This window comes from Ferruginibacter sp. (assembly GCF_014377975.1).
Taxonomy (GTDB): Bacteria; Bacteroidota; Bacteroidia; order Chitinophagales; family Chitinophagaceae; genus Ferruginibacter.
In genome coordinates, this window is sequence record NZ_JACMOO010000419.1 from 1 (window position 1) to 43117 (window position 43117).

A 43117-nucleotide genomic window follows, 5' to 3' on the forward strand; every position below is an offset into this window, starting at 1 on the left:
CTATTCCAGATCCAATAGGGATGGTGGGCCCAAGCAAAGGTGGAAAAATGCCATCAAATGTTTTCAAGGCGCAGGATTTTATACGTGCAGAATTATTGGGATTTGATTTCGATGCCAGGTTTAATGTTACCAGTGCCACTGTTTATTTTGCAGGTGCAGGCTTTTCAAATAGCGGCAGTATTCAAACAGCTACCATTACCAGTGGCAGCCTGGCTCCTATAAAAAGTAAAATTGATTTATGTAAGCCGGGATCCACTGTAACTTTTGATGAATTAAAAGTGGTTGGTCCTGATGGCCATACAAGAACAATACCGCCTGTTTCTTTTGTGTTATACTAAAATATCGTAAATATGAAAAAGTATCTTATTAAATTTTTCTGTCTGACAGTTGTACTGACCCTTATTTTTTCAGTAGCAGATGCTCAGAAAACACAGAAAAAGCGTGCCGCTACCAAGCGAGGCAATACCACTACCAAAAAAACAACCAAGGGTAAAACCAAGGCTAATATTAAGTCGGGTGGCCAGGTTGATTCCGTGGCAGCAATTGTAGCTGTGCCGGTAGAGCCAAAAATTGATAGTTTACCCATTACAAAAGTAAAGAAGTCTTTACGCCAGGATGAAGCGGTAGAAACAAAAGATATTATGGATAGAACTCCCTTGGATTATGAACATTTAAGGGCAGATGATGCAGTTTACCGGCATAAAATATGGAGAGAAATTGATACAAGAGAAAAAGTAAATCTCCCTTTCCGTTACTCTGCAGATGAAAATAATGGCAACCAGCGTTTTATAAGTATTTTATTAAAAGCCATACAGGACAGTGCAGTTACAGTTTTTGACCCGATTGATGACCGGTTTACAACTCCATTGACTATTTCGCAGGTGGCTAAAGGTCTTGGTGGTGGTGGAGATTCTGTTCCACATTATGACAAAAATGGTTTGGTAGATCGGATAGATTATAAATCAAGGGAAATTAACCTGGACTCGATTTATAAATTCAGAATAAAAGAAGAAGTAATTTTTGACAAGGAAAGTTCAAGATTATTTTGGCGTATTTTAGGTATTGCCCCTGTTAGAAATGTATACAGTACTACGGGAGAATACCAGGGGGTGAGTGAAGTTTTCTGGGTTTATTACCCGGATATGCGTCCGATTTTTGCAAAGTATCAAACTTACAATGGTAAAAATTTTGGAGCGAGGATGAGCTGGGAGGAATTATTTGAGACAAGGATGTTTAGTGGTCGAATCATTAAAAGCACCATGGATAATCCCTTTGATCTTCCTATTGCTGCAACTCCAGGTTTAAAAGATAATGGCGTGTTCCAGTTGCTGGCCGGCGAAAAAATTAAAGAGAAAATTTTTACCTACGAGCAGGATTTGTGGAGTTATTAATATTAAAAAATAATTATTTTAAAACCCCTTCTTAGAAGGGGTTTTTTTATGTCTAAGCCCTTTCATCTGCTTAAACAGGTATAAGAAGTAACCACTTTAAAGCAAACCCCATTAATTCTCATTTTACCTTATGAAGAAAAACATGCCGTTTACGCAATCAAATAGGCCATTTATAAAATAGCTTCTTTTGGAAATAGGTTAAGAAAAATACTTCTCTATCTTTAATTTGGTTTTTCATAGGATATTGGATTTTAAACGGGGCTGGATTTTTATCCTGGCCCTCTTTTTATGCTATCCCGATGGAGTAGCTGAAGGGTTGAAAAAATCGGTAATTATCTTTGCTTTAGACCTGCCGATTACTTCCGTCAGTTCTTCAACTGTTTTTTCCTTAATATTTTTTACAGACTTATACTTTTTTAGTAGTGAGTCAATTGTTGCTTTGCCAATACCTTCTACCTTTTCCAGTTCATTTTTAAAACTGCCTTTACTTCGTTGATTTCGATGAAAAGTAATGCCAAACCGGTGAACTTCATCCCGGATTCTTCTTATCAGTTGCAGGCTTTCGCTATCCCAGGGCAATTTTAAAGACTCTGTATCACCGCTAAAAAAAAGCTCCTCCTCATTTTTTGCCAAACCTACGAGTGTTACTTTACCCGTCAAATCCAGCTTTTTAATGCTTTCCATTGCGGCACTCAATTGACCTTTGCCGCCGTCGATAATTATCAATTGCGGTAAAGTCTTTTGTTCTTCTTTCAACCTTTTATAACGGCGGTAAACTACTTCTGCCATTGTAGCAAAATCATTAATTCCGACAACGGTTTTTACATTAAATCTTCTATATTCATTTTTATCTGGCTGTCCGTTTTTAAAACTTACCATCGCAGATACCGGGTAACTTCCCTGAAAATTAGAATTATCAAAACATTCAATGTTAATTGGCAGTTCTTTCAAGTGAAGATCTTTTTGCAACTGAATCAATACGTTGGTTACCTCAAAAGCTGTTTTATCTTCCAATAATAACATTTTCTTTTTCCTAAGCTCTTCTTTAAAATAGTTTACATTTTTTTCAGAAAGGTCAAGCAGTTTTTTCTTATCACCACCTCTTGGAACGGTGCAAATAATATCCAGCTGCGGATAATTAATGGTAAAGGGTACAATAATCTCTTTTGCCTCGCTGTTGAAAGTTTCTCTTAATTGCGCAATAGCAAAACTTAATACTTCTTCTGCATTTTCATCCAGCTTCTTTTTTAATGTAATTGTTTTAGTTTGTACAATGCTGCCATTGCTTACAGCCAGATAATTAACGTAAGCAGTATCGCCTTCTTCAAATATGCTAAATACATCCACTGTTCCGGTGCGTTCATTTACCACGGTAGAACTTGCCTTATATTGTTGCAGATGTTCCAGTTTCTTTTTTATTAATCCTGCTTTTTCAAATTGAAGTTGCATAACTTTTTCCTGCATATCTGTTTTAAACTGTTGTATCACCGGCGAAAGATTTCCTTTTAAAATGTTTTTCAACTGCTGTAAACCTTCGTCATAATCCTGTAAAGACTGCAATGCTTCGCAGGGACCTTTACAATTACCCAAATGAAATTCAAGGCAAACCTTGAATTTCTTTTTTTCGATGTTAGCTGCGGTAAGGTTGAGTTTGCACGTTCTTAGCTGAACGTTTTGCTTAATGAAATCAAGCAGCTCCCTTACTTTACCAACAGAGGTGTAAGGCCCAAGATATTGAGAACCATCATTTATTTTTCGCCGGGTAAAAAATACTCTTGGAAATGGCTCATTTTTTATTACGATGTAGGGATAAGATTTATCATCTTTTAAGTTGATATTGAATAAAGGCTGAAATTTTTTGATTAAGGAATTCTCCAGTAAAAATGCATCCTGCTCACTATTTACAATGGTAAACTCAATTTTTCTGATGCGTTGAACCAACTCATGCGTTTTGTAATTGGTATAGGTTTTCGAAAAATAGGAACTTACTCTTTTGCGCAGGCTTTTTGCTTTACCCACATACAGTAATTCATTATTGCCATCATAATATTTGTAGATGCCCGGCTGCAAGGGAATGGTTGAAGCTAATACAGCAAATTCTTGTTGTGTCATTACTTATTTAGTCTGCGTAAGACAACTTTTTATTTATACATTATTCATTAAAATTCCAGATAAATTTTTCTGCTTTTAACAGGGCGGTGTTACCATTGGACATATTTATTATTGTATTAATGCTTGCCCATTTGTTGGTTTTCCATGTTAGTTGCCGGGTTACAATACCTTCCTTTTCTTTAAATTGTTTTACCAGGTATATTTTTGATATTTTGTCCGACTCAGGATCAATATAAATATCCCAATGCCTCAAGGAAATTGAATCGGGCAGTGTTGGTAAAGGATCATAGGTAAATGTTATGGCATTGATAGTTTGATCCTTAAAGGACGTTTCTTTAAAATAGTTTATAAGGTTGGTTTCTTTTATTTCAGGCGATAGAAAATCTTGTAGCAACGCAACCAGTTCACTTTTTTTAATCCATACAGAGTCTGTTTTATTGTTAATAACAGTAGTGTGCAATGGGGTAACAGGTAAAGAATCTAAAAGTAGTAACTGGCCCTTAATAAAAGAAGTTACCGGAAAAAATGAATCTTTTTTTGCTTCGGTATTTGTAGTAACAGAAGTGGTAACAGGCGTAGTATTGGTAGCAGTATTACAACCTGTTAAAAATATAAAAATTGCCGGCAAAAATGCTTTTTTCATTTGCCAAAATTAACTACAAAGATGGTGTAAAACAAAAACCGCAGAAGTGATTATTTTGCGGTTTTTGTTAAATATTTTGAAATGGATATTTACCCTAAAACATCCGGAATAAAAGGCGAATAAACAGTAGGAGATTATTTATTTTATCAGTTTTGTAATGCCAAATTTAAAACCATAATTGTTCAGCTTTTCCTGAATAATATATTGTTTGGTATTAGTAGTAAATAGTTGTGTACGAAATTGCGGTCCAAACTGAACCGTAAAACCGTTGTCTGTTTTATAACTCAAAAATGTTTCAAACCCGGCATTTAAGTTCCACCGGTTTAGCAATGAAGTTTCTTTTATAAAATTTCTTTTATCAGATGAAAGCAGGTAAGACTTACCTCCTATTACATAGGTAGGTTGTAAAGTTGCGCCAATATTCCATTGTAAGTTGTCATTGCCCGCAATTTTTACATCTGCACCCATTGGTAAAGAAATTTGAAAAGTTTCATTGTGCAATTTAATGGAAGTGATACCATCAAAATTAGAAAAAGAAGTTGACCTATATGCCGGATAAGGCTGACCTGTAAGCGGAGAAACAAATGTAATTGTAGTTGCTACAGGATGTGAATTTGTGTACGCTTCTGTATTATATTTGGTAAAATTTAATTGCAAACCTATTTTTATTTTAACCCTTTTTAACAAAGAATAGTTGATGCCAGTTCCAACTTCTAAACCATAAGATGGATGTTGTGTTATATCCTGATTAATATTATCCTGACCGGCGGAAACGGTATTTTTTAATTGCCTGTAAACAACTGAAGGAGTAAAGTATATTTGCCGGCCTAATTTACCCGCCCATTTTTTGGGTGCCGGCCTGTTGTATAATGCATAATTTTCTACCCATACTTTTTCTTCATCAGATAATACCAGTATATTATCTGTTTTTTCTAATGAAGCTGTTTTGGTGACAAATATTTTTTCATTTTGATAGTCAGTAGCGTTGTTTGAAACCTCATTCAAATCTTCTATTTTACTAATTTTTTCACCAATTGAATTTTCTATCGGGCTATTAGTTATTTGTTTTTTTGAATCAGGAACAGTTGAAGCAATCAAATCATTTTGATTAATACTAACCGGGGGCTGGTGAATCCGTCGTGTCGTAAATGCCACATCGTTTTTAATTGGTACAATTGATATGGATTCATTTCTTGCCAAAAATATTTGCTCTGCCAGGTTAAACTTATCTCCAGTATCTCTGGTAATTTTATTGTGATTGCCCGTTGAGAATTTATCAGAATACCATTGGCCACTAATTAAACCAGGATCCGCTGCAGGTAATAAAAGTGGTTCTTTTTTATTATTATTAAATAAATTATCTGAATTATTTAATGTAAAGTTTTCGGCAAATGGTACAGATTGTATTTGATTAAGCTGTTTAATTTTTAAAAAAGGGTTGTAAGGAGCAATAATAAAATTTGATGATGGTGTCTTGCTACTTATATGGGACGAAGAAACCTGGGGGTTAGTATTTTTAGTATTTGTATTAAAATATCCTGTCATTAAAAGGATGGCAATTAAAGTAATACTCGTTGCAACAGAGGGCCATTTTTTTGCTGGATGAATATTATTATAAATGCTGTGCCACACTCGTTTTTCAGGGTACATTTTAAATTCATCTGACCTATCCTTCAGCAGTCGTTCAAAGTTTTCAATATCTAAATTTCTGTCCATCGTTCGCGAAATTTCTGTTGGTTTTGGTAAAAAGCAATCGTTATTTTTATTACTTCGAAGCCACAGCACCGGGTAATACCACGGCGGTTTTATTTCGTGGTTTAAGTAAAATATTTTTCTTAATTAAAATGTCTTCCAGCATAGCCTTTGCCCTTGTATATTGTGAGCGGCTGGTACTTTCTTCAATATCCAGCATGTTACCTATTTCTTTATGCGAATAACCTTCAACCGCATAAAGGTTTAATACAGTGCGATAGCCAACGGGCAGTAACCTTATACATTCCACCACTTGTTTTGCCTGCATAATGGATGGAATGGTTTCTTCTCTTATACCAATTCCACTGGCACAATTAATATCTACACTATCAGAAAATTTTTTATTTTTTTTCAGGATGTTAATGCAGGTATGAACTACAATTCTTCTGATCCAGCCTTCAAGGGCTCCTTCATTTCTGTATTGATGAATCTGAGCAAATACTTTAATAAAACCTTCCTGAAGCATATCCTCTGCATCCTCCCTGTTTTTTGCAAAGCGATAACATACGCCCAGCATTTTAGGACTCAAACGCATATACAATGTTTCCTGTGCGGCTGCATTATTTTCAAGACATCCATTAAGCATGATCTCTTCTGTCATAATTTGTGCTTGGTTTAACACCTTAAATATAGACAATTTAAGCCTATGAGTTGCTGCTTTTGTAATAAAATAATCTCGCTTCCAAATAATATATTCAATATTTAAATTTCTCCATAGCGAGAATTGTTTTATTTCAACGACGGAGTTTTTTTACTAATTAAACTGTCAGGAGGGATTATTTGCTTTAATAATGGTTCTTACATCATCAGCCCATTTTCTTAAAGCCAGATTTTATCTGTTGTAAGCATAGCATTTTTGTGGATGATTTTATAGGAAGAAAGCAGCATTCTATCTTCTTTAGCCGCTGAATAATTTCATCCTGTATTTATACTGCCTCTCTATTCTTTTGGTAGCAAATTCTGAAAAATTAAGTTCTCTTTTTCCCTCGATTATATGACTGGTTAGTTAGCGGGCAATGGCTGTATTTTGAATACCCGGGATAAAAAGTGTTATTGCTGTGGCAGTCATAACAACTTATTTGTAAAATATGGTGAATGTCGCCTGCCCTGTATTCTTTTTCCCCATATCATCAACAAGTAAAACTATTGGAAATAGTAGTCTTTTTTGGGGATCAATGAATTGTCTAATACGCGGTATAACCAACAGAGTGGTATTACTTTTACTGTTTAAATGTATGTCTGATGAAAAAAAGGAAATTATTATAAATGTTAACTCTAAAAATAACAATAAACTTTACCCCTGCGATGAATAAATCAGTTCAGGCTAAAAACAAAAACAGGTTATCCAATTAAAATATTCCCAGTCATTTCTTTTGGTATTGGCAGGTTCAGCATTGATAAGATAGTAGGTGCTACATCTCCCAGTTTACCACTTTTTACGGTGCCTTTCCATTCATTGTCAATAATAAAAAATGGCACCAGGTTTAAAGAGTGCGCCGTGTTGGGCGTACCATCCTCATTAATTTCATAATCAGCATTGCCATGATCTGCCAGAAGAAAAACAGTGTAGTCACTGGCCAGGGCAGCAGCCACTACTTTATCTACACATGCATCTACCGTTTCCACTGCTTTTATAACGGCATTCCAAATACCTGTATGGCCCACCATATCTGCATTGGCAAAGTTTAAACAAATAAAGTCAGCTGTTTTATTTTCAATTTCCGGAATAATGGCTGTAGTAAGTTCGTATGCACTCATTTCGGGCTGTAAATCGTACGTAGCTACTTTGGGCGATGGAATCATAATTCTTTTTTCGCCGTCAAAAGGCACTTCTCTACCACCACTAAAAAAGAAAGAAACATGGGGATATTTTTCAGTTTCAGCAATGCGGATCTGTTTTTTTTTGTTTTGTGCTAAAATGTCTCCCAGCGTATTTTTAAGATCATCATTTTTAAAAACAACATGCACATTTTTAAAAGAATGATCATATTGTGTTAAAGTAGTATAATTCAAATCCAGCTTATGCATGCCAAATTCAGGCATATCTTTTTGAGTAAGCACTTCGGTTATTTCCCTGCAGCGGTCTGTTCTGAAATTAAAGCTGATAACAACATCACCTTCTTTAATTTTTGTATCTGCAACATTGCTGTTAATAATTGGTTTTATAAATTCATCTGTTATACCCTCTTCATACGATTTTTTGATGGCGCCTAAAACATCGTTGCTTGCAAACCCAATACCACGCACCATTGCGTCGTACGCCAGTTTAACCCTTTCCCATCTTTTATCCCGGTCCATTGCATAATACCTGCCGGTTACAGAAGCTATATGTCCTGTAGTGTTTTGCAAATGATTTTGCAGATCAGTTAAAAACTTCAAACCACTTTTCGGATCAGTATCCCTGCCATCAGTAAACGCATGCACCAATACATTTTGCAAGCCCTGCGCAGCACAAAGTGAAGCAAGCGCCTTAACATGGTTGATGTGAGAATGCACGCCGCCATCGCTCACCAGGCCCAGCAAATGCAATGTTTTATTATTTTTTTTAGCAAAGTCTATTGCATTCAATAAAGTTGGATTCTGTTGAAACTCACCACTGCGGATAGCTACATTTATTCTTTGCAGTTCCTGGTAAACAATTCTTCCTGCACCCAAGTTTAAATGACCAACCTCACTGTTGCCCATTTGGCCTTCGGGTAAACCAACTTCTTCACCGCAGGTAACCAAAGTAGCGTTTGGATATTTTTTATACAGGGAACTAACAAAAGGAGTTTGGGCATTTTGAATGGCATCACTGCTTTTTATTTTTCCAAGTCCCCATCCATCCATAATTATCAGTATTGCTTTTTTGTCTTTCATGGTGTAAAGTTAACTTCTTTGCAGCTTTTATAAAAAGCTTATTGTCCTTGTAGGAGAACACTTATCTTACCGCCGATAATAAATACAGGGCTGGCACGTTTTTAGCAAAATGACAAACTAAATTATCTTTATGAAGCGTTTTTTTACTATCGTATCCATATCGTTTGGATTCCTGTTAACTTCCTTTACAGTTAAGATAGGAATTGATGATGTGATAACAGCAATGAAATCAGGCAATGCATCGCAGGTAGCCAAGTATTTTGATAACAACGTAGAAATCACTATGCCTGATAAAAGCAACAGTTACAGTAAAAGCCAGGGAGAGCTGGTGCTGAAAGATTTTTTTACAACAAGTATGGTTAAAAGTTTTGATGTAATCCATAAAGGCGAAAATGCGGGCTCGCAATATTGCATTGGTAATTTGATTACAAAAGCAGGTACTTTTAGAACTACGATATATATGAAACAAAAAGGCGACCAGCAGGTGTTGCAGGAATTGCGTTTTGAAAATCATTGAAGCGGTTTATCGTTGCCAAAAAATTATTTTTTTATAGCCTGTAAGAGTTTTTCTTTTACGGGTTTTTTATTTTTTACATTTGCTGGTATGGAGTATAACGATCAGTTAAACCTGTTAATAAAAAATGCCCTGGCAGAAGATATAGGGGATGGCGACCATTCTACCTTATCAAGTATTGATGCAGGCGTGAAAGGTAAAGCTGTATTAAAAATAAAGGAAGATGGAATATTGGCAGGTATGGTGGTTGCTGAAAAAATATTTCGTTTTGTACAACCTGACATTGATTTTACAGCGCTCAAAAAAGATGGAGATGCCATGCAATTTGGTGAAGTGGCTTTTGAAGTGGAGGCAAGGGTACATACCATTTTAAAAACAGAACGATTGGTTTTAAATACCATGCAACGCATGAGCGGAATTGCCACGCTTACAAAATTGTACACCGATAAATTAAAGGGCTACACAACAAGGTTACTGGATACCAGGAAAACAACTCCCAATTTTCGATTGCTGGAAAAAGAAGCCGTGCGTATTGGTGGTGGGTTTAATCATCGTTTTGGTTTGTTTGATATGATTATGCTGAAAGACAATCACATTGATTATTGCGGCAGTATTGAAAAGGCAATTCACAAAGCATACGAGTATGTACAAACAGTAAAACCAGGATTAAAAATTGAAGTTGAAACAAGAACAATTGAGGATGTAAAAAGAGTAATGGCAATGGGTAAAATAAACAGAATAATGCTTGATAATTTTACACCTGCATTAATAACAGAAGCTCTAAAAATTATCAATAAACAATATGAAACCGAAGCCAGTGGCGGTATTAATCTAAATAATATTCAAAGCTATGCGGCAACGGGTGTTGATTTTATTTCAAGCGGTGCAGTTATTCACCAGGCAAAAAGTCTCGATTTGAGTTTAAAAGCTTTTCTTCCAGTTAAAGATGCCCGGATATAAAAAAGGCCTTCGCGGCAAAATCCATATCTGTACATAAAAAATTGCACATGGCACAAAAAAAAATAAATTCATTGGATGGATTGGTTTATTCAACGGATCCAAATTTTAAACCGGAACAGGAAAGCGTTGATGAAGAAATAACGTTGTTGCCTGCGCAGCAAAAACTTAAAGTGCGGCTGGATAAAAAACAGCGGGCTGGTAAAGCAGTTACACTGATTGAAGGCTTTACAGGAACAAATACAGACAGGGAAACCCTGGGTAAAAAATTAAAAACCTTTTGCGGAACAGGAGGAGCGGTAAAAGATGGAGAAATAATTGTTCAGGGTGATAACAGGGAAAAAGTGTTGCAATGGTTACAAAAGAACGGGTACACCAATGCTAAAAAAGCAGGCTGAGCAAAGCGATAATTTTGGCTACGTTTTGTCTTATCTGGCAACAATATTCAACGCTTACCGGGGCATTTTAACCAGTTCGATGATTACTGCGCCTGATCTCTGACTCCTTTCAATTCAGTCCTTCTTTGCAGGTTAAACACGCGGTAAGCCCTTTCAAACAGATACCAGAATATTTTCACAATGCCCGCTGGCCCAAAACGGTAATTTCTTAGGATGAACAATGGCGGGTTGAAACCGGGATGATAGTATTAACAGATTATCTGTTATAATTTACAACAATGGGTTAATTTTTAAGCTATTTTTACATAAAGCACCGATTCAATGATCTCAAAAATATCAGCAGGAATTACGGTGAGCGTTGAAACATTTTTCCAGCCGGAGTATAGTAACCCGTCAGAAAGCGAATATATGTTTGCTTACCGTATTACCATTAAGAATAACAATACCTATGCAGTAAAATTATTACGCAGGCACTGGTATATTTATGATACCACCGGAAGCCTTCGGGAAGTAGAAGGAGAGGGCGTTGTAGGAATTCAGCCACAGATAAACCCAGATGAAGAATACCAATATATCAGCGGCTGTAACCTGCGCACAGAAATGGGTAAAATGTATGGCACTTATTTAATGGAAGACCTTAACAGCAACAAACAATTTGATGTTATCATACCTGCTTTTGAAATGACGGTGCCGTTTAAAATGAACTAGATTACATTTTACAATTTTACATTCACTATATTTAGCTAGCTTATAGAGTTAAAATTTGAACACTACTATCCATTATGGCAAAAATAACTTTCGACAACCGAAACAATCAGTTCTACCTGAGTTTGAAAACTGCTGTTGACCAATATTTCGAAACGAAACGTATAAAAAAAACCGGCGACTGGCGGTTATACATTAAAACAATCACTTTAATCGGAGCAGCCATTGCTATTTATAGCAGTCTTATGTTTTTCTCCATTAGTACATTGCCCGCTTTACTACTCTGCGGTTTGCTTGGTTATATATTTGCCTGCATCGGCTTTAGTGTAATGCACGATGCCAATCATGGTAGCTACAGCACTAAGCCATGGTTAAATGATGCGATGGGTTTAACGGCCAATGCACTGGGTGCCAGCTCATTTTTCTGGAAACAAAAACATAATATTATACACCATACCTACACCAATGTAGACGGTATTGATGATGATATTGCCAAGAGCCCGATCATTCGTCAATGCGAATCGCAGAAATGGGTTCCTGCACATAAAATTCAACATCTTTATCTGTTACCTATCTACGCATTGTCGTCTATTTTTTGGTTATTTTTTATGGATTTTACCAAATATTTTACCCGTAAAATTTACACTACCGAGGCATGGAAACTCAATACAAAAAATCATGTTATTTTTTGGGGAACCAAAATTTTATACTTCACATTTTACATGATCATTCCCGCTATGGTATGGGGTTTTGGCCCATGGCTGTTGGGCTTTATGGTATTGCATGCAGTAATGGGCGTAACCTTATCACTGGTATTTCAATTGGCACATGTTGTAGAAAATACAGAGTTTGAAACGGTAGCGCTTGATGAAACAAAACACATTGAATCCGCCTGGGCAGAGCATGAAGTAAGAACAAGTTCTAATTTCGCAATGGGTAACCCGGTAATTTCCTGGTTTGTAGGCGGGTTAAATTTTCAGATTGAACATCACCTGTTTCCAAGGGTAAGCCATGTTCATTATCCTGCGATTAGTAAAATTGTAATGGAAAAATGTAAAGAATTTAATCTTCCTTATAATAAGTATGATACCATGTTTGGAGCTGTGGCTTCGCATTTCAGGGTGATGAAAACGCTTGGCCAAAAGCCAGTTGCCATTAAAAGGCAGCAGGCGCAGGCAGCTTAACATTAGGGTTTATACTTCACTTCCTGAAAAATAATTTCACTATCTGTATTCATTAATTGCTGCAAAGTGGTTACGGGTTTTTTCTGTATATATTTTTTAACAACCTGCCATCCCACAAAAGAACCAATATTTCCGGGAGCACCTTCGCCCAGTTCCTGTGTTTTAGGTCCTTCATCAATGTAATTTTTCAGGATGTTTTTGTCTGTAACCTGCAACAAGGAATTCTTAATAAACAGATCCCAGATAACGGCTTCATGCGCATAACTGTCTTTCATCTGTTCAGAAGTAAATCCCATTAATTTATACTCATCTGTTTCCGGAAGCAGTTTGCTTAAAAGGTACAATCTCTTTCCTTTTTCTATCATTTCATGGATCAGTGGCTTATCATCCTCCTTTTCAGGATAAAGGTCATTCACAATATTTTTTATACAATTAATCACAATATAATCCGGCTCAAAACGCCGTGAAATGTATTGAGGATAAGTTTCCTGCACCAAGGTTGTTTTGTACAAAGGATTGTTTTTACCAAGATGCTGCTGCAGCCCTACAATCAATGCATCCTCTGCCAGAATATCCCCATAACCATCTGCGGGGCCGATATAGGTAATTATTTTAGTTGGAATACGATACGCTGGAAAATAAAATTTTACAAACTGCAAACCTCTTTTAATTTCTTCTTCATAAGGGCTAAAATTGCTGAATATCTTTTCTGCTGAATCGTACACAGGCCGGTACGCTTTTATAAAACCATTTACATAAGCAGCAGTAGTATCGGCGGGCCATGCAGGGTCTACCGTTAATATTTTACCCAGATAATTATCAACAAAGGCCGGGCTGTTGGTATTGATATGTTTCAGGTATGCAAACAGGTTGGAGGTAGTGGTATCAAAAATATCTTTTTCAAAACGTTCGGTAGTTATATTTATTTTAATGTTAGAAACATCAGGGATTTTGTTGGAAGAACAGGAAAATAAAAAAGCGCAAAGGGTAAATAAAGCAATGGATATTCTCATAGACAAAATGCTTTTGAAGTTTTAACTTTACAAAGAAAGGAATTCATTTATTAATATAAAGTTAAGCCCCTTTGAGGGTAAGCATATGAAAATATTTTTAGCACAACAGAACTATCATATTGGCAACTTTGCAGACAATACAAAAAAAATAATCGGCGCTATTGAAGAAGCTAAAATGCAAGGGGGCGATATCATTGTCTTCAGTGAGTTGTGCGTGTGCGGTTATCCCCCCCGTGATTTTTTAGAGTTTGATGATTTTATCAATAGATGCTGTGCAGCAGTAGAGGAGATAAAACAACATGCAGATACGATTGCTGTTGTGGTTGGGGCACCTGACAGAAATAAAATGGGTAAAGGGAAAGACCTTTTTAATGCCGCTTATTTTTTGTTTGAGAAAGAAGTGAAAAGCATTGTACATAAAACATGTTTGCCTACCTACGATGTGTTTGATGAAAACCGTTATTTTGAACCTGCTTACGAATGGAATGTAGTCAGATTTAAAGGAAAAAAACTTGCCATCACCATTTGTGAAGATATCTGGAACCTCGGTGATAATCCATTGTACCGTATATGCCCCATGGATGAATTAATGAAACAGCAACCAGATATGATGATCAATATTTCGGCTTCCCCATTTGATTATACCCATGCCGAAGATAGAAAATCTGTTGTAAAAGCTACTGTTGTAAAGTATCAGTTACCCATGTTTTATTGCAATGCTACGGGTAGCCAGACGGAGATTGTTTTTGATGGATCTTCACTGGCTTTTGACAAGCATGCCAATCTTTGCGGGCAGCTTCCTTCCTTTCAATCTGCTTTGCAGTCTTTTATATTAAAAGATGATGGAACTATTGAGGGACCTGTTATTCAGCCTGCCGGGCATGTACCGGATGATGTATCAAATCCACTTAGTTTACAGGAAAATTTAAACATCGAAAAAATTTATGCTGCCATTGTAATGAGCATAAAAGATTACTTTTTTAAAATGAGTTTTACAAAAGCCATCATTGGCAGCAGCGGCGGCATAGATAGCGCTGTTACCATTGCACTGGCCTGCGAAGCATTGGGTGCAAACAATGTAAAAGCGGTGCTGATGCCCTCTCAATATTCTACCGGTCATTCAGTAGACGATGCAGAAAAGCTTAGTAAAACATTGGGCAACCCGTATGAAATTATTCCTGTCAAAAATATTTATGATGCCTTTTTACTGGAGTTAAAACCCATTTTTAAAGACCTTCCTTTTGATGTTGCCGAAGAAAATATTCAGAGCCGCACCAGGGGAAATTTATTAATGGCCATTGCCAATAAATTCGGATATATTTTGTTAAACACTTCCAACAAAAGCGAACTGGCAACTGGCTACGGCACTTTATATGGCGACATGGCGGGTGGTATCGGTGTATTGGGAGATTGTTATAAGCTACAGGTATATTCATTGGCCAGGTACATCAATCGCAGCCGGGAAATTATCCCTCAGAATATCATTGATAAAGCGCCTTCGGCTGAATTAAGACCAGGGCAAAAAGATGCAGATTCATTGCCCGATTATGAAATATTAGACAAAATATTGTTTCAATATATTGAAAGAAGAATGGGTCCAAAAGAAATCAAAGCCCGGGGTTTTGATGCAGCACTCGTTGACAGGATTTTGAAAATGGTGAATATGAATGAATATAAGCGCAACCAGTTTTGTCCAATTATAAGAGTATCACCCAAAGCATTTGGTGTGGGAAGAAGAGTGCCGATTGTGGGAAAATACCTTAGTTAGTTTAAAATAAATTTTAGTTTATTTTTTCAACAATCACAGCAGTACCGTAAGCAAGCACTTCAGTAATTCCCTGCATTACTTCATTGGCATCGTACCGCATATTTATGATGGCATTGGCACCTCTTTCATTCGCATGCTGCACCATTAACTGGTAGGCTTCTTCTCTTGCCGTTTCACATAACTCAACATAAATAGATAGTTTACCGCCAAATAAAGATTGAACACCTCCGCCAATATTACCCAATATACTTCTGCTTCTAACAGTAATCCCTCTCACAATACCGAGGTGTTGGCTAATGTGGTATCCTTCCAGGTTATTGGCCGTGGTTATTAATTGTTGATCTGTCATCACCTAAAGTTTTCACTAAAGGTAAAGTCATTTTAACAGATTTTTTCTCTATTCCCTATTACGGCAAAATTTTTGTAAGTGCATTGTTCGTATTTTCGTTTGCAAACCCGGTAGAGACATTTAATTTAAACGGGCAGGCACAATGATTAACCATCAGTAAACATCAATTATAAATGTTTGCCTGCTGCAATAATAAAAATACTAATTTAAAAATACCGGAGTAATGACGGCCGGGGTAAATTTTTTTTATGCTACAAACAGCCGAAGACATCCGTTTGCTGAACGAAAAAATCAATGACGCAGCAGGGTTTGTAACCCGTATTAATGATGAGTTGGGTAAAGTAATTGTGGGCCAGCACGGCATGATAGAACGTCTGCTGATTGGCCTTTTAAGCAACGGTCACGTTTTGCTGGAAGGTGTTCCGGGCCTGGCAAAAACCCTGGCTATAAAGTCGCTGGCACAATCCATTAAAGCCAATTTTAGCCGCATACAGTTTACGCCCGATCTGTTGCCTGCAGATGTAGTTGGTACGATGATTTACAACCAGGGAAAGAATGAATTTTATGTGAGAAAGGGACCCATATTTTCCAATTTTATTTTAGCAGATGAAATAAACCGTGCCCCCGCAAAAGTGCAGAGTGCTTTACTTGAAGCAATGCAGGAACGGCAGGTAACTATCGGAGATACCTCCTATAAATTAGATGAACCTTTTTTAGTACTGGCAACACAAAATCCCATCGAACAGGAAGGTACTTACCCATTGCCTGAAGCACAAGTGGACAGGTTTATGTTAAAATTGGTGATTGATTATCCATCTAAAACAGAAGAGCAGATGATCATCCGCCAAAATACGCAGGAACTGTCTTTCAAAACCATTAACCAGGTAGCTTCAACACAGGAAATTTTAACTGCAAAAGAATTGGTAAGGCAAGTGTATCTGGATGAAAAAGTAGAGCATTATATTCTTGATATTGTTTTTGCTACCAGGTTCCCGGACAAGTATAACTTATCGAAACTAAAGCCTCTTATCAGTTTTGGAGGATCTCCGAGGGCGAGTATAAACCTGGCACTGGCCGCAAAAGCCTATGCATTTTTAAATAAAAGAGGGTATGTAATTCCGGAAGATGTAAGAAGTATTTGTAAAGATGTATTGCGCCATCGCATAGGTTTAACCTACGAAGCTGAAGCAGAAAATGTAAACGCAGAACAGGTGATCAATGAAATTTTAAGGGTGGTGAATGTGCCATAAATAGAGTTCCTTATCATCTTCTCAGACAAGGTTTTGAAAGCACTCAGAATCGCATAGAATTGTTAAATTTTCTTGCGCTTATTTTTTATTTTTAGTATTATAATTCATAAAGAAAAATTCTTGTTTAAAAAGAAAGTAACTATACAACCCGATTCTGTTTCTACTACTACCGATGTTGGAAGGATAGAAGATGGAGTACTTACTACGGCACAAATACTTCAAAAAGTAAAGGAACTTGAAATAAAAAGCAAGAAGATTACTACGCATTTATTTACAGGCGAATACCACTCTGCTTTTAAAGGAAAGGGAATGAGTTTTAGGGAAGTGCGGGAATATTATGCCGGCGATGATGTTCGATTTATTGACTGGAATGTGAGTGCAAGATTCAGTCACCCGTTTACAAAAGTTTTTGAAGAAGAAAGGGAACTGACGGTTTATTTGCTGGTAGATGTAAGTGCAAGCAATATGTTTGGTACGGTACAAAACAGGAAGAAAGATTTGATTACAGAAATTGGGGCTGTACTTGCTTTTAGTGCTATTAATAACAACGATAAAGTTGGGGCAATCTTCTTTAGTGATAAAATTGAGAAATACATTGCCCCTAAAAAAGGCAGAAAACATGCCCTGTATATTGTGAGGGAATTACTAACAGCCGAGCCTGTTGGACGAACTACCAAAATCGAAGAAGCCATCAGGTTTTTTAATAAAATAAGTGGCCGGAGAAGTATTGCTTTTTTGATGAGCGACTTTGTAGATGCCGTGTATGAGAATGACCTTAAAGTAATTGGTGGCCGGCATGATGTAATTGGATTGCGTATTTATGACAAAATGGATATGCAGTTGCCTGATGCTGGCTTGCTGCAAATTGAAGACCTGGAAACAGGTAAAAAGCAATGGATAGACAGCAGTGATAAAATGGTGCAGTATAATTACCAGCAGGCGTTTTTAAAGCAGAGTGAATTGAGTAAAAATTATTTTAGAAAAGCCGGGGCGGATTTATTACACATTCGTACAGATGAAGATTATGTAAAAGTGTTACAGAAATTTTTTATCAAAAGAAGCTAAGGTTGATTGATAAATTTATTATTGATAATGGTTATTAGAAAAATGCAGAAAATATTATTAACAGTTGCCACCAGTTGTCTTACTTTTCTGTTATCATCTGCGCAACCAGTTGTAAAAACAACCATTGATAAAAATGAAATTTTAATTGGTCAGCAATTTAAATTAAAAGTGCAGGCTACTTTTTCCGACGATGATTATTTTATTAAGTGGATAAACATACCTGATTCATTACAACACTTTGAACTGGTTGAAAAAAGTAAGATTGATTCCATCTTTACCAATCAAAAATTATCGGGCCTTTTACAAACATTTACATTAACCTCTTTTGATTCGGGGAAATGGATTTTTCCAGCTTTCAATATAAATTTTAATCTTGCAAAAGGGGATACTGCCATCAATTTATTTACCGATTCTGTACCGGTTATTGTTTCTTTTTCGATAGCCGATACTACCAGCACATTAAAAGATATCAAAGCTATTAAGGAAGTAGAAGTGTTCAATCCTTTTTGGTATTGGGTGGCAGGTGGCGGCCTGATGGTTTTATTATTGATACTGGTTTATTGGTGGTACAGGGTCAAAAAGAAAAATAAAAAGCCCGAACTTACCGTTTCCAAATTGTCTCCTTTTGAAGAAGCAATGGAAGCAATGAACACACTAAAAACTTTCAATTTATCTGTACCCAAAGACGTGCAGCAATATCACATAAAACTGATAGAAATTTACAGGAATTATTTATCCCGCAAAGAAGATAAAGATTACAGCAACAAAACAACAGGGGATATACTAATAGCCATAAAAACCAATTACAGTAGCAAAGAGGTACTTAATAAATCTGCTACCGCAATGCGTTTTAGCAATGCTGTAAAGTTTGCAAAATATATTCCACCTGTATCAGACAGTGAAGGCAACCAGCAATTAATAAAAGACGCCATTGGTTTAATCGAAACATCACCATCAAATTAAAAATTATACAACACTTGTTTTTTAACTATTTACATAATATTAGTTTTGCTGCCCCACAGTTTTTTTGGCTGGGTTTATTGGTTCCGTTAATGATTGTTTGGTATATAAAAAAAAATGCGGGTAGCCAGGCAGGCATGAAGGTTTCTTCCAGTAAAAATTTCGCTGGCTTAACTTCCTGGAAAAACAGTTTCAGGCACCTGCCTTTTTTGTTGCGACTGGTAAGTATAGCCTTTATTATTGCTGCATTGGCAAGGCCTCAAACAAAAACAGACGAGCAGCAGGCAGCAGGCGAAGGAGTAGATATTGTACTGGCTATTGATGTAAGTGGCAGTATGACCGCACAGGATTTTATACCCAACCGGATGGAAGCGGCAAAAAAAGTTGCACAGGAATTTATTGATCACCGGTTAACAGACCGTATTGCCGTTGTAATTTTTTCAGGAGAAAGTTTTACTCAATGCCCGCTTACAACTGACAGGGCTGTTTTGAAAGCTGCTGTGGATAATATCCGCAATGGCCTGCTGGAAGATGGTACCGCCATCGGCGACGGTTTGGCAACCAGTGTTGACAGATTGCGCAACAGTAAAACTAAAAGTAAAGTAGTCATTTTGTTAACTGATGGAGAAAACAATGGTGGCCTGATTGGACCCACCAATGCCAAAGAAATTGCGAAAGCATTTGGTGTTAAAGTGTACACCATCGGCGTGGGTACCGAAGGCTATGCACCTTTTCCGGTAAGGACAGAAATGGGCGTGGTGATGCAGCAGCAAAAAGTAACCATTGATGAAAAATTATTAAAAGAAATTGCCAGCGAAACCGGGGGCAAATACTTCAGGGCAAAAGACAATGCCGGGCTGGCAGATATTTACAAAGAGATTGACGGGTTAGAAAAATCGAAGGTTGAAATATCTACGCTTACGAGGTATACAGAAAAGTTTTTTCCTTTTGCAATAATTGCTTTTGGTTTACTGCTGCTGGAATTTTTACTGCGCTTTACGGTATTGAAAAAATTTCCATAGTTTTAGCCTTACCTGCCTAAATATATCAGGTGATGAAACGGGTAATTTGTATTCTGCTTTAATGGGTTTAACATGTAATGTTTTCTAAAAAAATGTTCAGTATTTCTGCGGCATTTGTATCTTTCCTAAAATTTTTATCCATGGCAAAAAAAGAAGATTTTATACAGGCAATAAAAGACGGGTATACTTTTAAAGGAGAGAATGTGAAAATTGGTGCGGCTGTTTTGGACGGAGAGGTAATTGCAGATGCGGGAATTTTTCTTCCCTTAAAAACAATGAACCGCCATGGATTAATTGCAGGAGCCACCGGAACGGGCAAAACAAAAACCCTGCAGATGATCAGCGAGTTTTTAAGCGATGCCAGCGTGCCGGTTTTACTGATGGATATCAAAGGCGATCTAAGTGGTATTGCCGCTGCTGGATCGGTAAATGATAAAGTGACTTACCGCTACCAAAAGTTAGATATGGAGTATAAGCCGGAGCAGTTTACGGCAGAGCTAATGACCTTAAGCGATCAAAAAGGGGTACGCTTAAAGGCAACTGTTAGTGAGTTTGGGCCAGTTTTATTAACAAAAATCCTGGGCCTCAACGATACCCAGGGTGGCGTAGTTGCGATGATTTTTAAATATTGTGATGATACCAAACTACCATTATTAGAGCTGAAAGATTTTATAAAAGTATTGCAATACATCGGCAACGAGGGAAAGCAAGAAATTGAAAAATCCTATGGCAAAATATCTACCACCAGTACCGGTACCATTTTACGCAAAGTGATAGAATTACAACAGCAGGGAGCAGATATTTTTTTCGGTGAAAAAAGTTTTGAGGTAGATGACCTGATGCGGATAGATGACAAGGGGCGTGGAATGATCAGTTTATTAAGAGTTGCCGATTTGCAGGACAGGCCAAAATTATTCTCCACTTTTATGTTGCAGATGCTGGCTGAATTATATGCAACCTGCCCGGAGGAAGGTGATTTGGATAAGCCCAAACTGGTATTGTTTATTGATGAAGCACACCTTGTTTTTCAGGAAGCAAGCGAAGCTTTAGTGCAACAAATTGAAACCATTGTAAAACTCATCCGCTCTAAAGGTATTGGCATTTTCTTTTGTACCCAAAACCCGATGGATGTGCCTGCCAGTGTATTGGCGCAGTTAGGACTAAAAATACAGCATGCCCTTCGTGCCTTTACGGCAGCAGATAGAAAAGTAATTAAACAAACAGCAGAGAACTATCCTGAAACAACTTTTTATAAAACGGACGACCTGATTACACAGTTGGGAATTGGCGAAGCATTGGTTACTATGTTAAATGAAAGAGGTATTCCAACGCCATTGGTGCATGTGATGCTTTGCTCGCCCAGGAGCAGGATGGATATTTTAACTGATGCTGAAATTGACAGCATTGTAAGCCATTCCAAACTGGCTGCCAAATACAATGAAGTTATAGACAGCCCAAGTGCCTATGAAATTTTAACGGCTAAATTACAGGAAGCTGCAGAAAAAACACAACAGGCTGCGGATGAAAAAAAATCTGGTAAAGAAGAAGAATCTACCTTTGAAAAAGTAGCTAATAACAGTATTGTAAAAAGCATGGTTCGTACTGCTGGTAATACCATTGTGCGCTCGCTGCTGGGTGCGCTGGGTATGGGTGGCAGATCATCCAGAAAAACTACCAATTGGTTTTAAGAATTAATTCTTTTGCTTAAAGACATTTACAAAATAACCTTCAGTAACATAAGTTCCTTTGCTAATTTTGCAGCATGAAAAAATGGGATGCCTTTTTTAAACAGCGTTTTGGTCCGCTTTTTTTGCTTGCTTTAATTATCTGTAGCATCAGTTTTATTACACGGCTTATTTTATTGATAAAAAGCTGGCAGGGTCTGGAATTTTCTGCATTGTATTTTTTGGGTATTTTTTTTATTGGCTTATTCTACGATTTAGTAGTAAGCTGTTTTTTTGCCATTCCCGTAGCTTTGTATTGCTGGCTTATAAATGATTCTTTCTTCCAAAAAAAATGGCAACGGATACCCCTTTTTCTGCTGTTTTTTATCCTCATTTTTATCATAGTATCTGTTGCAGGTAGCGAGATAGTTTTTTGGAATGAATTTAATGTGCGCTTTAATTTTATTGCAGTAGATTATCTGGTATATACCAATGAAGTGCTGGGTAATATTGAAGAGTCGTATAATATGCCATTGATTATTTCGGCTGTTATATTAATAACCTTGCTAATACTTTTTTTTGTAAGAAATTGGCTTACATTAGCACAGCAAAGCAGTATGCGTTTTGGCAAACGCACAGCAGGTTTTTTATTTTTTTTACTGTTCCCTCTGGCAGGATATTTTTTAGTAAACAACCACTTTAAAAACATCAGTAAAAATAATTATGTAAACGAATTAGGCGGTAATGGAATATATGAATTTGGAGCAGCCTTCTGGAACAATGAATTGGATTACAACCGCTTTTACCTCACCAACAATGATACCGCCAACATTAAAATATTGCGTACACAATTGCAAACTACTAATGCTGTTTTTACCAATGATCCACTAAGTGTTGATAGAGTAATACACAATGACAGTGCAGAAAAAAAGTGGAATGTTGTTTTAATAAGTGTTGAAAGTTTAAGTGCCGATTATCTGCAATACTTTGGTAGTAAAGATAACATCACACCTTACCTGGATTCGTTGATACCATATAGTTTATTTTTCAAAAATTTTTATGCCTCCGGCACCAGAACGGTGAGGGGTTTGGAAGCACTTTCATTGGGCATACCACCAACACCAGGTCAGTCCATTGTTCGACGGCCAAATAATGAAAATATGTTCACCATGGGCAGTGTGTTGAAGAGCAAAGGATACGATGTAAATTTTATTTATGGAGGCAACAGTTTTTTTGATAACATGGGATATTTTTTTAGCCACAATGGATATACAGTTTTAGATAAAAGTGACATTCCGGATAGTTTTGTTCACCATAGCACGGCCTGGGGTATTGATGATGAGGCAGCCTACAATTTTTGCATACAGCAATGCGACAAAAGTTATAAAAAGGGGAGTCTTTTTTTTAACCACCTAATGACCATCAGTAATCATCGTCCCTACACTTATCCCGAGGGAAGAATTGATATTCCATCAACTTCACAAACTGCACAGGGTGGTGTTAAATATACTGATTATGCCATTCATAAATTTTTAACAGATGCTTCTAAAAAGCCCTGGTTTAATAATACGGTTTTTGTAATTGTGGCCGATCATTGTTCACGCAGCGCAGGTAAAACAGATTTACCTGTAAACAGATATCATATTCCCTGTTTTATTCATGCACCCCAGTTAGTAAAGCCGGTTATTGAAGATAGGCTTGCCAGCCAGATTGATCTTGCGCCTACTTTATTAGGCATGATGAATATTAATTACACCAGTCGTTTTTTAGGTTTTGATTTATTTAGAACACCCGTTGAAAGAGACCGGGTTTTTATCAGCACCTATCAGGATATGGGGTTTATAAAAGACAATAAGCTGGTAATATTAGCGCCTCAAAAAAAGATTGCCATGTTTCAGCCAGATTTTTCCACTGGCAATGCCAGCCAGGTATCTCTTTCACCAGAACTTTGTAAAGAAGCCATTGCCTGGTATCAGGGAGCTGGTTTTTTGGTTAAATCAGGAAAATATCTTTTTAAAAAATAATTGCTGCAAATCTTTGATGTTAATAACTTATTATCAATGTAATTGTCACTTTTACTTTTGTAAACGGTTCAATAATAATAAATTAATTACTTAAAAGGCTTGTATTGTAAACTATTACACCCTATCTTCACTTTGGTTTTTCATAGGATATTGGATTTTAAAGCGGGACTAGATTTCTATCTTGGTCCCTTTTTTATTTTTATACCACTTGCTTTTAGGTGTTTCAAATAAAGAATCATCTTACTGTTCAAATCTTTTCTATCATTCCTTCTTTGCTGATACAGATTTTTTTTTCTGCTTGTAAATAATTAAATACTTTCCAGAATTTTTCTTTTCTAATTCCTTTTAAATTCTTTAAAAGTTCTTTGTACAATACAGCATGTTCTGATATCCGTTGAAAAATTTCGCCGGTTATGAGGGCAAATTCTTCTGTGCTAATCTGCAAATCCTGCTGACGGATACAGTTGTCACAAATGCCACAGGCCTTTACATTAATATCATTAAAATAAGCTGCAATAGTCCGGCTTCTGCATTGAATGGTTTGTTGAACATAAACAGTAATAGCCTTTACCCTTTTTTCGAAATTTAACTTCCGCTGTGCATAATCAGATAAGTTAATCATAAAACTATCTGCATACATCCGGTTTTGTAACAATGTTAATTGTGGTTTATCTTTCCGGAAGGAATAGTCAATTATTCGTGACTGGTGTAAAACCTGTAATTGCTGTAATACGTCGGGTAATTTTTTATGGATAAAATTCGCAAGCTGGGTTTCATAAATGGCAGTGGCAAAATCAAAAATACCTTCATAACTCCGCAGCAAACCTTTTATAACCAGTTCCAGTTGAGGGTGCTGTTGTTCAAATTCATTTAATTCATTTTTTTCGCAGATAAAAACGATTGTAGAGGGTTTGAAAAAAACTTCATTGAACGTTAGTATATTTTCCTGCTCCAGCGTTTTAACAGCGTAGGTTGCGGTAAGGATATTTATTTTAAAAGCAGCGGCAAATGTTGCAAGATCAAAATCATAACTTAGGCCTTCGCCACTACCAGCAGCAACCTGCAGATAATTCATAACGGCAGTATATACTGTTTTTATTTCTTCTTTTTCAGGATAACGAATACTTGATTGTAATTGCAGGTCCTGTAATTCCCTGTCGTTGTATAATAAAACTGCATAGGCTCTTTTACCGTCGCGCCCTGCACGGCCGGCTTCCTGGTAATAGTTTTCCAAACAATCGGGTACATCGTAATGTACCACCACTCTTACGTTTGGTTTATCTATGCCCATGCCAAAAGCATTGGTACAAGTCATCACCCTGGTGTTGTTATTGATCCAATCTTCCTGTCGTTTGTTTCTTTCTTCATTGCTCAGCCCGGCATGATAATAACCTGCATTTATTTTATTCATCAATAAAAGATCTGCAACATCTTTGGTATGCCTGCGGCTTTTACAGTAAACAATGGCGCTGCCTTTTACATTGTTTAATATTTCCAGCAGTTTATTTTGTTTGCTTGCGGCATTAAAAACGCTGTACGAAAGATTGGCCCTTTCAAACGACTGTTGAAACCGTTGCTGATTTTTTGAGAAGTCTAATTTCTCACAAATATCCTCCTGTACTGTTGCGGTGGCAGAAGCTGTTAATGCAAGTATGGGTATACTCGGCAGATATTCCCGCAGCCGGGTAATGCGTGCATATGAAGGTCTGAAATCATAACCCCACTGGGAGATACAATGTGCTTCATCCACTGCAATAAGATTAATATTCATGGCGGGCAAATACTCCAAAAATAAATTTGTTTCCAGCCGTTCCGGCGATACGTACAAAAATTTATAATTTCCATGTGCTGCATTCTGAAGCGTTTTTTTTACTTCTAAAAAAGGCATACCCGAATAAACAGACAATGCCGGTATTCCTTTATTTTTTAAATTTTGTACCTGGTCTTTCATCAACGCAATCAGCGGGCTAATTACCAGGCACAGTCCGTCTTTGGCTAAGGCAGGTACCTGAAAGCAAACTGATTTACCTCCGCCAGTTGGCAACAGGGCAAGCGTATCTTTACCTTCCAGCACAGCATTTATAATGTCTTCCTGCAAAGGCCGGAAAGCATCATAACCCCAATATTGCTGTAGTATTTGATGGATCGTCAACTTAAAATATTAAGGCTTGAAATTACACCACTTTTTTAAAGTTAAGCGTAACCGAATTAACAGCTAGCACCACATCGCTAAAACCCATTGCCAATGCGGCTATACCCGGATGCAGCAGGCCGGCAGCGGCAACCGGTATTGCTACAATATTATAAATAAAAGCCCAGAAAAGATTCTGTTTAATGGTACTAAAAGTATGTTTGCCCAGCCCCAATGCCAATGGTAAATGTTGTATGCCTTTATTCATCAATACTACCTGGGCGGTTTGCATGGCCAGTTGCGAAGCATCGGCCATGGAAATACCAATAGTAGCTTTCGCCAGTGCCGGTGCATCATTGATGCCATCTCCTACCATTGCCGTTGGATTAGCCCTGGTTAACTGTTCAATTATCTGTAATTTTTCTGCTGGTTTTTTTTGTGCAAATACCTCATCAATACCAACCGCATCGGCAACCTTTTTACACCTGTTGTAACTATCACCGCTTAGTAAAATTGGGGTAATGTTTTTTGACTGCAGGTAACGGATGACCTGTTTGGCTTCTTCCCTTAATTCATCTTCCATATTCAGCCAGCCAATAACCTCATTGTTCTTTATCAGATAAGCAGTATGGCTTTCTTCCAGATGTATTGAAGTATTGGTAAGGTTATTATTGCCTAACTGGTAAACATTTCCATCACCATCTGTTGCCATCATTCCAACGCCTTTAATTTCTTCAATTTTTTTCCAGGCAATCGTATTGTTGGTTTTCCATTGAAGGGTAATCACTTTCGCAATGGGATGATTGGAATATTTTTCCATCGAAAAAATAATGCGTTTAAATTCCTCGTCAGGTAAAAGGGAAGAGTGAAAACCAGTAATAATAAATTCTCCTTTAGTAAGGGTACCTGTTTTATCAAACACCACTGTTTTAATATCCTTAAACAATTCAAGACTTTTTGCGTTGCGAAAAAGGATACCATTTTTTGCAGCCCTGCCAAGCCCAACGGCAATAGCAGCGGGTGTTGCAAGCCCCATGGCACAAGGGCAACTGATTACCAATACTGCAATACTTCTCATTAACGAACCGGTTACGCCAGCATCAACAATAAAATAATTGATAAAAAAAGTAAGTACCGATATACCTAAAACCATCGGTACAAATACGGCACTTATTTTATCTGCCAGTTGCTGGATAGGTGGTTTTTCGCCTTGTGCCTGTTTTACCAGGTTTAGGATATTACTTAGCACCGTGTCTTTACCGGTGGCAGTTACCTGCGCTTTAACTGTACCATCGGTTAAAATACTGCCAACAATAAGTGCATCTTTTTTTTGTTTGTGTACAGGAATACTTTCTCCGGTTAACAAGGCTTCATTTACCTGAGCATCGCCCCATAATATTTTACAATCCATTGGCACCTGTTCGCCGCTTTTAATCAATATTAAATCACCCGTACGCAGTTGTGTATTTTCTACAGGAAAAATATTTTCTTTATGTTCATCATCAAAGGCAATCATATTGGCCATCACTTTTTGCTGAAGAGCTAATTTATTTAATTCTTTTTGAGTAAGGGAAACAGAGCGATTTTCTACCCATTCGCCCAAAAATACCAGGGTAATGATAGTGGCAGTAGTTTCATAAAACACGTAATCCATTCCATAGTTACCCAGCGTTCCAATGAGGCTGTACACAAATGCAGCCGTTGCACCAATGGCAATCAGCACATTCATATTGGGGATACCCCCGCGTAAACTTTTAACGGCGCTTACGCCAAAGTAACTCATCCCCACAATATAAACGGGTAAGCAAATTGTTAGTTGAATATAGGGGTTCATTAAAAAATGAATATGCCAGGGTAGCATGTGCAGCATAAGTATTGCTGTAAAAGGCAGACAGAATAAAAATCTTTGCAGATGATTTTTAAACAGTTTAAAAGGTGGTTTAACGTTAGTGGGATGCGATTCGTTTACCACCGTGTAACCCAGGCCGGCAATGCCTTTTAGCAATTGATCTTTCGGTGTGCCGCCATTTAATTCAAAGCTTACATCGCCGCCTATAAAATTTACCTTTACATTTTTTAATCCTTCTTTATTAAGATATTTTGAAATGGTAAGTGCACAATTAGTACAGTCCATTCCATCTACTTTCCATTCTACTTTTTCCATACAGCAAAATTATTCTTTGAGATTGTTAGCTGATTACTAATGAAGGAAAATATCTTTGCAACATGGAATTAATTTTTACGCTGGATAAAATAGAATCCGCTGCTACAAAATTTGCAATTGCAACAGCAGCGTATAAAGTCTTTGCTTTAGAAGGAGAAATGGGGGCTGGTAAAACTACTTTTGTACATGCTTTTTGTAAAGTAGCCGGTGTAACAGAAAATACCAGCAGCCCCACATTTTCTATCATCAACCAATATATTACCCAAAAGCAAAAAATTATTTATCATATAGATTTGTATCGTTTAAAGGATGAAGAAGAAGCCCTGCAGGCAGGTGTAGAAGATTGCCTTTTTAGCGGCAATACCTGTTTTGTTGAATGGCCTCAAAAGGCACCAGGTATTTTTCCTGATACAACATTGCATGTTAGCATTACCTCAATTGACATGAATACCCGAAAGCTGAAAATTAATTTGTAATTTGTACGCTTCAACCTTTAAAAATTATGGCAACATCAAAACCATTTGTATCTCCCTCTTTTAGTTATGAAACCCTTGAAGAAACGCTGGATGTAAAACCTAAAGGAGAAGAATTATTTATTGGCATACCGAAAGAAACCTCCTTTAGCGAAAACAGAATTGCGCTTACACCGGAAGCAGTTGGTGTAATGGTAGCCAATGGCCACAGGGTGGTAGTGGAAACAAAAGCCGGTGACGGAGCCAGTTACGGCGATACAGATTACAGCGATGCAGGAGCTAAAATCGCATACGATAAAAAAGAAGTTTTTGAGTGTGATATATTGGTAAAAAGTGCCCCGGTAAGCGACACTGAATGTGAGTTGTTAAAACCACATCAATATATTATTTCGCCTATACATCTTTCGGTAATGAAGCGGGAGATTCTACAGAAAATGATGGATAAAAAAATTACTGCATTGAGTTTCGAAAACTTAAAAGATGATAGCGGCCATAACCCCATTGTACGCAGCATGAGCGAAATTGCAGGCAGTGCGGTAATGCTGATTGCAGGGCAGTATTTAAACAATGCCAATCATGGTAAAGGAGTACTGGTGGGAGGTATCAGCGGTATACCGCCTACAAAAGTAATTATTATTGGTGCAGGTATTGTAGGTGAGTACGCCGCAAGAACAGCCCTGGCAATGGGTGCCAGTGTAAAGATTTTTGATAACAGTATTTACCGCTTAAAAAGATTGCAGAATAATATCGGCGGACGTTTATGGACCTCGGTTATTGAACCAAAAATTTTATCCAAACAATTAAAAACCTGCGATGTGGCGGTGGGGGCTTTAAGTAGCGCCGGAGGCCGTACACCCATTGTTGTAACGGAAGAAATGGTGAGTAATATGCGGCCCGGAACTGTGATTGTGGATGTAAGTATAGATAGAGGTGGATGTTTTGAAACCAGTGAAGTTACCACGCTTGAAAAACCAGTATTCAGAAAGTACGATGTAATACATTACTGTGTACCTAATATTCCCAGCGGCTTTGCACGTACAGCTTCCCAGGCAATCAGCAATGTGTTGATGCCATTGTTGCTTGAAACAGCAGATGATGGCGGGATCGACAATGTGGTGTGGTACAAAATAAATATCCGCAGCGGTATTTACATGTTTAAGGGCAGCCTTACCAATTTTTATTTAAGTGAACGGTTTGATTTAAAATATACTGATTTAAACCTGCTGATTGCCAGCAGGAGATAACATCATAATAAATTATAAAATATAATTTTGACACAATGAGTTACTCAATTCCTACAGGCGATAGAAAATATACGTATGCTGAATATATGGCCATGGAAGAAGTAAGTACCGATCGGCATGATTTTTACCATGGAGAAATATTTGCGATGGCTGGCGGTACAAAAAATCACAATAACATTATTTTAAACATGGGTGTTTCTTTGAAAGCTATTAAAAAAAGTGGCTGCGATGTTTTTATTGATGGCATGAAACTGGAAATTGAAAAAGACCAGTTTTATGTTTACCCGGATTTGATTTATACCTGCCATGATGATTTAAAAGGAAATGATCTATTTGTAAAAAATCCCTCAATAATTTTTGAAGTAATATCTGACTCAACAGCATTGTACGATAAAGAAGTAAAACTAAAATATTACAAGCGAATTGAGCTTCTGAAATATTATGTACTTGTTGCCCAAAAAGAAGTAATGGTGGAAGTGTATAGCCGTATCAGTAATACCCAGATATGGAAGTACCAGACCTTTGAAACTATTAATGAAATAATTGAATTTGAAGACCTGGATTTTATATTACCACTTGCTATAATCTACGATGGTATTGAATTTGGGGCGGTGTAACATATCATACAGTGCCGGTTAAACTAAACTTGCTTGTAATCACCGATAGCAATCACTGCATCACAAAAATTATATTCCATTAAATCGTTGCTACTGATTATTACCATTTTATTGGCTGTATAATTAATAATCAATTGCCTGTACAATGCAATACCTTCTGCATCTAAATTGGTGGTGGGCTCATCTAACAATAAAACCGGTGTATCGCAAAAAAATGCCTGTGCCAGTTTCAGCCTTTGTTTCATGCCGCTGCTGTAATAGCGTATCTGTTTATTAATTGCCTTTTTTAAACCTGCAATTTCAAGTATTTCCACATCCGGCAGTGTAAGTAATTTAAACTGTTTATGAAAATGCAAAAATTCCCCTGCCGTCATTTCTTCAATCAATTCCAGATAAGGCGCAGCTATGGAGATGTGCTGAAAGTGTTGTTCGTTCTCAATTGGTTTTTGTTGCAGTGTAAAATCAACGGTTCCTTCGTTGTGCGAAAGTGAACCGGATAAAACCTGCAGCAAGGTAGATTTACCGGAACCATTTAATCCCGTAATGGCATATTTTTTATTATCCAAAAACTGATAACTGCAATGCCGGAAAATCCATTCCCGGTTAAATCTTTTACCAACATTATTTAAAGTGATTTGCATTTTTAAAAGAACATTGCTAAATTCCTACACTGTTTTGTTGAAAGATAGTTACAGGCTGGTGAAGTTTAATTAAAAACTATTTTTTTGATTAACCGGCAATCCTTATCATACTTCTCATAACTATTCATCATCCTGACTTCCCTTAGTAAACCGCTTGATAATACCTCTTCCGCTTTCCCTGATAAAAGTTACAATTTCATCTCTTTCATCTGTGGCTGGTAATTCTTCTTCAATAAAATTAAGCGCCTGGGAAGTGTTCATGGCTTTGTTATAAATGATGCGGTAAATGTCCAGTATCTTATTAATACGATCAATAGAAAAACCTTTGCGTTTTAGACCGATTGAATTTACGCCTGCATAACTCAACGGGGTGCGTCCGGCTTTAATATAAGGTGGCACATCTTTACTAACCAATGAGCCGCCACTTATAAATGCATGTTGGCCTATTTGCACAAATTGGTGAATGGCACACATCCCGGCCAATATTGAATTATCGCCCATAGTTACATGTCCTGCCATTTGAGTGCTGTTGCTCATAATGCAATTGTTACCCACAATGCAGTCGTGCGCAATATGACTGTATGCCATTATCAGGCAATTGTTGCCTACCTTGGTTGTCCATCGGTCTTTACTTCCCCTGTTAACGGTTACAAACTCACGAATGGTGGTATTGTCGCCAATTTCAACCGTAGTCTGCTCACCTTCAAATTTAAGATCCTGTGGAATGGCAGCTATAACAGCCCCGGGAAAAATGCGGCAGTTTTTACCGATCCTGGCACCTTCCATAATAGTGACGTTGCTTCCAATCCAGGTGCCTTCGCCAATTTCTACGTTGGGATGAATAACAGTAAAAGGATCAATTTTTACATTGGTAGCCAATTTTGCATTGGGATGTATGTATGTATGCGGGTGAATCATTTTTTTAATTTGCTGATTTGCTGATGTGCCAATTTGTTAAAAGTAAAGATTGCTGTGTTTTCAAATAGTTTAATAAATCAGTTGGGTATATTTAATCAGCACATCAGCTAATTCCGTTTAACCAACTGTGCTGTTAAATCACCTTCTGTACAAAGCTTATTACCAACAAAAATACTGCCCCGCATTACACAAATGCCACGGCGAATGGGCTCTATCAGTTCCATTTTTAAAATCATGGTATCGCCTGGTACAACTTTTTGTTTGAATTTACAATTCTCAATCTTTATAAAATAGGTATCGTATTGTCCTTCGGGCATGGCATTGATGCAAAGAATACCACCTGTTTGTGCCAGCGCCTCTACCTGTAAAACGCCCGGCATTACAGGGTTTCCAGGAAAATGACCTTGAAAAAAATACTCATTGAAAGTTACATTTTTTATGCCCACTATTTGTTTGTCCGTTAATTCAATAATCTTATCAACCAATAAAAAAGGGTAACGGTGCGGTAAGGTTTTTTCTATCTGTTGTAAAGAATATACCGGTGGCTGGGTTGGATCGTAAATAGGAATACCCTTGGTATGTTTATTTTTTTTAATGTAGTTTTTTATTTTTTTTGCAAATTCTACATTACTGCTATGGCCCGGCCTGTTGGCTATAATATGTCCTTTAATAGGATACCCAATTAAGGCAAGATCACCAATTACGTCAAGTAATTTATGCCTTGCAGGTTCATTGGGAAAACGCAGTTCCAGGTTGTTAAGGTATCCCTCGCTTTTAACTTCTACCTGTTCCCGGCCAAAGGCTTTTGCCAGCCGGTTCATTTCTTCTTTTGTAACAGGTCTGTCAACTACCACAATGGCATTGTTTATATCGCCACCCTTTATAAGGTTGTTATCCAGCAAGGCTTCCAGCTCGTGTAAAAAGCAAAAGGTACGGCAGGGCGCAATCTGACTCTTAAAGTCGAGCATGCTTTTTAAACTGGCGTGTTGTGTTCCCAAAACCGGGCTGTTAAAATCTATCAGTGTAGTTAATTTGTAATCGGTAGCAGGCAGCACGGTCATTTCTACCCTTTTTACATCGTCGTAATATGAAATATTAGTATCAATAGAATACCATGCCTTCGCTGCTTCCTGTTCCAGTATGCCTGCTTCACTGATAATTTCAACAAACGGTTCGCTACTTCCATCAATGATGGGTATTTCCGGCCCGGTTACTTCAATCAGGCAATTGTCTATTCCCATACCAACCAGTGCCGCAAGGATATGTTCTACCGTACTTATTTTAGCATCACCAACTTCAAGCGTAGTTCCCCTGGAGGTATCTATTACGAGGTCGCAATCTGCTTTTATAATAGGTTTCCCCGGAAGATCTATACGTTGAAACTGAAAACCAAACCCTGCATTGGCGGGCTTCAGCGTCATATCTACATTAATACCTGTATGTAAACCTGTACCTGAAATGTTAATGGCGCATAATAGAGTATGTTGTTTATCGGGGTTAAAATTTGCATCCATACTTAACAGGGGTGTTTTTAAATTGCGGCAAAGATATTTTATTTTTTGGCATCCCGTGAGGGTATATAATCGCTGCATTCTTTTTAAAAGCCGGGTAGCCAAATATTGAAAAGGGAACGCACGAAATTTCTTGATAAATAATATTGTCTTTTAAACCAATAAAATTATAGTACGCACACCTGATTTTATCTTACAAACTTAAAAATTAAAAAAGTTTTAGCAGAGTAAATAAAATAGGTATTTATCCCTTTTGTATTAACAACTCTTTCACTAACTTTTCAAGTTCCTCTATTCTTTTTTCCATCTTTGGAAGGCTTCTTATCATTGCCTGGCTTCGCAAAGCAGCTGTATAGGTAAAAGCCGGGGAACCTGTTACAGAGGTATTAGGTTTTTTGATGGATTTGCTTACGCCACTTTGTGCATTTATTTTACTGCCATCGGCAATTTGAAGGTGTCCTACAATACCAACTTGTCCGCCTATCATAACATTGTTGCCTATTTTGGTACTGCCACTGATGCCTGCCTGAGCTGCAATCACCGCGTTATTACCTATTTCTACATTGTGGGCAATTTGCAAAAGGTTGTCAAGTTTGGCACCAGCTCTTATCATGGTACTGCCCATGGTGGCCCTGTCAATAGTAGCGTTGGAGCCAATCTCTACATTGTCTTCAATAATTACATTGCCAATTTGCGGTACTTTTTTATAGGTGCCATCTGCTTGCGGAGCAAAGCCAAAGCCATCGCTGCCAATTACAGTGCCAGCATGAATGACGACATTTTTGCCAATAATACAATGGTGATATATTTTTACCCCGGGATAAATAATGCTGTTTTCGCCCACCACTACATGATTGCCAATATAAGCAGATGGAAAAATTTTGACACCATTGGCAATAATAACTCCCTCGCCAATGTAGGCAAAGGCGCCGATAAATACCTGGTCTCCAATTTTGGCGGTGGCATCTACGTATGCAGGTTGCTGTATGCCGGTTAACTGTTGATTTTGTATTTGCTGATATTTATCGAGTAAAGTAGCAAAAGCGGTATATGCATCCGGTACACGGATCAATGTAGCCGAAATGGGTTGTTTAAGTTCCTGCGAAGCATTTATTATAATGACAGATGCCTGTGTGCTGTATAAGTATTCCTCATATTTAGGGTTGGCTAAAAAAGCCAGTTCACCCGAAACTGCGTCTTCTATTTTGCCAAAAGATGCTACAGTAATGTCAGCGTTCCCTTCAACTTTGCCATCAATCATCAGGGCGATTTGTGCTGCGGAAAATTCCATAATTTTTTTAAGCTTTAAGATATAACACGAAACTTTATAAGTGCATTGTGGAATGCCAAAAGCTACGCGGCTACCTTGAATAACAAATATAATATTTTTTAACCTTGCTTTTCATGTTTTGATTGATAAGAGCATTATCTACTGCTGAAATATCTTTCACCGATCCATCCTTAAACAAAATATGAATATTTTCATCTTCAAAATTATAGGTATTGCTTACGGCTTCTCCGGTAAATACCAGCCAGGCTGCTTCAGCGGCATCGATACTATATTTCTCCATAACCGCTGTAGTTTTTTCTGCCACCAGTTTTTCATCAACGGGTACGCCGGTATAAATAATTTTTAATAAGTGGCGATTGATAATTCCCTCACACAATACCGACAGGATTTTATCTTCATGGGTACTCCATTCTTTAATGGCACTCATTACATCATAATCATCCAATGCGCAAAATTCCTGCAGGGTCACTGTATGTATGGGCTCATTAATAAACTTATTAAGAGGTGTTCTGCTAAAGGCTTTGATGTGTTTGGCCCTTTTAATAATACGCTGTAACATCTGCTCTGCACACAAAACCGTTTTATGCAAATATACCTGCCAGTACATTAAGCGACGTGCTAGTAAAAATTTTTCTATTGAATAAATTGCTTTTTCCTCCACCATTAATTCGCCCTTGTGTACCGTTAACATTTTTATAATCCGGTCGTAGCCGATCACACCCTCACTAACACCGCTGAAAAAACTATCCCTCGTCAGATAGTCCATCCTGTCTACATCCAGTTGTCCGCTCACAAGCTGGTAAAGAAATTTTTTATGATACACATTGGTAAAAATATCTATTGCAATCTGTAGTTGTCCATTAAACTGTTTGTTTAAATCCTGCATCAGCAATAAAGAAATAGCTTCATGCTGCATGCCCTCAATCAAAATATTTTCAAGCGCATGGCTAAAAGGTCCATGGCCCACATCATGCAGCAGTATGGCTACTTTGGCAGCCTGCTCTTCTTCTTTTGAAATATCGATGCCCTTATTTTTTAATTCATTCAATGCGTTGCACATTAAATGATATGCACCCAATGAATGATGCAGCCTGGTATGTACTGCTCCGGGATATACCAGGTGCGCCATGGCCATCTGGTGTATGCGGCGCAGGCGTTGATAATATGGATGGGCAATTATTTTAAAAACCAATTCATCATCAATGGTGATAAAACCATACACCGGATCGTTGATTATTTTTTTAAGCTGCATTAATATTATCTGGTTGGTAGTATTTTGTTAAAACTTATTTTACCTGCAGCGCAAAGCTACAAATCTGAAAGGTGAAACCAGTATATTTGCTGGCACACCTTATTTGTTTAATTTATTATTACAGTATATAGATCACTTATACATCAAGGGTTTTACCCTACTTTTTGCAGGATGACAAAATGCCCAGTCGCCGGTATTTTTCAATGATAAGCAATTAAATATTTAGAAAATACATTAATACAGCCAATAACAAATAATAAACAATAACTAAATTATGAGTGTAGCAAAAATACTTTGGGTTGATGATGAAATTGACAGTCTTACTTCGCAGATAATGTTTTTAGAAAATAAAGGGTACGAGGTGCAAACCAAAACCAATGGATTTGATGCTATAGAATTTGTAAAGGAAAATATTGTGGATGTGGTATTGCTGGATGAAACAATGCCCGGTATAACAGGTTTGCAAACCCTGCAGCAAATTAAAGAAGTCAATAGTAATTTACCGGTGGTACTCATCACTAAAAATGAAGCAGAAAATTTAATGGATGAAGCCATCGGCAGCCAGATAAGCGATTACCTGATAAAGCCAGTAAACCCAAACCAGGTATGGCTTAGCTTAAAAAAACTGATAGACAATAAAAGGCTGGTGGCAGAAAAAACCACCTCAGCTTACCAGCAGCAATTTCGTAGTTTATTTATGGCCCTTAACGATACCCCTGACTACAACGGCTGGATGGAAATTTATAAAAAATTAGTGTATTGGGAACTGGAAATGAAGAAGAGTGACAGCCCGGAAATGCAGGAAGTTTTTCAATCGCAAAAAGCCGAAGCCAATACAGAATTCTTTAAATTTATCAGCCGTAATTATGCTTCATGGATCAATCCAAAAAATTGCAGCGCACCCATTATGAGTCATAATTTAATGAAGTTTAAAGTGCTGCCACATATTGAAAAAGGAAAGCCGCTTTTTTTTGTACTCATAGATAATTTACGGTTCGATCAGTGGAAAATTATTCAGCCCATTTTTGCTGAAAGTTTTCGCATACAGGAAGAAGATACTTTTTATTCCATTTTGCCAACGGCCACCCAATATGCCCGCAACGCCATTTTTGCCGGCATGTTGCCTATCGATATAGAAAAACAATTTAAAGAACAATGGAAAAATGATGATGAAGAAGGTGGAAAAAATATGTTTGAAGAAGAGTTTTTTAAAGGTCAGTTAAAACGCCTGGGTAAAGCAGATTTAAAATATTCGTACACTAAAATAACCAACAACCACGATGGGCAAAAAATGGTAGAGAACATGCACAACATGATGCAAAACGACATCAATATCATTGTGTATAATTTTATTGACATGCTCAGTCACGCCCGCACCGAGATGGAAGTTTTGAAAGAACTGGCCGGTGATGAAATCAGTTATCGTAGTATTACTGAAAGCTGGTTTATACATTCACCACTTCACCAGGCATTGAAAAAAATTGCGGATAAAAAAGTAACGGTAATTGTAGGTACCGATCATGGAACGGTGAGGGTAAAAACACCTACTAAAGTAATTGGTGACAAACAAACCACAGCCAACCTGCGGTACAAACATGGGCGTAATTTAAATTACGATGCAAAAGATGTGCTTGTATTCAGGGATCCCAAAGAAGCGGGTTTGCCCACACCCAACGTAAATTCATCATTTATTTTTGCCAAGGGCGATATATTTCTTTGCTATCCGAACAACTACAATCATTTTGTAAATTATTACCGCAATACTTTTCAACACGGCGGTGTAAGCCTGGAAGAAATGATTGTGCCGATAATACGTATGACGAATAAATAGGGCGGGTCTGGCTTTACTTCGTTCCCTGTACGATGCGTATCTTCACAACAATCCCTCCTGCAAAATGCAGTGTACACTATAACATTTAGTTATAAACTTTTGTGGATAAGTAGAACGTCTCAAAGGAGGAAGCTGTAGTAAATTTGCAACTAATAAAAAGGCGGCAACGGCTTACTATTTTATGGCTATAAAATTCACCCAACATACATTAGATAAGATTGAAAAAATCATCCAGGAAAGCGGCTATGTAATCCGCTATGAAAGAGGTAATTTTCAAAGTGGCTACTGTATTTTGCAAGCAAAAAAAGTGGTTGTATTAAATAAGTTTTTTCAAACAGAAGGAAAAATAAATACCCTGATAGACCTGCTGCCGCAACTGGAAATTAATTTTGATGCCTTAACCCACGAAAGCCAGAAGCTGTACGATGAGGTTATGGCCCTTGGAAACGATAAACAAAGCCAGTTGAATTTGCCATTTGTACATGCTTAATAGTTATTGCTTATTTTTACACAGTGCAAAGTCCCCCTTTAAAAATAACTTTTCTTGGTACAGGAACCAGTACTGGCGTTCCCATGATTGCCTGTGGATGTGAAGTATGTACTTCTACCGATAAAAAAGACAAGCGTTTACGCAGCAGTATTTTAGTACAGAGTTCTACTACTGCATTTGTTGTTGATACCACACCCGATTTTCGTTACCAGATGCTGCGGCAGCAGGTAAAGCAACTGGATGCGGTACTTTTTACCCATCCGCACAAAGATCATATTGCCGGGCTGGACGATGTAAAGGCATTTTCTTTTTTTTCTGGCAAAGCAATGGAAGTATATGCCAACACTTTAACGGCAGAAGCCCTAAAAAGAGAATTTGCCTATATTTTTGCCGATAAAAAATATCCAGGTATTCCCGAAATTAATCTCAATACCATCGATACTACTCCCTTTATAATTGGCGATATACCCGTAATTCCAATTTTGGTCTGGCATTTAAAAATGCCCGTTTTTGGATTTCGTTTCGGAAAATTTACCTACATCACAGACGCTAACAGAATTGAGCCAAACGAAAAAGAAAAAATTAAAGGCAGCGAAATATTGGTTGTAAATGCACTGCGCCAAAAAGCACATATTTCTCACTTTACATTGGATGAGGCTATTGAATTGGTGAAAGAATTAAACGTGCCGCAAGCTTATTTTACGCACGTGAGTCACCAGTTGGGCATGCATGCGGATGTTAATAAAGAATTACCTGCGGGCATGCAGCTGGCCTATGATGGACTTACACTATCGGTTACCTGATTTTATTGCTTCTTTAGGGTATTGCATAACTGATAACGGATGATTATCTTTAAGAATTAATCAGCAATATTATGTGGAAGCGCTTTGCATCCGACTATCTGAGTTTTACAAAAAAGGAGCGTAGCGGTATGCTGGTGTTGCTTGTATTGATCGCTTTTTTTATAATCCTTCCATTTCTATTTCCTTTCATCATTCACACAAAACCAACGGATGCAAGCCTGTTTAAAAAGCAAATTGATATGCTTAAAATGAAACAGGCAGACAGTACTGATAAATACGCCAAAAGAAATTTTGATAAGGAGGACTATCAAAATTACCGTGAGCCCGATGGTAATAAAGCATATGCAAAAAAAATAAAAGGAGCGTTATTTGTTTTTGATCCCAATTTGCTGGATGAAGCTGGCTGGAAGCGCCTGGGAGTGAGAGATAAAACAATTGCCACCATTCAAAAATTTGTGCAAAAAGGTGGCAGGTTTTATAAACCGGAAGACCTTGGTAAAATATGGGGTTTACATGAAGATGAAATACAAAGATTGATTCCTCTTGTACAAATTAAAAATGTGCGTAAAGAAAATTATCCTGAAAAAAAATTGTATGAAAACAAAGTATATGAGAAGCCAAAATATTCAACTGCTATCATTGATATTAATACAGCAGATACAACGTTATTGATTGCATTACCCGGCATTGGCAGTAAATTATCTGAGCGTATCCTTACTTTCAGGAATAAGCTTGGTGGTTTTTATAACGTAGAACAAATTGGAGAAACCTATGGTTTACCGGATTCTACCTTTCAAAAAATAAAGTCCCGCTTTTCTGTCAGCCAGGTAACGATTCATCAAATTAATATCAATACAGCCAATGCAGCTGAAATGAAAATACATCCTTACCTGCGGTATGCCATAGCCAATGCCATCGTGCAATACAGGTTACAACACGGCAATTTTACCGCTGTCGATGATCTAAAAAAAATCATGCTGATTACAGATGATATTTTTGTCAAAGCAGCTCCTTATTTAAAGGTAAATTAAAGATTTACGAACACCTGCCAGCAGTTTAAAAAGCGTAAATTTGCAGTATACAATTTCCGAAAGTATGAATTTTAAAAACGATGAATTAACGCAGCAGGTAGCGCAAACAGCCAAAGATTTTGCTGAAAAATATATCAGGCCATATGTGATGGAGTGGGATGAAAGCCAGCATTTTCCTTTACCTCTTTATAAAGAATTGGGCAAACTCGGTATGATGGGTGTATTGGTTCCGGAGGTTTACGGTGGCGCCGGGTTAAGCTATTTTGAATACAATGTAATTGTTCAGGAGATTTCCAAAGTTTGTGGTGGAATTGGTTTATCAGTAGCAGCCCATAATTCGCTGTGCACAGGACATATTTTAACTTTTGGCAACGAGGAACAAAAGAAAAAGTATCTGCTAAAATTAGCCACCTGCGAATGGCTGGGTGCCTGGGGATTAACCGAAGCAAACACTGGCAGCGATGCAGGTAATATGCAGTTGACTGCCGTAAAAGAAGGGGACGAATGGATATTGAACGGTACAAAAAACTGGATAACACATGGTAAGAGCTGTGATGTTGCCGTAGTAATTTGCCGTACCGCCGCACCCCGTACAAAAGATAATTCAACAGCGTTTATTGTTGAAAGGGGTACCGCTGGTTTTAGCGGTGGTAAAAAAGAAAATAAACTGGGTATGCGGACAAGTGAAACCGCAGAAATGATTTTTGATAATTGCCGAATAACAGATAGTTGCCGGATTGGGGAAGTAGGTGATGGGTTTAAACAATCCATGAAAATATTAGATGGTGGCAGAATATCTATCGCAGCGTTAAGTTTGGGTATTGCGAAAGGGGCTTATGAAGCAGCATTAAAATATTCGAAAGAACGCTACCAGTTTGATCAGCCGATTGCCAATTTCCAGGGCATCAGTTTTAAACTGGCAGATATGGCAACTGAAATTGCGGCAGCAGATTTATTAATCCACCAGGCCTGCGATCTTAAAGCAAAAGGATTACCCATGACCAAGGAAGCGGCAATGGCAAAATATTATGCCAGTGAAGTAGCTGTAAAAGCAAGCACAGAAGCAGTGCAGATTTTCGGTGGTAATGGCTACAGTAAAGATTTTCCGGTAGAAAAATTTTACAGGGACAGTAAATTGTGTACCATTGGCGAAGGTACCAGCGAGGTACAAAAGTTGGTTATCAGCCGGGAAGTTTTACGCAAATAAATTAATCCCGTTTTATAATTCACAAAATGATTAAGTAATTAAAGTTCAGCCATAAAAAAATCCACCCGATATTCCCGGATGGATTCAAATATTTAAATTATATTATTTTTTATCACCGCCAAACAAACCACTCACTTTATCTTTCAGACTGTCAAAAACATCTTCTGCCTTGTGAGCAGCTTCTTTTACAAGATCTTCCACCTTTTGTCCTGTTTCACCAGGAATAATGTCACTGATTTTATCCATAGCACTGCCTGTTGCAGTTGGTGCTGTTGGGTCAAGTACGGCATCAGTAGCAGTTACTGCACTTGAAGGTGCTGATGCAAATAAATTATCTACTGCTCCTGCCATCATCGGAAATTTTTCTTTTACGTAATCTTTTATATGGTCAATTGCTTTATGGGCCTGCTCTGCAGTAATGCCTGCTTTTTCAGTCAAACCGGTAATTAATTCGTTCATGGTAACTGTTTTAAATTTTTGAAATTTGTTAATATAATGTAATTTACGAATCAATGTTAAATTGTAAAAAAAACTAATTGTTAAGCGTTTTGTAAGCGTTAAAACTTTAAAATAAAGTAAAAATTTTAAGAGATAGAAGGGTTAAAGGCGCAGCTTACTCTGTATCGTACCGTTCTACTTTTTCAATACCGGGCAGTTTTAGCAACTGGTTACACAATTCGTCAAGCTCTTCTTTATCATGTACAAATATTTTTAGATTACCCATAAAAATTCCATCCTTTGCTTCAATCGTCATGGCAGAAATATTGAACTTCATTTCGCCACTGATCAGGTTGGTAATTTTATGAATTACCCCAACATCATCCAGCCCCACAATTTTTAACCCGGTTAAAAAAGATATTTCTTTATTTTTTGCCCACTTTGTTTTTACAATCCGGTGTCCAAAATTGGCCATTAGCCTGGCAGCATTGGGGCAATTGGTTCGATGAATTTTTAACCCTTCACCGGTGGTAACAAACCCAAAAACGTCATCTCCCGGAATGGGTTTGCAGCAGTTGGCAAGTGTGTACATTATCTTGTCACTGCTTTCACCAAATATGATCAGTTCAGCATCTTTTTTATTATAGGGCCTTGCAGTATAATCAGTATCCTTCTTTTCTTCTACCTCCACCTTTACAGGTTTTGGCGGAAACAAACGATCTCCCGAGGCAGTGAATTCTTTTAATTCTTTTAAATCAATTTTTTTAATAGCGATATCATACAGCAGGTCCAGCGAAGAATTGAGTTTGTAAAAATTAGCCAGTTCTTCCATATTGTGCTGCGTCATTATACCCCCGATCGCCTCCAGCTTTTTCTGTAAAATATGTTTCCCATCTTCAGCAACTTTTCTTTTTTCTTCTTTAAGGGTATCTTTAATTTTTTGTTTTGCTTTACTGGTTACAACCAGGTTCAGCCACTCCTGGCTAGGCTTTTGCTTGGCACTGGTAATTATTTCTATCTGGTCGCCGCTGCGTAATTTATGGCCAATGGGTACTAATTTATGGTTCACTTTCGCACCAATACACCTGCTGCCCACAGCAGTATGTACACCAAAGGCAAAGTCCAATGCTGTTGCACCGATGGGCAGCATTTTAATATCACCCTTCGGAGTATACACATATATTTCTTCTGCTAAAAAAGAGGTTTTAAAATCCTGCAAAAAGTCTAGTGAGTTGGTATCCTGGCTACTGAGGGCTTCCCTTATCTGGCTAAACCATTGATCAAAGCGGTTTTCAACAGTGGCGCCTTCTTTGTATTTCCAATGCGCTGCCAAACCTTTTTCTGCAATTTCATTCATTCGTTTGGTGCGTATCTGCACTTCTACCCATTTTCCCTGCGGCCCCATTACAGTAGTATGCAAGGCTTCATAACCATTGCTTTTTGGA

39 protein-coding genes are annotated in these 43117 nt (G+C 37.5%); 22 read left to right on the forward strand and 17 right to left on the reverse strand.

The annotated features are described in order from the left end of the window. Together H7254_RS20405 and gldN are read left to right on the forward strand one after the other, a co-directional pair. A partial coding sequence (locus H7254_RS20405; protein WP_301934731.1) for a GldM family protein occupies positions 1–338 on the forward strand: 338 nt, incomplete at its 5' end. 12 nt (positions 339–350) lie between these two features. Then, a complete protein-coding gene (gene gldN, locus H7254_RS20410; protein ID WP_301934732.1) occupies positions 351–1391 on the forward strand; it encodes a gliding motility protein GldN in 1041 nt (346 codons plus the stop codon). Positions 1392–1682: 291 nt separating this feature from the next. Here the strand turns inward: gldN and uvrC are convergent, their stop codons facing one another. From uvrC to gpmI, 6 genes are all read right to left on the reverse strand, one after another. After that, positions 1683–3503, reverse strand: coding sequence for an excinuclease ABC subunit UvrC (gene uvrC / locus H7254_RS20415; protein ID WP_301934733.1), 1821 nt, complete (start codon positions 3501–3503; stop codon positions 1683–1685). 40 nt (positions 3504–3543) lie between these two features. Next, positions 3544–4146, reverse strand: coding sequence for a hypothetical protein (locus H7254_RS20420; RefSeq protein WP_301934734.1), 603 nt, complete (start codon positions 4144–4146; stop codon positions 3544–3546). Between the two features lie 138 nt (positions 4147–4284). Beyond that, positions 4285–5862, reverse strand: coding sequence for a hypothetical protein (locus tag H7254_RS20425; protein ID WP_301934735.1), 1578 nt, complete (start codon positions 5860–5862; stop codon positions 4285–4287). A gap of 49 nt (positions 5863–5911) precedes the next feature. Beyond that, the gene (locus H7254_RS20430) at positions 5912–6499 is read right to left on the reverse strand and encodes an RNA polymerase sigma factor (protein ID WP_301922220.1); all 588 of its coding nucleotides are present in this window, start codon (positions 6497–6499) and stop codon (positions 5912–5914) included. A gap of 367 nt (positions 6500–6866) precedes the next feature. After that, the gene (locus tag H7254_RS21590) at positions 6867–6995 is read right to left on the reverse strand and encodes a heme-binding domain-containing protein (protein WP_367875470.1); all 129 of its coding nucleotides are present in this window, start codon (positions 6993–6995) and stop codon (positions 6867–6869) included. A gap of 244 nt (positions 6996–7239) precedes the next feature. After that, complete coding sequence (gpmI, locus tag H7254_RS20435; protein ID WP_301934736.1) at positions 7240–8757, reverse strand: 2,3-bisphosphoglycerate-independent phosphoglycerate mutase; 1518 nt, start codon at positions 8755–8757, stop codon at positions 7240–7242. Between the two features lie 130 nt (positions 8758–8887). Between gpmI and H7254_RS20440 the strand changes: the two genes are divergently transcribed. The 5 genes from H7254_RS20440 to H7254_RS20460 all read left to right on the forward strand — a co-directional run bounded on the left by H7254_RS20440 (position 8888) and on the right by H7254_RS20460 (position 12515). Continuing rightward, positions 8888–9274, forward strand: a complete 387-nt coding sequence (locus H7254_RS20440; protein ID WP_301934737.1) for a DUF4783 domain-containing protein — start codon at positions 8888–8890, stop codon at positions 9272–9274. Positions 9275–9361: 87 nt separating this feature from the next. Beyond that, entirely contained in the window at positions 9362–10231 is an 870-nt protein-coding gene (gene nadC, locus H7254_RS20445; RefSeq protein ID WP_301934738.1) for a carboxylating nicotinate-nucleotide diphosphorylase, read from the forward strand. A 47-nt stretch (positions 10232–10278) separates the two neighbouring features. Beyond that, complete coding sequence (locus H7254_RS20450; protein WP_301934739.1) at positions 10279–10626, forward strand: translation initiation factor; 348 nt, start codon at positions 10279–10281, stop codon at positions 10624–10626. A 321-nt stretch (positions 10627–10947) separates the two neighbouring features. Continuing rightward, positions 10948–11334, forward strand: coding sequence for a Co2+/Mg2+ efflux protein ApaG (gene apaG, locus H7254_RS20455; protein ID WP_301922215.1), 387 nt, complete (start codon positions 10948–10950; stop codon positions 11332–11334). A gap of 74 nt (positions 11335–11408) precedes the next feature. Further along, positions 11409–12515 carry an acyl-CoA desaturase gene (locus H7254_RS20460; RefSeq protein WP_301934740.1) on the forward strand — a complete coding sequence of 369 codons (1107 nt, stop codon included), beginning with the start codon at positions 11409–11411 and terminating at the stop codon, positions 12513–12515. A 2-nt stretch (positions 12516–12517) separates the two neighbouring features. Here the strand turns inward: H7254_RS20460 and H7254_RS20465 are convergent, their stop codons facing one another. Next, positions 12518–13528, reverse strand: a complete 1011-nt coding sequence (locus H7254_RS20465) for a hypothetical protein (RefSeq protein ID WP_301934741.1) — start codon at positions 13526–13528, stop codon at positions 12518–12520. 85 nt (positions 13529–13613) lie between these two features. Here H7254_RS20465 and H7254_RS20470 point away from each other — a divergent pair, with 85 nt between their 5' ends. Next, positions 13614–15296 (forward strand): NAD+ synthase, encoded by a 1683-nt coding sequence (locus H7254_RS20470; RefSeq protein WP_301934742.1) that lies wholly within the window; start codon positions 13614–13616, stop codon positions 15294–15296. 13 nt (positions 15297–15309) lie between these two features. Here the strand turns inward: H7254_RS20470 and H7254_RS20475 are convergent, their stop codons facing one another. After that, positions 15310–15645, reverse strand: a complete 336-nt coding sequence (locus H7254_RS20475; RefSeq protein ID WP_301934743.1) for a YbjQ family protein — start codon at positions 15643–15645, stop codon at positions 15310–15312. Positions 15646–15893: 248 nt separating this feature from the next. Between H7254_RS20475 and H7254_RS20480 the strand changes: the two genes are divergently transcribed. From H7254_RS20480 to H7254_RS20505, 6 genes are all read left to right on the forward strand, one after another. Then, complete coding sequence (locus tag H7254_RS20480; protein WP_301934744.1) at positions 15894–16895, forward strand: MoxR family ATPase; 1002 nt, start codon at positions 15894–15896, stop codon at positions 16893–16895. Positions 16896–17015: 120 nt separating this feature from the next. Beyond that, a complete protein-coding gene (locus tag H7254_RS20485; protein WP_301934745.1) occupies positions 17016–17960 on the forward strand; it encodes a DUF58 domain-containing protein in 945 nt (314 codons plus the stop codon). 42 nt (positions 17961–18002) lie between these two features. Further along, on the forward strand, positions 18003–18923 hold the full coding sequence (locus H7254_RS20490; RefSeq protein WP_301934746.1) for a hypothetical protein: 921 nt from the start codon (positions 18003–18005) through the stop codon (positions 18921–18923). A gap of 14 nt (positions 18924–18937) precedes the next feature. Continuing rightward, complete coding sequence (locus H7254_RS20495; RefSeq protein WP_301934747.1) at positions 18938–19942, forward strand: VWA domain-containing protein; 1005 nt, start codon at positions 18938–18940, stop codon at positions 19940–19942. 140 nt (positions 19943–20082) lie between these two features. After that, positions 20083–21630 carry a helicase HerA-like domain-containing protein gene (locus H7254_RS20500; RefSeq protein WP_301934748.1) on the forward strand — a complete coding sequence of 516 codons (1548 nt, stop codon included), beginning with the start codon at positions 20083–20085 and terminating at the stop codon, positions 21628–21630. A gap of 74 nt (positions 21631–21704) precedes the next feature. Then, complete coding sequence (locus H7254_RS20505; RefSeq protein ID WP_301934749.1) at positions 21705–23630, forward strand: LTA synthase family protein; 1926 nt, start codon at positions 21705–21707, stop codon at positions 23628–23630. Positions 23631–23877: 247 nt separating this feature from the next. Here H7254_RS20505 and H7254_RS20510 read toward each other — a convergent pair whose 3' ends face one another. Further along, a complete protein-coding gene (locus H7254_RS20510) occupies positions 23878–25782 on the reverse strand; it encodes an ATP-dependent DNA helicase RecQ (protein ID WP_301934750.1) in 1905 nt (634 codons plus the stop codon). Between the two features lie 22 nt (positions 25783–25804). Then, on the reverse strand, positions 25805–27925 hold the full coding sequence (locus H7254_RS20515; RefSeq protein ID WP_301934751.1) for a cation-translocating P-type ATPase: 2121 nt from the start codon (positions 27923–27925) through the stop codon (positions 25805–25807). A 62-nt stretch (positions 27926–27987) separates the two neighbouring features. On the opposite strand from H7254_RS20515, the gene tsaE reads away from it, so the two are divergent. From tsaE to H7254_RS20530, 3 genes are read left to right on the forward strand one after another with little or no spacing between them, the layout of a single operon-like run. Then, positions 27988–28401: a tRNA (adenosine(37)-N6)-threonylcarbamoyltransferase complex ATPase subunit type 1 TsaE gene (tsaE, locus tag H7254_RS20520; protein WP_301934752.1), complete on the forward strand. Its 414-nt coding sequence runs from the start codon at positions 27988–27990 to the stop codon at positions 28399–28401. A 26-nt stretch (positions 28402–28427) separates the two neighbouring features. After that, the gene (locus H7254_RS20525) at positions 28428–29642 is read left to right on the forward strand and encodes an alanine dehydrogenase (protein WP_301934753.1); all 1215 of its coding nucleotides are present in this window, start codon (positions 28428–28430) and stop codon (positions 29640–29642) included. Positions 29643–29677: 35 nt separating this feature from the next. Then, entirely contained in the window at positions 29678–30259 is a 582-nt protein-coding gene (locus H7254_RS20530; RefSeq protein WP_301934754.1) for a Uma2 family endonuclease, read from the forward strand. A gap of 23 nt (positions 30260–30282) precedes the next feature. Here the strand turns inward: H7254_RS20530 and H7254_RS20535 are convergent, their stop codons facing one another. From H7254_RS20535 to H7254_RS20555, 5 genes are all read right to left on the reverse strand, one after another. Then, the gene (locus tag H7254_RS20535) at positions 30283–30900 is read right to left on the reverse strand and encodes an ABC transporter ATP-binding protein (protein WP_301934755.1); all 618 of its coding nucleotides are present in this window, start codon (positions 30898–30900) and stop codon (positions 30283–30285) included. Positions 30901–31020: 120 nt separating this feature from the next. After that, complete coding sequence (gene lpxA, locus H7254_RS20540; RefSeq protein ID WP_301922199.1) at positions 31021–31818, reverse strand: acyl-ACP--UDP-N-acetylglucosamine O-acyltransferase; 798 nt, start codon at positions 31816–31818, stop codon at positions 31021–31023. Positions 31819–31925: 107 nt separating this feature from the next. After that, complete coding sequence (locus H7254_RS20545; RefSeq protein WP_301934756.1) at positions 31926–33332, reverse strand: bifunctional UDP-3-O-[3-hydroxymyristoyl] N-acetylglucosamine deacetylase/3-hydroxyacyl-ACP dehydratase; 1407 nt, start codon at positions 33330–33332, stop codon at positions 31926–31928. A 241-nt stretch (positions 33333–33573) separates the two neighbouring features. Then, on the reverse strand, positions 33574–34620 hold the full coding sequence (gene lpxD / locus H7254_RS20550) for a UDP-3-O-(3-hydroxymyristoyl)glucosamine N-acyltransferase (RefSeq protein ID WP_301934757.1): 1047 nt from the start codon (positions 34618–34620) through the stop codon (positions 33574–33576). A gap of 70 nt (positions 34621–34690) precedes the next feature. Continuing rightward, positions 34691–35872, reverse strand: coding sequence for an HD domain-containing protein (locus H7254_RS20555; protein ID WP_301934758.1), 1182 nt, complete (start codon positions 35870–35872; stop codon positions 34691–34693). Between the two features lie 274 nt (positions 35873–36146). Here H7254_RS20555 and H7254_RS20560 point away from each other — a divergent pair, with 274 nt between their 5' ends. The 5 genes from H7254_RS20560 (at position 36147) to H7254_RS20580 (ending at position 41234) form a co-directional block, all read left to right on the forward strand. Continuing rightward, positions 36147–37703 (forward strand): response regulator, encoded by a 1557-nt coding sequence (locus H7254_RS20560; protein WP_301934759.1) that lies wholly within the window; start codon positions 36147–36149, stop codon positions 37701–37703. Between the two features lie 181 nt (positions 37704–37884). Further along, positions 37885–38193, forward strand: a complete 309-nt coding sequence (locus tag H7254_RS20565) for a hypothetical protein (protein WP_301922194.1) — start codon at positions 37885–37887, stop codon at positions 38191–38193. Between the two features lie 23 nt (positions 38194–38216). Continuing rightward, entirely contained in the window at positions 38217–38996 is a 780-nt protein-coding gene (locus H7254_RS20570) for an MBL fold metallo-hydrolase (RefSeq protein ID WP_301934760.1), read from the forward strand. A gap of 71 nt (positions 38997–39067) precedes the next feature. Continuing rightward, positions 39068–40027, forward strand: coding sequence for a helix-hairpin-helix domain-containing protein (locus H7254_RS20575; protein ID WP_301934761.1), 960 nt, complete (start codon positions 39068–39070; stop codon positions 40025–40027). 64 nt (positions 40028–40091) lie between these two features. Beyond that, positions 40092–41234 carry an acyl-CoA dehydrogenase family protein gene (locus H7254_RS20580; protein ID WP_301934762.1) on the forward strand — a complete coding sequence of 381 codons (1143 nt, stop codon included), beginning with the start codon at positions 40092–40094 and terminating at the stop codon, positions 41232–41234. Between the two features lie 102 nt (positions 41235–41336). Here H7254_RS20580 and H7254_RS20585 read toward each other — a convergent pair whose 3' ends face one another. Further along, positions 41337–41693, reverse strand: a complete 357-nt coding sequence (locus tag H7254_RS20585) for a hypothetical protein (RefSeq protein ID WP_301934763.1) — start codon at positions 41691–41693, stop codon at positions 41337–41339. Positions 41694–41847: 154 nt separating this feature from the next. Then, positions 41848–43117, reverse strand: a 1270-nt coding sequence (locus H7254_RS20590) for a TGS domain-containing protein (protein WP_301934764.1), incomplete at its 5' end; no start/stop codon positions are given.

Coding starts and splice junctions, on each gene's coding strand:
- H7254_RS20555 (WP_301934758.1), bottom strand. CDS start 35,872: ATGCAGCTTAAAAAAATAATCAACGATCCGGTGTATGGTTTTATCACC.
- H7254_RS20585 (WP_301934763.1), bottom strand. CDS start 41,693: ATGAACGAATTAATTACCGGTTTGACTGAAAAAGCAGGCATTACTGCA.
- apaG (WP_301922215.1), top strand. CDS start 10,948: ATGATCTCAAAAATATCAGCAGGAATTACGGTGAGCGTTGAAACATTT.
- nadC (WP_301934738.1), top strand. CDS start 9,362: ATGGAGTATAACGATCAGTTAAACCTGTTAATAAAAAATGCCCTGGCA.
- H7254_RS20430 (WP_301922220.1), bottom strand. CDS start 6,499: ATGACAGAAGAGATCATGCTTAATGGATGTCTTGAAAATAATGCAGCC.
- H7254_RS20480 (WP_301934744.1), top strand. CDS start 15,894: ATGCTACAAACAGCCGAAGACATCCGTTTGCTGAACGAAAAAATCAAT.
- H7254_RS20580 (WP_301934762.1), top strand. CDS start 40,092: ATGAATTTTAAAAACGATGAATTAACGCAGCAGGTAGCGCAAACAGCC.
- H7254_RS20575 (WP_301934761.1), top strand. CDS start 39,068: ATGTGGAAGCGCTTTGCATCCGACTATCTGAGTTTTACAAAAAAGGAG.
- H7254_RS20420 (WP_301934734.1), bottom strand. CDS start 4,146: ATGAAAAAAGCATTTTTGCCGGCAATTTTTATATTTTTAACAGGTTGT.
- H7254_RS20545 (WP_301934756.1), bottom strand. CDS start 33,332: ATGGATGCAAATTTTAACCCCGATAAACAACATACTCTATTATGCGCC.
- H7254_RS20535 (WP_301934755.1), bottom strand. CDS start 30,900: ATGCAAATCACTTTAAATAATGTTGGTAAAAGATTTAACCGGGAATGG.
- H7254_RS20515 (WP_301934751.1), bottom strand. CDS start 27,925: ATGGAAAAAGTAGAATGGAAAGTAGATGGAATGGACTGTACTAATTGT.
- H7254_RS20460 (WP_301934740.1), top strand. CDS start 11,409: ATGGCAAAAATAACTTTCGACAACCGAAACAATCAGTTCTACCTGAGT.
- H7254_RS20450 (WP_301934739.1), top strand. CDS start 10,279: ATGGCACAAAAAAAAATAAATTCATTGGATGGATTGGTTTATTCAACG.
- H7254_RS20465 (WP_301934741.1), bottom strand. CDS start 13,528: ATGAGAATATCCATTGCTTTATTTACCCTTTGCGCTTTTTTATTTTCC.
- H7254_RS20425 (WP_301934735.1), bottom strand. CDS start 5,862: ATGGACAGAAATTTAGATATTGAAAACTTTGAACGACTGCTGAAGGAT.
- lpxA (WP_301922199.1), bottom strand. CDS start 31,818: ATGATTCACCCGCATACATACATACATCCCAATGCAAAATTGGCTACC.
- H7254_RS20470 (WP_301934742.1), top strand. CDS start 13,614: ATGAAAATATTTTTAGCACAACAGAACTATCATATTGGCAACTTTGCA.
- lpxD (WP_301934757.1), bottom strand. CDS start 34,620: ATGGAATTTTCCGCAGCACAAATCGCCCTGATGATTGATGGCAAAGTT.
- H7254_RS20565 (WP_301922194.1), top strand. CDS start 37,885: ATGGCTATAAAATTCACCCAACATACATTAGATAAGATTGAAAAAATC.
- gpmI (WP_301934736.1), bottom strand. CDS start 8,757: ATGAAAGACAAAAAAGCAATACTGATAATTATGGATGGATGGGGACTT.
- H7254_RS20530 (WP_301934754.1), top strand. CDS start 29,678: ATGAGTTACTCAATTCCTACAGGCGATAGAAAATATACGTATGCTGAA.
- H7254_RS20490 (WP_301934746.1), top strand. CDS start 18,003: ATGCAGAAAATATTATTAACAGTTGCCACCAGTTGTCTTACTTTTCTG.
- uvrC (WP_301934733.1), bottom strand. CDS start 3,503: ATGACACAACAAGAATTTGCTGTATTAGCTTCAACCATTCCCTTGCAG.
- H7254_RS20560 (WP_301934759.1), top strand. CDS start 36,147: ATGAGTGTAGCAAAAATACTTTGGGTTGATGATGAAATTGACAGTCTT.
- tsaE (WP_301934752.1), top strand. CDS start 27,988: ATGGAATTAATTTTTACGCTGGATAAAATAGAATCCGCTGCTACAAAA.
- H7254_RS20525 (WP_301934753.1), top strand. CDS start 28,428: ATGGCAACATCAAAACCATTTGTATCTCCCTCTTTTAGTTATGAAACC.
- H7254_RS20500 (WP_301934748.1), top strand. CDS start 20,083: ATGGCAAAAAAAGAAGATTTTATACAGGCAATAAAAGACGGGTATACT.
- H7254_RS20440 (WP_301934737.1), top strand. CDS start 8,888: ATGAAGCGTTTTTTTACTATCGTATCCATATCGTTTGGATTCCTGTTA.
- H7254_RS20505 (WP_301934749.1), top strand. CDS start 21,705: ATGAAAAAATGGGATGCCTTTTTTAAACAGCGTTTTGGTCCGCTTTTT.
- gldN (WP_301934732.1), top strand. CDS start 351: ATGAAAAAGTATCTTATTAAATTTTTCTGTCTGACAGTTGTACTGACC.
- H7254_RS20475 (WP_301934743.1), bottom strand. CDS start 15,645: ATGACAGATCAACAATTAATAACCACGGCCAATAACCTGGAAGGATAC.